The sequence below is a fragment of the Calderihabitans maritimus genome (genome assembly GCF_002207765.1).
In the GTDB taxonomy this organism is placed as follows: domain Bacteria; phylum Bacillota; class KKC1; order Calderihabitantales; family Calderihabitantaceae; genus Calderihabitans; species Calderihabitans maritimus.
In genome coordinates this window covers 1-46,293 of sequence record NZ_BDGJ01000001.1, presented here as the reverse complement: position 1 = coordinate 46,293, position 46,293 = coordinate 1, and the positions used below count along the sequence as shown (strand labels likewise).

Sequence of the window (46,293 nt, the reverse complement as noted above, 5' to 3'; positions counted from 1 at the left end):
GCTATTGAGGAAGGTTTACGTTTTGCTATCAGGGAAGGTGGCCGCACGGTAGGTGCGGGCGTGGTCACTTCTATCATTGAGTAGGAGAACTGGCTGAACACGGGAAGTGTGGCTGGCGGTTTCGTGGTTATAACCGCTAGCCCCATTATCTTAAATTAAATTTTTAAAATGTATCGAAGACAGTTTATGCCGCGATGAAGCGGAAGGTTGCTGATTACAAGAATAATCAGGGAATTTCCGCGGAGTAGGTCCGTTAATAATCGGGCGTAGAGGAGGAAGGAAAAATGGCTAAACAAAAAATAAGAATTCGCCTTAAAGCGTTTGACCATAGAGTACTGGACCAGTCAGCACAGAAAATTGTGGAGACCGCCAAGAGAACAGGGGCAAGGGTTTCAGGTCCTATTCCTTTACCTACGGAAAAAAGTATTTTTACTGTGCTTCGTTCGCCTCATGTGAACAAAGATTCTCGGGAGCAGTTCGAGATGAGAACTCATAAACGCCTCATTGACATCTTGGAGCCTACTCCCAAAACGGTAGATTCGCTAATGAGATTGGACTTACCTGCGGGTGTAGATATCGAAATCAAGCTGTAGGAGTTTAGCAGGAGGTGGCAGGAATGCCTAAAAAAGGAATACTGGGCAGAAAACTAGGTATGACTCAGATTTTTAATGAAGAAGGGCATGCCGTTCCGGTAACTGTTATTGAAGCTGGTCCGTGTGTGGTAATTCAAAAGAAGACTACCGCAGTAGATGGCTATGATGCGGTGCAACTGGGATTTATACCCAAGAAGGAAAAAGCAGTAAATAAGCCATTAAGAGGCCACTTTGCCAAAGCAGGGGTTAAGCCTTTTAAATATCTTAGGGAGTTCAGAGTGGACAATATAGATGAGTATGAAGTAGGACAAGAAATTAAAGTTGACATTTTTAATCCGGGCGAAAAAGTGGATGTTGTTGGAACTTCCAAGGGAAAAGGATTTGCCGGGGGTATTAAACGGCATGGCTTCCACCGGGGACCTATGAGCCATGGGTCCAAGTATCATCGTCGTCCAGGAGCTCTCGGGGCGAAAGGGCCCGCTCGAGTTTTTAAGGGGCGCAAGCTCCCGGGTAGGGCTGGCGGTGAGCGAGTAACAGTCCAAAATCTTGAAGTAGTGAAGACAGATCCGGAAAAAAACCTGTTGCTGGTTAAGGGTGCTGTACCGGGACCCAAAAAAGGGCTGGTTATGATTAAGAGCGCGGTTAAGGCAACGTAGATTTGGCTTGTTGTTATAGGGCTGGTGAAAGGAGGAGGCAAAAATGCCGAAAGTTGCACTATATAATATGGAAGGAACGCAGATTGGCGAAGTAGAACTCAGGGACGACATTTTCGGCGTAGAGGTAAATGAAGCGGTTTTATTTGATACTGTTCAAATGATTTTGGCTAATCGTAGGAGAGGAACCGCTTCCACCAAAACCCGAGCAGAAGTACGGGGTGGGGGAAGAAAGCCGTGGCGCCAAAAGGGAACAGGAAGGGCCAGAGCAGGATCAATTCGTTCGCCTCTGTGGAGAGGTGGAGGTATAGTATTTGGTCCTAAACCTCGGAATTACGGATATTCCCTTCCTAAGAAGGTTCGTCGTCTGGCTTTGAAATCGGCCTTGTCAGCTAAGGTTGAAGATGGAAATTTGATTGTCCTGGATGCCCTCCGTTTTGAACAACCTAAGACGAAAAAGATGGTTGAAGTTTTAGAAGCTCTTAAAATTGACCAAAAAGCTCTGGTAGTCACGGCAGATAATAATGATAACGTGGAAAAGTCCGCTCGAAATATTCCGGGAGTAACTCCCATTACTGTCGATAGGCTTAACGTTTATGATATTTTGGCACACGACAAAATGGTTATCACCCAAGAGGCTGTTGCTAAAGTGGAGGAGGTGCTGGGATAATGCGGAGCCCTCATGAAGTTCTGATTAAGCCGGTAATTACCGAAAAATCGATGGCTTTAAAAGAAGATAACAAATACACGTTTATAGTTGACAAGAATGCCAATAAGATAGAAATAAAAAAAGCGGTCGAAGAATTGTTCAACGTTAAGGTTCTTAAGGTTAATACTATGAATTTAAAAGGCAAGAAAAAACGGATGGGGCGTTTTGAGGGCAAAACTCCCGATCGGAAGAAAGCCATAGTTACTTTAAAACCGGGTGATAAAATCGATTTGTTTGAAGAGCTGTAAGCGGTAGTGCTGTGAGTGAGGAGGGAAATTATGGGTATTAAAAAATTCAAGCCTACTTCACCGGGTAGACGCCAGATGACAGTTTCTACCTTTGAGGAGATAACGGCCACAGAGCCGGAAAAATCCCTAGTAGCACCTCTAAAGAAGACTGGTGGAAGGAATGCTCAGGGTCGCATAACCGTGCGACATCGTGGCGGCGGTCATAAGAGATTATATCGTATAATCGATTTTAAACGCGATAAGGATGGGGTTCCAGGGAAAGTAGCAACCATCGAGTATGATCCCAACCGTTCCGCCCGCATAGCCCTGATTAATTATGTGGATGGGGAAAAAAGATATATTCTTGCACCTGATGGGCTCCAACCCGGCGATGTAATTGTTTCGGGACCAGAAGCAGATATTAAGACGGGAAATGCGTTGCCCTTGAGAAATATTCCTGTAGGAACTATCATTCATAATATTGAATTGAAGCCCGGCAAAGGCGCACAATTAGTTCGTTCTGCCGGTGCGGCTGCACAGTTAATAGCGAAAGAAGGTAATTATGGGCATGTGCGATTGCCTTCGGGAGAAGTGAGGTTAATTCACCTGGACTGTAAAGCTACTATCGGGCAAGTGGGTAATATAGATCATGAAAATATTACCATAGGGAAGGCCGGTAGGGCCCGGTGGTTAGGAATAAGGCCTTCAGTACGCGGTGTGGCTATGAACCCGGTGGACCATCCTCATGGTGGCGGTGAAGGTCGTTCGCCGGTAGGTCGTCATCCGGTAACGCCATGGGGTAAGCCGGCTCTAGGAGTTAAGACCCGTAAGAAAAACAAACCGTCGGATAAGCTAATTGTTAGACGTAGAAATCAATAGCAACCGGTAAATATCTTGGTACCAGGAAGGAGGCGGGGAAGGAAATGGGCAGATCTCTCAAGAAAGGACCTTACTGTGATCCCAAACTACTCAAGAAGATTCAAGAAATGAATGAAAAAGGTGAGAAGCGGGTCATAAAAACCTGGTCTCGCAGATCAACGATTCTGCCGGAAATGGTAGGCCATACTATCGCTATTCATGATGGACGTAAACATGTTCCGGTCTATATTACAGAAGATATGGTGGGGCACAAGTTGGGAGAATTTGCTCCTACTAGAGTTTTTAAAGGACATGGGGCTCATACCGAGCGCTCAACAGCTTTGAAATAGATGGACTGGTATAAAAGAAGGGGGTTAGGCGGCAATGGAAGCCAGAGCGGTAGCGAGATATATTCGTATTTCCCCGCGAAAGGTCCGGCAGGTTGTAGACTTAATTCGAGGAAAAGATGTGGGGGAAGCACTGGCTATTTTACGGTACACTCCTAAAAGGGCAGCAAAGCCGGTAGAAAAAGTTTTGCGTTCTGCTATTGCCAACGCTGAACACAATTATGATATGAATCCCGACAATCTGTATGTCTTCAGAATTTATGTAGACCAGGGTCCGACCCTCAAGAGATACAAGCCAAGGGCCTACGGAAGAGCGGATCTTATTCGGAAGCGGACTAGCCATATTACCGTAGTGGTAAAGGAAAGAGAGGAGGATTAATTAGTGGGGCAAAAGGTTCATCCCAAAGGCTTGCGGATCGGTATTATTAAGAGCTGGGATGCTAAATGGTATGCCGGTAAGAAGGACTATGAAAAGTTACTGCATGAAGATCTAAAAATTCGGCGTTATATTAAAGAAAAATTATACAATGCGGGAATTTCGACTGTGGAAATTGAGCGAGCAGCCAATCGGGTTAAGATTACCATTCATACGGCGAAACCAGGTATCGTTATCGGGCGGGGAGGGGCTGAAGTAGAAGCCCTGCGCCAGGAATTAGAAAAGATGACTGGCCGCCAAATTAACATCAATATCGTCGAGATTAAAAAGCCTGAATTGGATGCTCAGTTAGTAGCGGAAAATATTGCTGCTCAGCTCGAGAAGAGGATTTCGTTCCGGCGGGCCATGAAACAAGCAGTATCCAGAGCTATGCGAATGGGGGCGGAAGGTATTAAAGTTGCCTGTTCGGGACGGCTAGGTGGAGCTGAAATGGCCCGTACCGAATGGTATAGTGAAGGCAAGGTCCCGCTTCATACTTTGAGGGCGGATATTGATTACGGTTTTGCGGAAGCCAGCACTACCTACGGCAAAATCGGCGTTAAAGTGTGGATTTATAAGGGTGAAGTTTTACCTGAAGCGCCGGCTGACGTGGAGGAAGGGGGTAAATAAGTATGTTGATGCCGAAACGCGTTAAATGGCGCCGACAGCACCGTCCTAAGCTTACCGGAAGAAGTACTAAAGGCAACGAAGTTCAATTTGGAGAATTTGGATTACAAGCCTTGGAGCCGGCATGGATTTCCAGCCGTCAAATAGAGGCTGCCCGTATAGCCATGACACGTTTCATTAAAAGGGGAGGCAAAGTGTGGATTAAGATTTTCCCGGATAGACCTATTACTGCTAAACCGGCTGAAACCCGAATGGGAAGTGGAAAAGGTTCCCCGGAATATTGGGTGGCAGTAGTCAAGCCGGGTCGGGTACTGTTTGAACTGGCTGGAGTAAGTGAAGAAGTGGCCAGGGAAGCATTCCGATTGGCGTCTCACAAGTTGCCCATTAAAACTAAGTTTGTCAAGCGGCAGGATGTAGGTGGTGAAGCAGATGAAAGCTAAAGAATTGAGAGACTTAACAACGGATGAGCTTCTGCATAAAGTTAAGGATTTAAAAGATGAACTTTTTCGTCTTAGGTTCCAATTAGCTACCGGACAATTGGATAACCCCATGCGACTTCGTCAAGTGCGGCGGGATATTGCCCGGGTGAAAACTGTCTTGCGGGAAAGGGAGCTGCAACGAGAAAAGGCCCAGTAGGTTTTGGGAAAGGAGGCTAGTAGGGTGTCCGAGAGAAAGTTGCGTAAGACCAGAATAGGGAAAGTGGTCAGTGATAAGATGGACAAAACGGTTGTAGTTTTGGTGGAAAATTTAGTTTCTCATCCTCTTTATGGACGTCAGGTGAGGAAGAGCAAGCGCTTTAAAGCTCATAATGAAAAAAACCAGTGCCGTGTAGGCGATGTGGTTAAAATTATGGAAACGAGACCTTTGAGCAAAGAAAAAAGGTGGAGGGTTGTGGAGATTCTGGAAAGAGCAGAGTAGCAAGGGTAAAAAGGGGGTAGTGCAATGATCCAAGCTGAAAGTATTCTAAAAGTTGGCGATAATACTGGTGCCAAGAAACTTCTTTGTATTCGGGTACTAGGCGGGTCCAAGAGACGCTATGCCAGCGTAGGGGATGTAATAATAGCCTCAGTTAAAGAAGCTACACCAGGCGGCGTGGTAAAAAAAGGTGACGTGGTCAAGGCCGTTGTGGTTAGAACCAAAAAAGAAATAAGGCGGGCTGATGGTTCTTATATAAGATTTAATGAGAATGCCGCGGTGATTATAAATGATCAGGGCGATCCGCGCGGAACCAGGATTTTCGGCCCTGTAGCCCGAGAATTGCGCGAAAAGAATTTCATGAAAATAATTTCGCTAGCACCCGAAGTGTTGTAGGGTTAGCTCCAGTGTTTAAGGAAAGAGAATGGAGGTGACCATGGTTGGCCAATACTAAGGTACATGTTCGCAAAGGAGATACGGTTGTAGTAATTAGCGGAAATGATGCAGGGAAGAGAGGAAAAGTGTTGGAAGTAATCCCGAAAAAGAGTAGGGTTATCGTAGAAGGAGTTAATATTGTAAAGCGTCATACCAGGCCTACTCCGCAATTACCGCAAGGGGGAATCATTGAAAAAGAGGCACCCATTCACAGTTCTAACGTTATGATTTATTGCTCTAAATGCGGTAGACCTACACGTATAGGGAAGAAATTTTTAGAGGACGGGCGCAAGGTCAGAATTTGTAGGAAATGTGGAGAGGTTCTAGACAAGTAGTAGCTTTTGAGAAAAAGGGGGGCTAAATCGTGGCTAGGCTGAAAGAAAAATATTTGAAAGAAGTTCGGCCGGCGATGAAAGAGAAATTTGGCTATAAAAATATTATGGAAATCCCCCGGTTGGAAAAAATAGTTATCAATATGGGGGTTGGAGAAGCAGTCCAGAATCCTAAAGCTATTGATGCAGCAGTAGAGGATTTAGCTGCTATTTCTGGTCAAAAGCCAATAGTTACGCGAGCCAAAAAGTCTATTGCCGCCTTTAAGCTGCGGGCAGGCATGCCGATAGGATGTAAAGTTACCCTACGGGGCGATAAAATGTATGAGTTTATGGATCGCCTAGTAAATGTAGCCTTACCTCGGGTACGCGATTTCAGAGGCGTATCTCCGAAAGCATTTGACGGTCGTGGTAATTATACCTTGGGGTTGCGGGAACAACTTATCTTCCCCGAGATTGATTATGATAAAATTGATAAAGTTCGTGGTATGGATATTGTGTTTGTTACCACGGCTAAAACAGACGAGGAGGCCAGGGAATTACTACGCTTACTGGGAATGCCGTTCCGGGAAGCAAGTTAAATTGGCGTTCGTTTAAGAAGTTTACGTTAAGGAGGGATGTCAATGGCGAAAAAGTCCATGATTGCCAAACAGAAGCGCAAGCCCAAGTTTAGGGTTAGGGCTTATAATCGTTGTAAAATTTGCGGACGTCCGCGTGCCTATATGAGAAAGTTTGGCATGTGCCGGATTTGTTTCCGGACTTTGGCTCATCGAGGAGAAATTCCTGGGATTACCAAAGCGAGCTGGTAGTTAGGAAGGGGGGCAAAAACATGGTTATGACAGACCCGATTGCCGATTTTTTAACCCGTATTCGCAATGCCAATACGGTTTACCAGGAAACGGTAGAGATTCCGTCTTCCAAAATGAAAAAGGCCTTGGCTGAAATTCTGAAGAATGAAGGGTTTATTAAAGATTACGAATACATTGAGGACGGTAAGCAGGGCATCTTGCGCCTGTACTTAAAGTATGGTCCTAACAAGGAGAAGGTTATCACTGGCTTGAAGAGGATAAGCAAACCGGGTCTGCGGGTATACGTCAAAAAAGATGAAATTCCGCGCGTCCTGGGAGGACTGGGGATAGCAATTCTCTCTACTTCCAAAGGTATTATGACTGATAAACAGGCCCGAAAAGAAGGCGTAGGAGGAGAAGTGATCTGTTACGTCTGGTAAAGGAGCAACAAGTACGGCCAGGAAAGTGGGACGAGTAAGGAGGTGCACTCATGTCTCGAGTTGGTAGAATGCCTATCTCTATTCCGCAAGGGGTTGAAGTAAAAATTGAAGACGATAAAATATCGGTTAAAGGGCCTAAAGGAAATTTAACTAAGGAATTGCACAAGGATGTACAGGTGGAAATAGAGAATAACCAAATAATGGTTAAAAGGGCTTCTGACAAGAAAGAACACAGAGCTCTACATGGTCTAACGAGGGCACTTATTGCTAATATGATCGAAGGCGTGACTAAAGGATTTGAAAAGAAACTGGAATTGGTAGGAGTAGGTTTCAGGGCAAACAAGCAGGGTGACAAGCTGGTATTGAGCGTAGGATATTCTCACCCGGTTGAGATAGTGCCGGATGAGGGTATAGAGATTGAGGTGCCTGCTCCCAACAAAATTGTGGTTAGAGGGCTTGATAAGGAAAAGGTAGGAGTATTTGCTGCCAATATCCGAAAAATCAGAGAACCGGAACCTTACAAAGGCAAAGGTATTAAATATGAAGGGGAACAAATTAAACGCAAAGTAGGCAAGGCAGGAGCTAAAGCTTAATTCTTGATTGAAACGGGAAGAAGGGAGTGAGCTGTCTTGTTCAAGAAGCCGGATAGAAAAAAATTGAGAGCCAAAAGACGTTTGCGGGTAAGAAAAAAGATTTTTGGAACTCCGGAACGTCCTCGCTTAACTGTCTACCGAAGTTTAAATCATATTTATGCCCAAATTATTAATGATGTTGAAGGCAAAACTTTAGTGGCTTCATCCACGTTAGATCCTGTGGTTAGGAAACAAATTACTAACGGTGGCAATAAGGAAGCAGCGCGAATAGTTGGCAAAACGATAGCTGAAAAGGCTTTGGCCAAAGGGATTAAAAAGGTGGTTTTCGACCGAGGTGGTTACATTTATCACGGAAGAGTAGCTGCATTGGCTGAAGGAGCCCGGGAAGGCGGGTTGGAATTCTAAATCCATGGCAAAAGGAGGGGGAGAAATGCCTAAAATGCAGGAAAAAGATGTAGAATTCAGCGAAAAGGTAGTTAACATCAATCGGGTGGCCAAAGTAGTTAAAGGCGGTAGACGCTTCAGTTTCAGCGCCCTGGTTGTAGTAGGGGATGGTAACGGCCGAGTAGGGGCGGGTTTAGGCAAGGCCAGCGAAGTACCGGAAGCCATTCGTAAAGGAATCCAAGATGCCAAGAAAAACCTGATAGAAGTTCCTTTGGTAGGTACGACCATTCCCCACGAGATTATTGGTCGCTTTGGCGCTGGCAGGGTACTGTTAAAACCGGCGGCACCCGGTACAGGAGTTATTGCCGGCGGACCGGTACGGGCTGTACTGGAATTGGCAGGAGTAAAAGATATTCTGACTAAGTCTTTGGGATCGAACAATGCCAATAATATGGTTTATGCTACCCTGGAAGGACTAAAAAACCTGAAGCGGGCAGAAGAAGTAGCCAAGTTACGCGGCAAGTCGGTGAAAGAATTGTTAGGCTAGGGGTGATGATCTTGGCGCGAAAGTTAAAAGTCACACTGGTTAGAAGCCTTATAGGCAGGCCGGAAAAACAACGAAGAACGGCTCAGGCTTTAGGACTAAGAAAACTACACAGTCACGCTATTAAGGACGATACACCCAGTATCCGAGGAATGATTCGTAAGCTGGAGCATTTAGTTTCGGTAGAAGAGATTGATGTGCAGGAGGGGTAAGTGGTGAAATTACATGAACTGAAGCCTGTTCCGGGGTCTCGTAGAAAGCGTACCCGTAAAGGGAGAGGTATTGGTTCAGGTTTAGGGAAAACTGCCGGCAGAGGGCATAAAGGGCAGAAGGCCCGCTCCGGAGGAGGAATCCGTAGAGGTTTTGAAGGAGGGCAGATGCCTCTTTACCGTCGGATCCCTAAACGAGGGTTTACTAATATATTTAAGAAAGAAATTGTCGCTATCAACGTACAAGAATTGAACCGGTTTGAAGAAGGAACTGTTGTTACCCCGGAACTGTTGGTGGAGACAGGAGTTATCAAATCGATAAAAGATGGAGTTAAGATTTTAGGAAACGGAGAACTTCAGAAGGCATTAACCGTCAAAGCTCATGCTTTTAGTAAATCTGCTGCCGAGAAAATAGAGGCTGCCGGCGGTAAAGTAGAGGTGGTATGAGTGCTATCCAGTCTCCAAAGTGCCTTAAAGATTGGTGATTTGCGGCAGCGCATAGTTTTTACTCTGCTGATGTTTCTGGTCTTTCGTATTGGGGCTCATGTGCCTGTACCAGGAATTGATATACAGGCTCTTAAGGAGTTAATTGAAAGAGGCACTCTGTTAGGGTTCTTTGATGTGATTTCCGGGGGAGCTTTTAAGAATTTTACCGTTTTTGCCATGGGGATCATGCCCTATATTAACGCCTCGATTATTATGCAGCTTTTGACCGTAGTTATACCTGCCCTGGAAAGACTGGCTAAGGAGGGAGAAGAAGGACGTAAGCGAATAGTCCAATACACCCGTTACGGAACGGTAATTCTCGGCTTCATTCAAGCGGTAGGAATGTCTTTTTTCCTTGGGAATCAAGGCATTTTGGTGAACCCCTCTTTGGGTTCTTACCTGCTCATTGCCATTAGCCTGACAGCAGGTACAGCCTTTTTAATGTGGCTGGGAGAACTGATAACGGAAAAAGGTATTGGAAACGGGATTTCTCTTATTATTTTTGCCGGGATAGTATCCCGCTTGCCTGCCGGAATATACAATATTGTTAACAACCTGAGAACCGGCCAAGTCGGTATCTTAAGTGTTCTTTTTTTCCTGCTGATGGCTATTGTGGTTATTGCTGGCGTGGTGGCTATACAGGAGGGGCACCGGCGTATACCGGTTCAGTATGCTAAGAGAGTGGTAGGACGAAGAGTATACGGAGGACAGAGCACTCATATCCCCTTAAAAGTCAATCAAGCTGGGGTCATTCCAGTTATCTTTGCTATGTCAATACTACTGTTTCCCCAAACTGTTGCTTCGTGGTTCCCAAACAGTTCTTTCTGGCAGGGCGTTTCCCGGTTCCTGGATTTTAAATCCATACCTTATATGATTATTTACTCGTTGCTGATAATTTTCTTTACTTACTTCTACACCGCAGTAACCTTCAACCCACAGGATGTAGCGGATAACATGAAAAAGTATGGAGGTTTTATTCCTGGATTACGCCCGGGAAAACCTACTGCCGAGTATATAGATCGTATTCTCAATCGTATCACCATGGCAGGCGCGTTATTCTTAGCCTTTATTGCCATCTTACCCAATATAGTTAGTGCTACGACAGGTTTAAATATTTACTTTGGTGGAACGTCTCTCCTTATTGTGGTAGGGGTAGCCCTAGAAACTATGAAACAGATAGAGTCTCATTTGCTCGTCCGCCATTATCAGGGCTTCATACGGTAATCAAGTTGCTGCACGCTTTTTCTGTCCATACTTGAGCACTTGCGGGCTGGGTGATAAGGAGGGAAAAATCCTCGATGAGATTGTTGTTGATGGGGCCTCCAGGAGCTGGCAAGGGCACGCAGGCGGAAGGGTTGATTGAGAAACTGAAAGTGCCTCACATTTCTACCGGAGATATGTTTCGCAAAGCAATTAAGGAAGGAACTGAGCTAGGGAGAAAAGCGAAGGAATATATGGACGCAGGGCAATTAGTACCAGATGAGGTAACGGTAGGAATTGTTAAGGAAAGGCTGCAGGAGCCTGACTGCCAGCAAGGATTTTTACTGGATGGGTTTCCCCGGACAGTGGCTCAAGCGGAGGCACTGGATAAGATTTTGAGTGAGTTAGATATGAACTTGGATGCGGTAATTAATATAGAAGTGCCTCGGGAAAAACTGATCGAACGTTTAACTGGACGGCGAGTTTGTCGCAATTGTGGGGCCACCTACCATGTAATATTCAATCCACCTTCCGAACCGGGAAAATGTGACAACTGCGGAGGAGAATTATATCAGCGGAGTGACGATACGGAGGAGACGGTGGCTAACCGGCTGGATGTATATAAAAAGCAGACGGAGCCCTTAATAGCTTTCTATGAAGGCAAAGGCCTGCTTAAAAGAATAAACGGAGATCAGTCTATCGAAAAAGTTCTGGTGGATATCGGGGAAGCTTTAGGGAGAGACTGGGCATGATCATTCTTAAATCTGACCGTGAACTGGAATATATAAGAGATGCATGTAAAGTTGTAGCCAAAACCCTTCTCGAGTTGAAGCAAGCCGTTGAGCCAGGAGTAACTACTAAGGAACTAGATACCTTGGCGGAAAACTTTATTCTCAGTCAAGGTGCAAGGCCTGCTTTTAAAGGGTATCAGGGTTTTCCTGCCAGTATATGCACTTCTGTAAACGAAGAGGTGGTTCACGGTATTCCAGGTTTAAGAAGATTACAAGATGGGGATATTATTAGTATTGATGTTGGCGCGGTAATAAATGGGTATTATGGGGACGCTGCTGTAACTCTTCCGGTAGGGGAAATCGATGCGGAAATAGAAAGGCTATTGTCGGTTACAGAAGAGGCACTAATGGCCGGTATTAAGCGGGCGGTTAAGGATAATCGGTTGGGGGATGTTTCTCACGCTATTCAAAAGGTCGTAGAAAGCAACGGATTTTCGGTGGTGAGAGATTATGTTGGGCATGGTATCGGGAGGAACATGCATGAAGAACCCCAGGTACCAAACTTTGGACTGCCTGGAAGAGGCCCGCGTTTAAAGGCGGGAATGACTCTGGCCATTGAGCCAATGGTCAACATGGGAACTCACGAGGTTATGACCAAGGAAGATAACTGGACTGTGGTTACGAAAGATCTCCAACCTTCCGCCCATTTCGAGCATACCATAGCGGTGACTGAGGAAGGTCCAGAAATCTTAACTTCTCTGTAAAAAGACCTGGAGGTGTTTTATGGGTCTAGGGGAATTGAAGGTAGGACAACTGGTATATTCGAAAATGGGTCGGGATCGTAACCGCCTGTTTTTAATCTGGAAGATTGAACAAAACTCTTCATTTGTTTATTTAGTTGACGGGGATTTGCGAAAAATTGAACGACCCAAAAAAAAGAACATCAAACATATTCAACCAACCAATAAAATTGCTTCTGATATAGTAGATAAGCTAAACCAAAATCAGACTGTAAACAACGCTGAAATACGGCAGGCTATTAAGCGGCTGATACAAACGGATCAGGAAGATAGTGTCTCAGACCGGCAGGGAGGTAAAGATAGTTAATGGCTAAACAAGATGTCATTGAAGTTGAGGGTACCGTAATAGAGTCTCTTCCTAATGCAATGTTTCGGGTGGAGCTTGATAATGGGCACAAGGTTTTAGCCCATGTTTCAGGTAAAATACGCATGAATTTTATCAGGATTTTACCGGGTGATCGGGTGACGGTAGAACTGTCTCCTTATGATTTAAACAGGGGCAGAATTGTGTATAGGTATAAATAAGAACTACCAGCCCTAAAGTGTGAAGTATGACAGAAAAAGCGGAGCGCCTTTTTCTACGTTTTATTTTGGTGAAGGTATTGCTAAAAAGGAGGTTATGTCGTGAAAGTTAAACCATCAGTTAAACCAATATGTGAGAAATGCAAGGTTATCAAACGTAAAGGGAAAGTGAGAGTTATTTGTGATAACCCAAAGCATAAACAGAAGCAGGGATAGATACCAAAGGTAAGATTTGGAGGTGTAAGCATGGCCAGGATTGCTGGAGTTGATTTGCCGCGAGATAAACGGGTAGAGATTGCTTTGACTTATATTTACGGTATTGGACGTTCTACTTCTAAAGAAATCTTAAAGAAGACCGGTATTAATCCCGATACACGGGTAAGGGACCTTACCGAAGATGAAATAACGAAGTTACGGGAAGTAATTGATAACGAGTACACTGTAGAAGGAGATCTGCGCAGAGAAGTTGCTATGAATATTAAACGTTTGATCGATATTGGTTGTTATCGCGGGTTGCGACACCGTCGGGGGCTACCGGTAAGAGGGCAACGTACCAGAACTAATGCTCGCACCCGCAAGGGTCCCAGAAAAACTGTCGGCGTTCGTCGTTCAAAATAATTTAGGAAGGGAGGAACAAATGAGTGGCTAGGAGAAGTACCCGGAAGAAAGTCAAGAAGAATATTGAGAGCGGTATAGCCCATATTAAATCGACTTTTAACAATACTATTGTCACTATAACCGATAAGGCGGGTAACGCTATCGCTTGGGCCAGCGCAGGAACGGTAGGATTTAAAGGCACCAGAAAAGGGACCCCTTTTGCGGCTCAGATGGCAGCGGAATCCGCAGCTAAGCAAGCTATGGAACACGGAGTGAAGGAAGTTGAATGTTATGTAAAAGGACCGGGAGCCGGTCGTGAAGCGGCAATTCGTTCCTTGCAAGCAGCAGGACTGGAAGTAAGTGTAATTAAAGATGTCACACCTATTCCTCATAACGGATGTCGTCCGCCAAAAAGGAGAAGAGTGTAGGAGGTGCTGAAACTTGGCAAGATATAGAGGAGCTGTTTGCCGGCTATGTCGTCGTGAGGGAGAAAAACTATTTTTAAAAGGGGACAGATGCTATTCAGACAAATGTGCTATTGAGAGACGACCTTATCCACCTGGTCAGCACGGCCAAGGGAGAAAGAAACTGTCGGAATTTGGGTTGCAATTGAGAGAGAAACAGAAGGCCAAACGTATTTATGGAATAATGGAGAGACAATTTCGCAATTATTTCGAAAAAGCTGAGCGGCAGCCGGGGATAACGGGAGAAAACTTGCTCCGCCTATTGGAAAGAAGATTAGACAATGTAGTATACCGGCTTGGGCTGGCCAGTTCCCGGGCGGAAGCGAGGCAACTGGTTCGTCACGGCCATTTTACCGTTAATGATAAGAAGGTTAACATTCCTTCGTATTTAGTTAAGCCTGGGGACGAAATTGCGGTAAGGGAGAAGAGTAAGGAATCTCCCAAATTTAAAGAAATTGCCGAAGCAGCGGCGCACAAAACTCCTCCTGCCTGGTTGGAACTGAACGTAGAAACCTTAAAAGGTCGAGTACTGGCCCTTCCCTCCAGAGAAGAAATCGACGTACCTGTTCAGGAGCACCTAATTGTAGAGCTGTACTCCAAGTAGGGTATTCTTCGGCCGTTGAGTAGAAGCTGGTCTGGAAGGGCATCCAGGTTTTGAGAAGGAGGATTGTAATGTTAGAAATTGAAAAACCCAAAATTGAATGCGTGGAGAAAAAAGAAGATAACACTTACGGAAAATTTGTGGTAGAACCTCTCGAGCGGGGCTACGGAATAACCCTTGGCAATTCTTTAAGGAGGATCCTCTTGTCCTCTATACCAGGTGCAGCGGTTACCTCAGTTAACATACGGGGAGTACTTCATGAGTTTTCTAGCATTCCTGGAGTGGTAGAGGATACTACTGATATAATTCTTAACCTTAAGAACCTCTCGGTCAAATTACTAACTGATGAGCCTAAGGTAGTTCGCATTGAGGCCGAAGGACCGGGAGAAGTTAAAGCAGGCGATATAATTGCGGACAGTGAGGTTCAAATTCTAAATCCCGACCTGCATATCGCTACGCTGGAAGAAGGCGGCAGTCTTTACATGGAAATGACCCTTGAAAAAGGAAGAGGCTATGTTTCAGCGGAGAAAAATAAGAAAAATAATCATGTTATCGGGGTTATCCCCGTAGATTCTATTTTTTCACCTATTCTGAAGGTTAATTACACGGTAGAGAATACGCGGGTTGGGCAAGTGACTGACTACGACAAGCTGACTTTGGAAGTGTGGACAGACGGGAGCATTGCGCCTGATGAGGCAGTCAGCTCTGCGGCCAGGATCCTCAGTGAGCATTTGAAGCTCTTCACGGGTCTGACGGAACAGATCAGTGATGAGGTAACTATGGTGGAAAAAGAGGAAGAAAGCAAGGATAAGATTTTAGAAATGACCATAGAAGAGTTAGATTTATCGGTGCGATCTTACAATTGTCTAAAACGAGCGGGGATAAATACCGTGGAGGAATTGATCCAGCGCACGGAAGAAGATATGATGAAGGTACGCAATTTGGGGAAAAAATCGTTGGAAGAAGTCACCTCTAAGCTGGCGGAACTAGGGCTTTCTCTTAGGAAGGCAGACGAATGAAAAGGAGGTTGAGGTCATGGGCTATCGCAAGTTACGGCGGAACAGCAGTCACCGAAAGGCCATGCTCCGCAATATTGTTACTTCCCTGCTGAGAGAAGAACGGATTCGTACTACTGAGCCGAAAGCCAAAGAACTTCGTCGTATGGCGGAAAAAATGATCACTTTGGGCAAAAGAGGAGATTTACATGCCCGACGCCAGGCTTTAGCCTATCTACTGGATGAGGATGTGGTAAAAAAACTGTTTGATGAGATTGCTCCCCGTTACGCAGATCGTCAGGGTGGCTATACTCGTATGGTTAGGCTCGGTTACCGTCGTGGGGATGCGGCACCGTTGGTAATGGTAGAGTTGGTAGAATAACCTGGACGTCAAAATAAGGGGGGCGGGATCACCGCCCCTCCCCTGTTCTTTCCCGGCTCAAGGTGGTATAGCTTATGATTAGCATAGAAAATCTCAGTTACATGTACAAAAGGGGAACGCCGGAAGAAAATTTGGCCTTGAACAACATTAATCTGGAAATTAAACAGGGAGAATTTATTGTAATTATTGGACCTAACGGTTCCGGCAAATCCACCCTGGCCAAACAGTTGAATGCATTACTGCTACCTTCCAAAGGTCGAGTACTGGTGAACGGTATGGATACGGCTGATGCCAGCCACTTGTGGGAAATACGGCGCCAGGTTGGAATGGTCTTTCAAAATCCGGACAATCAACTGGTTGCTACCCTAGTGGAGGAGGATGTGGCCTTTGGTCCGGAAAACCTCGGGATTGATCCCGAAGAAATTAAGCTAAGGGTTGATGAAGCTCTAGCCGCCGTCGGTATGTTGGAATATAGAAAGCATCCACCTCATTTGCTTTCAGGAGGACAGAAACAACGGGTGGCCATTGCAGGAGTTTTGGCTATGAAACCTGCCTGCTTGGTTTTGGACGAACCAACGGCTATGCTCGATCCTGCAGGCCGAAAAGAAGTGATGGCTGCCATTAAGCGGCTAAATAAAGAGGAAGGTTTGACGGTGGTGCATATTACTCACTTCATGGATGAGGCGGCGGCCGCGGATCGGGTTGCCGTGATGGAACGGGGGAAAATAGTGATGGAAGGTCCACCCCGAGAAATATTTTCTCGAGTACGTCAATTGAAAGACCTGGGGTTAGATGTACCCCAAATGACGGAACTGGCGGCTCTTCTCCGAAACAGGGGGGTACCTGTATCGCCTGAGATTCTTACTGTAGACGAAATGGTGAAGGCAATATGTCAATTAACTTAAGAGATGTTACTTATATATACAAGGTGGGTACGCCATTTGCGCGAGTAGGTATAGAACAAATAAATTTAGAGATAAAAAAAGGAGAATTTATTGGCCTAATAGGACCTACTGGTTCTGGTAAATCTACGCTCATACAGCATTTAAACGGCCTGCTTAAACCTACTTCCGGCAGAATTTATATCGACGGCCAGGACATTACCGCTAACAGGGTAGATCTTAAAAAGATTCGGCAGAAAGTGGGAGTGGTCTTTCAGTATCCAGAGCACCAACTGTTTGAGGAGACTGTTTTCGCTGATGTAGCTTTTGGACCCCGTAATATGGGATTGGATGAAAGAGAAATAGAAAGACGGGTCCGAAAAGCGCTGAAAATGGTTGGTTTAGACGATGAAAAGCTTTATAACCGCTCCCCTTTTAACCTTAGCGGGGGGCAGAAACGCCGGGTGGCCATTGCCGGGGTCTTGGCCATGGAGCCCCAGTTTCTTATATTGGATGAACCTACTGCAGGCCTGGACCCCAGAGGAAGGGATGAAATTCTGGAACAAATACGAAAACTACATCAGGAGCTTGCCATAACAGTTGTCCTGGTTAGTCACAGTATGGAAGACATTGCGCGACTGACCCAGCGCATTATAGTCATGTACCGTGGAAGAATTGTGATGCAGGGAACGCCACGTCAGATTTTTAGGCAGAGCGAGCAGTTACGGGATTACGGACTGGACGTACCGTTGGTAACCGAACTGATGCTCAAGCTGAAAACGAAGGGGTACCAGGTAAAAGAAGACATATTTACGGTAGAAGAAGCTGAAAAGGAATTGGTCCGCCTTCTGAGGTGTAAGCACCATGCTTAAGGATATCACTATAGGTCAATATATCCCAGGTGATTCGGTCGTACATCGATTGGACCCCCGTACCAAAATTACGGCCGTTGTTATTTTTATGACAGGCCTTTTTCTGGTTAATACTGTGGTTGGATATGCATCTGTAGGTATTTTTTGTGCCTTTGTGGTTTTAGTTTCTAAATTGTCCCCTCGTTACGTTATGCGAGGCTTACGCCCATTATTATTGATTATTGTCATCACTCTAGGAATACACTTGTTTTTTACCCCTGGGCAGCCAATTTTTCACTGGGGTCCTTTAACCATTACTTTAGAGGGAGCCAAACGAGGAGTTTTTATGTCTCTGCGGTTGGTTTTCCTGGTGTTAATCGCTTCCCTGCTCACTCTTACTACCAGCCCCATGAGCCTGACCGATGGTTTGGAAAGAATGCTTCGCCCTGGGCAAAAAATAGGGATCCCCGCTCACGAAATTGCCATGATGATGACTATTGCCTTGCGTTTCATTCCTACTTTACTGGAGGAAACCGAAAAGATTATGAAGGCTCAAATGGCCCGGGGAGCGGACTTTGAAAGCGGGAACTTTTTGCAGCGGGCTAAAAGTTTGCTGCCCCTGTTGGTGCCTCTGTTTATCAGTGCTTTTCGCCGGGCAGACGAGCTGGCAGTGGCTATGGAGGCACGATGCTATCGCGGTGGTGAACATCGAACCCGGATGAAGGAGCTAAAGTTAGGTAGGCAGGACTATATCGCCTTGGCGGTAATGATAGGGTTTGCAATTTACGCCTGGGTTAGCCGGAGCTTAACCATTATGGGCTGGTGATGGTTAGATGAAGTGCCTCAAGATGATTCTTCAATACGATGGCACTAATTATAACGGATGGCAGATCCAAACCGGGCAGGCCAAAAGCAGGACGATTCAAGGGACTATACAAGAGGCTTTGTACAAGCTTACGGGAGAAAAGATTAAAGTAACAGCTGCCGGTCGCACTGATGCCGGAGTTCATGCTAGGGGGCAGGTAATCAATTTTAAAACTGAAAGTACCATACCGGTATCCAGGTTTCCCAAGGCACTAAACAGTTGTCTACCTCCTGATATAGTAGCGGTGGCTGCCGAACAGGTAGATGAACAGTTTCATGCCCGCTATTCGGCAAAAAGAAAGTTGTATCGTTATACTATAGATGTTTCTCCTTATCCAGATGTTTTTCGGCGGAGATATGCTTATCATGTGCCTTATTCCCTGAAGCTTTCTCGCATGGAAGAGGCAGCCAGTTATATCGAAGGAAACCATGATTTTCGTTCCTTTTGTGCCGCTGGAAGTTCGGCGAAAAATTTTGTCCGCACCGTAGAGATGTGTCGGGTTTCCAAAAGAGATAACATTATTGAGATTGACGTAATGGCTAACGGGTTTCTCTACCATATGGCCCGCATCATCGTTGGGACGTTATTAGAAGTGGGAAAAGGGAAAATTAAACCGGAAGATGTCAAGAGAATCATTGCGGCCAAAAACCGGGATGCAGCGGGGCCAACAGCCCCTTCCCACGGTTTATGTTTAGAAAAAGTTGAATATTAAGCCCTCTAAGCCTTGAATTACTTGACATTGGTGAGGGCTTAGTTTACAATTTATTGTGTGTTTTTATGCCCTTTGCAGTATCAATCTTTGAGCCCCGGGTTGATACGGCAAACGGAGACGGTTTATAGTAACAGGAGGTGGAACGGCGGTGTCTACTTATATGGCAAAACCTAATGAAGTAGAAAAAAAGTGGTATATAATAGACGCGGAAGGTAAAACTCTCGGACGGTTGGCCTCCGAAGTAGCTAAATTACTGCGAGGCAAGCATAAGCCAACCTTTACGCCTCATGTGGACGTAGGAGATCATGTGATAGTTATCAATGCCGAAAAGATTAAGTTGACCGGGAAGAAGTTGCAGCAGAAACTTTATATTCGGCATAGCCGTTATCCCGGTGGGTTAAAAGTAATGAACTACGAAACTCTACTCAAGAAAAAGCCAGAAAAGGCGATAGAAAAAGCGGTATGGGGGATGATACCCCATAACCGATTGGGTCGGAAGCTTATGAAAAAACTGCGGGTGTACCGCGGACCGGAACATCCGCATCAAGCGCAAAAGCCTCAGGTATGGGAATTTAAGGAATAATTGCCGAAAGGGGGAGAGTTGGTGGCACAGGTTTGTTATTACGGTACAGGTCGGCGGAAAGATGCAATAGCCCGGGTTTATCTGGTGCCCGGTGAAGGCAAGATAACGGTTAATGAACGTCCTGCCGAAGAATACTTTGCCAGAAAGACTCTAGAAATGATTGTACGAGAACCGCTTGAGGTTACGGATACTTTGGGAAGATTTAATGTGATCGCCAAAGTAAAAGGCGGCGGAGTTGCTGGGCAGGCAGGAGCAGTACGTCTGGGAATCGCCAGAGCATTGTTGCAGGCTGATGAGGGCTTGCGTCCGGTACTGAAACGGCATGGTCTCCTAACGCGAGATCCGCGGATGAAAGAAAGAAGAAAGTATGGCTTGAAGAAAGCTCGCAAAGCACCTCAATTTTCCAAGCGTTAATAGAGGAGAAGGGTTGTTTACAAAGAGAACCGACACAGGTTCTCTTTTTATTTGTTGAACTACAGTAGATGCTTATTTCCGCTTTCTCACCCTTGTAACAATCAGCCCCTTATTCCCTTCCACTTTCTTAAATTCAAGGTATAGTTTTTTGACCGTTGCATAACTTTTTATAGAAGAAAGATTGCAGGGGAGAGGGACTGGTGGCCATTTCCCGCATTTATGTGGTCAAGGTTCGTTGGAAGAATTTATTAGTCCTGGTGTTGTTAGCGGCCTTTATATTTATAGGCTATACATACCTGGCTGAAAAGATAGCCAATCAAGCAGTGGAAGCTGTTTCATGGGCGGTTGCCAACAAAGTGATAGTAGTAGACCCGGGACATGGCGGGGTAGACGGCGGAGCTGTAGGGCCGGGAGGCACTTTGGAGAAGGATATAAATCTGGCTATAGCTAAGAAACTCAGTTTGATTTTAAGTCAGGCCGGGGCGGCAGTGGTAATGACGCGGGAGACAGACACTGACCTGAGTACACCCGGTAAAAGCTTGAGGGAACGAAAAAGAGAGGACTTGAATAATAGAATCAATCTTGCCCAAAAGCGAAACGCCGACCTTTATATCTGCATTCAGGCGAACAGTTTTGGGCGTATTTGGACGGGAGCGCAAACTTTTTATTATTATAAATCGACAGAAGGGAAAAAACTGGCCAGAGCCATCCAAAGCGAACTGCGTAGAATTTTACGCAATACAAACCGGCGGGCTCAAGGATTGGATACCTACATCCTCCGCAATTTAGATATTCCTACTGTGGTAGTGGAAGTAGGTTTTATCTCCAACCCCCAAGAGGAAAAACTTCTTAACGATCCCACCTATCAATCTAAATTGTCTTGGGCTATATATGCGGGCATTGTCAAGTATTATGCTTCCAACGCAACGGAAAGATGATACCCGCCAAAACCACCGCCTGTACTGAAGGCGGTATTTTTTTTACTGAAAATATTCGGTTAGGGTTAGAGATTTTAATTTTTTGGCAGGAAAAAGAATAGCAAAAAAGTAAAAAATTAAGCAAATAATTATTAAAAACGGAGGGGTGTTTTGGTGCAGGCGGTTTTTGTTAATACCCGGTTAGGTTGGATAGGGGTTACTGCTTCTTCTCGGGGAATAGTTGCTTTGATGCTTCCCCAAAAGAAGCTGGAAACTGAATGTCCCTCCAAGAAGTCGGTTGAACGCGCTGCTCTTCGAGCTTTTCCGTTTATGGATCGTCTCCTTAATGACCTGATTGATTACAGTGATGGCAAAAAGGTGGATTTTTATTATCCTATTGATTGGTCCGGCTATACCCCTTTTCAAAGGGCCGTACTGGAAAAAGTGCGTCAGATTCCTTACGGGCAGGTTCGGTCCTATCGTTGGGTAGCCAGCCAGTTGGGTAAACCTGGAGCAGCACAAGCAGTAGGTCAGGTTCTAAAACGGAACCGAATACCTATCATTTTACCCTGCCATCGGGTAATACAGCGAGACGGCCATTTAGGAGGATTTTCGGCAGGTACTGCTCTAAAGCAAAAACTGTTGGAACTGGAGAGGGCGCGGGCTGACAGGTTTATGAAAAGAGATAACCGGGGAAAATAAGGTGAAGGAGGTATAGCATGGGCCGTTTGGTTTATTCATGTATTGCTCCACACCCCCCATTGATGGTACCTGAAGTGGGGGGCCGCAGTACGGAGAAGGTACAAAATACTATCAGGGCCATGAGAAAGGTTGCTCAACGTCTGGTAGATGCTGATCCTCAAGCGGTAGTATTTTTTACTCCTCACGGACCAATGTTTCAAGATGCCATCAGTATTCTTACCGCTGCGAAACTGGAGGGAGATTTGGGAGAATTCGGTGCACCTCAGGTTCGTTTTAATTGCACCAACGATTTAGAATTGGTAGACTGTATTATCCGGTTGTCCCGGCAGCGAGGTATTCCCATTGTTTCTCTGGATGACAGATCAGCCCGCCAATATCAGGCTGACGTTCGTCTCGATCACGGAATCTTAGTTCCCTTGTATTACCTAAAGGAAGCCGGATTAACGGTTCCCATCGTAGCTATAACCATGGGGCTTCTTCCCCGGGAAGATCTTTTTGCCTTTGGAGTTGCGCTTCAGGAAGGCATAAAGGAAGCAGGGAAGAGAGTAGCTCTAGTGGCAAGCGGAGATCTTTCCCACCGTCTGCTTCCCGGAGCTCCAGCCGGATATAACCCTAAGGGAACGGAATTTGATGAATATATAAAGGAAGCGTTAGAAAAGTTTGATGTTAAAGCCATCGTACAGGTTCCCGAGAATTTGGCGGAGAGTGCCGGGGAATGTGGTCTACGCACCATAATCATGCTCCTGGGAGCCCTCGATGGCTTTCAGGTATCCAGCCGGGTTTACTCTTATGAAGGCCCTTATGGAGTAGGCTATTTGGTAGCGGAACTAATTCCTGAACAACGGCAAGGCAGTAAAAAACTTGTAGAACGCCTGTATGAGGAAAGGAAAAACTACATAGCTGAAATTCGAAAAAAAGAGAGCCCTCTGGTTCGCCTGGCCCGGGAAAGTTTGGAGAATTACATAAGACACGGCCGGATAATCGAACCGCCGACAGATCTGTCAGAGGAAATGAGGGAAAGAGCGGGTGTCTTTGTTTCCATTAAAAAACATGGTATGCTGCGGGGATGTATTGGTACTATAGTACCTACGCGGGAGAATGTAGCTGAAGAAGTGATACACAATGCCATTAAGGCCGGAGTAGAGGATCCCCGTTTCAGTCCCGTAACGCTCGAAGAGTTGCCGGAACTGGTTTACTCCGTTGATGTGCTTAAACCACCTGAGCCGGTGTCAGGGATGGAAGAACTAGATCCTCAACGTTACGGAGTAATCGTGCGCAGCGGATCCAAATCGGGACTTCTGCTTCCTAATTTGGAAGGAATAGATACAGTAGAGGAACAGGTGGAGATCGCTAAACGCAAGGCGGGTATTTTTCCGGGAGAAAAATTTGAGATGGAACGTTTTGAAGTGATCCGCCATACTTAGGAGGCCTCCAGGATGAGGGAAGCTGAATATTACGAAACATTAGCTGAGGAAACGGTCCGGTGCCAACTATGTCCTCACCGGTGTACCATTCGGCCAGGCCAAACCGGAATTTGCCGGGTTAGAGAAAATAGAGAGGGGAGACTTTATTCGCTTAATTACGGTCGGTGTTCCTCTTATGCTCTGGATCCTATTGAGAAAAAACCGCTTTATCACTTTTATCCCGGAAGTTACATTTTCTCTATAGGTACGGTAGGGTGTAATTTTCATTGTGAGTTTTGCCAGAATTGGGGAATCGCTCACGGGAATCCGGAGACCTTATCTGTAACACCGGAACAACTGGTTAAGATTGCCCGGGAAAGACAGCGAGATGAGAACTGCGTAGGTATAGCCTATACTTACTCGGAACCTCTAGTGTGGTACGAGTTTGTCAGGGATACGGCCAAACTGGCCCGGCAGGCAGGACTGAAGAATGTTTTGGTTACCAACGGCTTTATAAACCGGGCACCGTTGCAGGAACTGTTGCCTTATATTGATGCTTTGAACATTGATGTTAAAGGTTTTAGCAACGAATTTTACCGAAAGGTGGTACATGGTGCCTACAAGCCAGTCCTAGAAACGGCGGAAGAGGCTAAAGCGAGGGGCTGCCATGTGGAAATTACCACCCTTTTGGTTCCAGGACTGAATGATGATGAGGAGGAAATCAAAGGACTGGTAGATTGGGTGGCAACTGCTTTGGGGGAAGAGGTTCCTCTTCACTTTTCCCGTTACTTTCCCAGCTATAAAATGAGTTTAGAACCAACTCCCTTGGAAACTCTCCGAGGGGCCCGCGATTTGGCGCGGGAGAAGTTGCTCTATGTCTATATTGGAAACGCTTGGGAGTTGGGAGAAAATGATACCTACTGTCCAAATTGCGGGTGGAAAGTAATTGAGCGTTCTTATTATGCGGTTAGAATAGTCGGATTGAACGGTAGGCAGTGTGCCCGGTGCGGAAAAGAAATAAATGTAATAATTTAGGAGGGATAACCTTGGATCAGTTGCGGAAAGCGGCAGAGATTACTTTACGCGATTGTATGGGAGTAAGGGAAGGAGAAAAGGTGCTCATAGTCATCGATGAAGTTACACGCTCCATAGGTTTGAAGCTGTTTGAAAGAGCAAAGGAATTACGGACGGAGGCAATGCTTGTAGAAATGGTATCCAGAAAGACTCACGGGGAGGAACCACCGGTCGCGGTGGCTGAGGCGATGAAAAGAGTTCAGGTAGTGGTTGCCGCTACTTCCAAGTCCCTTTCTCATACCCAAGCCCGGCAGGAAGCCAACCGGGCGGGGGCTAGAATTGCAAGTATGCCTGGAATTACCCCCGATATAATGGCCCGCACCTTGAATGCTGACTACCGGGAAATAGAAAGGGCCAGTCTCAAATTTGCTTCTTATCTAACCCAGGCCAGTACAGCTCGCATAACTACGGCTGCCGGAACAGATTTGGTTATCGGCTTGGAGGGGCGAGAAGGGAAACCGGATACGGGAATTTATCATGAGCCGGGTTCGTTTGGAAATCTTCCGGCAGGAGAAGCCTATATTGCTCCTGTGGAAGGAACTGCCCGGGGTAAATTGGTGGTGGATGGTTCTATGGCCGGTATAGGGAGATTGAGCCAGCCATTGGAAATGCGGGTAGAAGAAGGAAAAGTTGTGGAAGTAAAAGGAGGGCCAGAAGCTGAACTTTTGCGTCAAATGCTAGAGATGCACGGGGAGCCTGCTTACAACATTGCGGAACTTGGTTTGGGATTGAACGGACGGGCTATACTCAGCGGGGTAGTATTGGAAGATGAAAAAGTACTGGGTACCGTCCACGTTGCTTTGGGTGATAATAGTACTATCGGAGGACGAGTCCAAGTACCCAGCCATTTAGACGGTGTAATTTTGAAACCTACCGTGGAATTAGACGGGGAAATTATTCTCCGGGAAGGAAAATTTGTTTTGTAATCTCATGTAAAAGGGGATAGAATTTTTTGGACGCAAGCATAGGGGCTATCTTTTTTGGGGACTGATAGGAAGTATATGCAATGAACGAAAGGAGAATACTATTGGTAACGGAAAAGTTCAAGCCAAAGGTGAGAAGTAGTGAAGGAATCCGGATTAAAAACGAGCCCCAACCTGACCTTTGCGGATTTAGCAAGGCTATTGCCTGAACTGTACCAGGTAGAAGAAAATTTACATCAGGCGGTTGCATCGGCAGAGGGTCCTGTTGCGGAAATGTGTTCAAGAGTGCTTAGGTCGGGTGGGAAAAGACTGCGTCCAATGCTGGTACTGGCCGCCGGCAAATGTTTTGGCCCTGTCAGTCCTGGAATGATAAAAGTTGCGGTGGCTGTAGAGCTGATACATATGGCTTCTTTAATCCATGATGATGTAATAGACGTTTCTTCCACACGTCGGGGCAGGCCTACGTTAAACGCTTGTTGGGGAAACAGGGTGTCAATTTTAACGGGAGACTTCCTCTTCGCCAAAGCTTTTCGCCTTTTGGTAGAGAATCAACTTTTTGATGTTCTGCGGCTGGTGACACGAACGGTGGAGGATATGTGCGAAGGAGAGGTGGAGCAGGTAATCGGCGAATTTGATATAAATCAAACAGAGGAAAATTATTTTAGCCGTATTAGAAAAAAGACGGCAAATTTGATTGCTATGTGCTGCCAGGCAGGAGCCTTGATAGCTGAAAAAGATCAAGAAAAAGTTGAAGCCTTGTATGAGTATGGCCTGAATCTAGGTTGCGCTTTTCAAATTATTGATGATATTTTAGATTTTATCGGCAAACCGGAACAGCTCGGCAAACCTGCCGGTTTGGATTTGGCACAAGGCAACCTTACTTTACCCGTGCTGGCGTTGCTCAGGGATCCTTTTCACCGGTCGTGGTTGCAAAAGGAATTACTTCAGGACAAGATGGATGGAGAGTTGCGGCAGCGGATAGTGGAGGCGGTGATCAGTTCCGGAGCTCTTGCTTATGCTCGTGCGGTTGCTTCTTATTATCAAAAGAAGGCCAAGCAGGCACTGGCGGTACTGCCTGTTTCGCAGTACCGCAACCTTTTAATGAACCTGGCAGAATTGGTTTTGGTGCGAAGTAATTAATGGAGATGAGCTAAATTGTGCCATGCTGCCGCAGAAAACAGCATATTCTGTGAAAAAGGGCGGCTCTCTTCCCGCCCTTTTTTAATAGAAGTTCGGCTACGGGGCGAACTTCGGGATCGCTGGCTTTGGGATCGGAAAGATACATGGCAAGAAGACCTATAATAACTGTAGCGTGAAAGTTCTTATGGGGTAAATCTACGATGTGAGCAAAGCAGTTATTTAGAAATGTATTCAAGCGTTCCTTACACTGCTGGTTATCGCGGTAATAGGATACAAAATTCAAGTCTCCTTCTAAACGGTCTTCTTGGAGGTCAATCAAGTAATCTAATAAAATATGTAAACCGCAGATCCACGGGAAATAGGCTCTTTTGATTCGAGCTACTTGTTCTGAGGTTAAGTGCGGATTGGAAGCGGCCGCGCTAAGAACAAAAATGCCTAAGGTGGAACCCGTAGCTGCAGCAAACTCCCAGCGGCTAATCCCGGTATACTTTTTTAGATAAGGCGTGGTCCATTGGATCATCTTATCTTCACGGACATCCAATGGTAAATGTTTAAGGGTTTGTAAGTTAGAATAAAGTTCTGCCAAATCTAAAATATCCTCTTTAACTAACGCGTAGGAAGGGAAAGAGGCTATTTGCCGCCGACATTCCCTGACTAGCTCTTCCAGGTAGCCGCCATCCCTCCGGTGCGGAAAGTAGGCGTAGTAATCGGCCATCGGTACGGAAGGATTTAAAGCATCAGTCATGGCCCGGTGAAGTTGACTAAATGCTTTCTCGTTTTCATAACCTAGCCGGTCACACAAGTTATCTAAATAATCGCTGATAGTTTGAAGGGCTACCACAAACCGGGTAAAATTTACGTGATTTACGCCCGGATATAGGGCATAAATGCTTCCTCCTTGAGCATGAAACCTTTTAGATTTTATACTTGCGTGAGCCTGCTCCGCTAGAACCGGGTCAGGAGATAAAGAGGCTTTCTTGTACCATCGACTGAGTTCCGTTTCGACCAAGGGGAATATTTTCTTTACGAATCTGACAACAAGGGCTAACTGAGACGGAAAGTGCAGGTACTTTAACGATGCTGCCATAACCGGACCTCCATACAACTAAAGCTTATTAACAATTTAAGTATACCCGGTCGTCGAATAAAATACAATTTTCTCTCCATAAAACGTAAGCTCCCTGCACGGGAGCTTGTGCTTTTAGAATCGTTCAAAATTTTCTCCGGGAAAAACCTTTTATTTCCCTCCAATCAATACGTTCTGATTCCAGAGCATTTCGTTCGACCAGCGAGGTAGGCTCTTTCCTCGTTAGGGAGTTTTGAGACTCTGTTACATACCTGGAATGCTGGTCTGTTTGATTATTTTTCAGGTGAGTTTCAAATATAGTTAAAATGGACAACAGATTAAGCAGGCTCAGAGACAATAATAAGTGGCGGGGTGTTAATTCTGTTTCCCGCTGTAAAAGGTTCAGACAGAGAGAATAGATGTTTTGAAGGTTGGTAGCATAAGATTTGACTTCTTGGTTCAAAGACAAGTCCTCCTTTAGGAACTTCCGGGTAACTTTAACTCTTACTATAAAGAATTATGCACATGTTGCCTTAATAATTCTTAGTTTCTTAATATTTAATCTCTCATAAACTTTTGGTGCATGCTCTTCATCATTTCATACATTTCATATAAGGTGCGGCTCATGTCATGAAGCATGTTGTACATTTCGCGGTGCATGTGATACATTTCATAGTCATGACTCATGGGCATAGAACCGGGGTACATAAAACCTCCGTGCATGGAGCCCGGGTAACCGCTGCCGGGATATCCCATGTGCATCATTTGTCATTCCTCCTTTTAGAGTTTTGCGGTTATTCCGTTACATTCTATGTAATAAGGATGCTGGTGGTTCGTAGCTGGCATACTTTTTAGTTCTAGAACAGGCCGGGAACATTGGTTAAATCTATTCCCCCGGTAATTTTAGCCATTTCCCGCTTGGCCATTTCTCGGGATTTTTGCATGACCTGGTTGATGGCCGATAACATCTGTTCTTCCAGATCTGATAGTTTTATCTGACGCACGGAAGGGTCAAGTTTAACTTTTTGAACTTCCTGGTGGCCGTTGGCAACGATTGTTATTTTCCCGTTGGCAACACTGGCCTCTACTGTCTTCACCTTTAATTCCTCTCGTACTCTACTGATTTCGTTTTTGAGTTTTTGGGCCTGTTTAAAAAGTTCGTTAAGGTCGGGCATGGATGAACCTCCCTAAAAATTTTTTGTTTGCTTTACCTTACCATTATATTCGACTGCCGTTCATAGTTTCTCAAAACAGGAGAATTTTTTGACGGTGAAGCACACTTGATTTCAGTAACAAAACTTAAAAGCGGTTCGTAATATATCACAGAAGTAAATATGAAGGTCATTTTTTAATGGCTTTTATTTAGGGGCGGAAGGAGGTAAAAGATGCCTCAAGATGGCCCGCAGGGAGATAAGAAACCGAAAAAAGCAAATCCTTTTTCCTTATTTTTAATTTTTGTCTTGCTGGTTTTTTCCGGTGACAAGTCTATAAGCGAGAGCAACCCTTTTCAAATGTTCTTAATTCTAGTTCTCCTGGTACAATCTTACGAGATGCTTAAAATCAAATTTGGGAACATATAAGGATTGTTTTTGTTGCAGATAAACTTTGTCAAGAAAGGAGGTTGAATTTCCATGGCCGGTTCCGGTGGGGGTTTCAATTCCAGGGAAGCTTTTGCCGTCTTTTTGATTTTGGTCCTGTTGTTGTTTTCTGATGGGGGTGCTTTAAAAAAGACTTTACAGGCCTTCAGCCAGACCGTTAACACGTTGAAGAACACCATGGAAGCAGTAGGAGCCAGTGTGGAGGCGCTACAGGCTGCCGTCATTGTCCCTGATGATACCGGCAGTGATGAAGTAACGACTTTGGAAGCTTAATATCCTTAATCATCAGCGGGGGCTACCAAAGTGTAGCCCCTTTTAAATCAATGAATAAAGGCTGCCCTGCGAGCAGCCATCTTTTTGTGCGCTCGGCATGGGTATTGTTATTTCGGCCAACACCTCTCAGGTAAATAAAGCCCTTGGTTTCGCCAATAAGCGAAACCAAGGGCTAATCAGCTTGGTCGAAACATACCGCTATCTTCGTCAATCATCTTGAACCGCCGTATACCGAATCACTTTCTCCTACTCAATTATTCGTCTGCAAATATCAACAGAATCAAGATGAGAAACAGTGCAAAAGCAAACTGAGTACTAAAACCTATTCCGCCCATTAAGGTTGCCCCCCTTAAGTTGTAAGTTGTTAACTGTCAGAAAATAACAACAGGATCAAGATAAGAAACAAAGCAAAAGCTACTTGAGGCCCGAAGAAACCGAAACCTCCACCCATTTAATATCCCCCCTAAATATAGACTGGCAAGTTGTTACTTATCAGCAAATAACAACAGGATTAAGATAAGGAATAAAGCAAAAGCTAATTGAGGTCCGAAGAAGCCGAAGCCGTCAGGCATTGGTTTCCCCCCTTTTATATAAAATTTGACGTTTTTTACTGGTCCTAGAGCGGCAGTCGGGTTAAGAGCAGGAATACTGTGGCACATAAAAAAGCGCACTTTTTTGGTTAGATCACTCAATGGTATACCAAGCTCTTACTTTTCTGCGGACCAGAAGCCGCCGCCGAAACCATCAAAAAGCAGCAGGATCAGAATCAGAAATAACGCAAAGACTACTCTAGGGCCAAAGTAAAAGCCACCCACCTGGAAACCCTCCTTTCTATTGCAGCATATGTTGTGGCTTACTTATTTGTTACTGGCTGAAAAAGTTCCTTAAAAGTTGAGTAGGTTGCTCGAAAGTACCATCCACTATAACGTATGTTTAAAATAAGCCGGTGGTTACAAAAATGAAAAAATTAAAGGTTAACGGGGTATACTTTCCTTTTCTTGAATATATTTAATACGGGTCAGCTTGAAGGAAAGGAGGGAACAGATGCGAAATAAGGATAACCGGGAAGAGTTAGTTAATGAGGAAGGAAACTTGGTTAACAGCCTCCTTGGGTTAATATCCCAGTTGAACATTCAACAAACTGATCCGAGCCTTATAATAATTTATCTTAGTTTAATAAATCTTTTGACTATTGTAAGTCTTATAGGTAGTGAGACTATCCCGCCGGTATATTCCAAGGGGGTTAAGGGGAGCGCAGATGAGGGCGGAGACTTCAGTTCGGCTTTGTTAAGTTTGCTTCCTCTACTGACTGGAAAGACGGAAGGTATGCCCGATTTATCGCTGTTGTCAAACCTGCTGGGTAAAAAGAGCGGGCAGAAAATCAACCCAGCTCTTTTGGGATTGCTTATGAACTTATTGACAGGTGAGACATCTGAAGAGAACCAAGATGAGGGTAAAGAAAATGATAAGGAAGGAGACAAGGGAAAGTCATGATTCCTGGGGAGCCGGGAACTTTTTTTAGGCGATTATTGCATTTTTATACATCGGAGTGTATAATTATAAGCATTAAAAGTAAAATTTATTTGAAATTTTTTAGGAGGAACAACCCATGGTTAAGGCATTAGTGATAGGAGCCACAGGATATGCTGGAGTGGAATTGGTACGTCTCCTCAGCCGGCACCGGCGGGTGCAGTTGGTGGGGGTGACTTCTCAAAGCCATGTAGACAAACCGCTATCTTTCGTTTATCCTCACCTTTCAGGCCATGTTTCGCTTATTTGTAAGGAACAGGAAATGTTGGATAAAATCAGTGAGGCAGATGTAGTTTTTGTGGCTTTGCCTCACGGGTATTCTGCTCCCGTAGTAAGAAAGGCGCTTGATTCAGGAATCAAGGTGATAGATTTGGGGGCCGATTTTCGTTTTGATGAGGCCGATTCGTATGAGGAATGGTATGGTGAGCAGCATAAGGAACCGGAATTGCTGGCTATCTCCGTGTACGGTTTGCCTGAGGTGAATCGGTCGAAAATAAAAGAGGCCCAGTTAATAGCCAATCCCGGATGTTATCCTACCAGTACCCTGCTCGGGCTGGCTCCTCTGGTCAGAGAAAGAATGGTTGACTTGAACTCCATTGTTATTGATTCCAAGTCAGGAATTTCGGGGGCGGGAAGGAAATTAACTTTGGCTACCCATTTTGCTGAGAGTAACGAAAATGTAAGTGCTTATAACGTCGCCCGTCACCGTCATACTCCTGAGATAGAGCAGGAACTGGCCAAATTGGCCGGGGAGAAAGTAAAGGTTACTTTTACTCCTCACCTTATTCCAATGACGCGGGGGATTTTGAGTACCATTTACGCTTCCCTGACTGAAGCGACAAATAGCGATAAGTTACGAGAGATTTACCTTGATTATTACCGGCACGAGCCCTTTATACGCATTTTACCGGAAGAGCAGTGGCCTCATACCAAATGGGTTTACGGGTCAAATTACTGCGACTTGAACCTCCGGGTGGATCACCGGACCAATCGAGTGATAGTTGTATCGGCTATCGACAATCTGGTTAAAGGAGCGGCCGGCCAGGCAGTACAGAATATGAACCTGATGTTTGGATTTCCTGAAACTGAGGGTCTGGAAGTCGTACCGGTGTTTCCGTAAAGCTGCAAATTTTGTGGGAAGTGGAGGAATTATGATGAGACCAGCAGATTATGAAGTGATTTCCGGTGGCGTAACCGCGGTTCCCGGTACTTTGGCCAGCGGGGTATCTTGCGGCTTAAAAGAAAAAGGAAAGGATTTAGCACTAGTTTGCATGGATAAGATTGCCGCTGCGGCTGCTGTCTTTACTACCAACCGGGTGAAGGCGGCACCTGTAATGGTCAGCCAAGAGCATTTGAAGGGTGGAGTTGCTCAGGCTATAGTGGTTAACAGCGGTAATGCCAACGCCTGTACCGGCGTTGAGGGGCTTCAAGATGCGCGGCGTATGGCAGAAATAACGGCTCAAAAACTAAATATTCTCCCCCGTCATGTAGTGGTTGCCTCTACCGGGGTAATTGGGGTTCCCCTGCCTATGGATAAAATTGAAACAGGCATTGAGCGAGCTGTGGCAGAACTTTCCCCGCAGGGAGGAAGAGCGGCGGCAGAAGCTATCATGACTACCGACACGTGCGTCAAAGAATATGCCCTCCGGACGGAAATAGGAGGCCGGGAAGTAACGGTGGGAGGGATGGCCAAAGGAGCGGGAATGATCCATCCCAATATGGCCACCATGTTGGCCTTTATTACTACGGATTTGAATATATCTTCCAAAAGTTTACGAAAAGCTTTATCAACAACGGTTGATCGCTCCTTCAACATGATTACAGTAGATGGAGACACCAGTACCAACGATATGGTAGTACTTCTGGCGAACGGTTTGGCTGGAAATCCTGTTCTTCAAGAGTTTGGCAACGGATGGCAGGAATTTCTTGACGCATTGGAGCATGTATGCGTTGAGCTGGCCAAGATGATTGCCCGGGACGGCGAAGGTGCCACTAAGCTGGTGGAAGTCCGGGTACTAAATGCCCAGAGTGCTGAAGAAGCGAGGAAAGCTGCTAGAGCTATTGCTGCCTCCAATTTGGTCAAGACGGCCTTATTCGGAAACGATGCCAACTGGGGCAGAATTATGGCTGCTTTAGGTTATTCCGGGGCCCAATTTAATCCGGATTTGGTGGAGGTCAGTTTTGCCAGCAATGCCGGGCGGGAGGTGGTAGCGATGAACGGAAGGGGGATTAACTTTAGCGAAGAGCGGGTGGAGAATATTCTGAGAAATGATACGGTACAACTGATAGTTGATTTGAAAGAAGGGGAAGCGGAAGCTACTGCCTGGACCTGCGATTTATCCTATGATTACGTTCGCATCAATGCCGATTATAGAACGTAAGAAAACTGGGGGTAATCGACTTGAGTGCAGAAAAGGTAAATGTGCTGATTGAAGCGCTGCCTTACATAAAAGAGTTTTACGGGAAAACGGTAGTCATAAAATACGGTGGCAGTGCCATGGTGGACTGCCGCTTAAAAGAAGCAGTAATTCAGGATGTAATTTTAATGCGTTATGTGGGTATGAATCCGGTGATAGTGCACGGAGGCGGTCCCGCCATAACCGCCATGCTGGACAGAATGGGTAAAAAAACCGAATTTATAAACGGACTGCGCGTAACCGACAGCGAAACCATGGAAATTGTGGAAATGGTTTTGGTCGGTAAAATCAATCAGGAAATTGTCGCTCTGCTCAATCAACTGGGAGGAAAGGCGGTTGGCTTGAGTGGAAAGGATGGTCAGTTAATTCAAGCAGAGAAGAAATTGGCTAACTGGTATGATGAAAGCGGTCAGGAGGTAACGGCAGACATAGGTTACGTAGGAGAGGTGCGGAAGGTTAATCCGGCGGTGATTGAGACCCTGGTGACGGAAGGGTACATCCCGGTGATCGCTCCTATCGGCGTAGGCCGGCAGGGAGAAACTTACAACATCAATGCCGATTACGTAGCCGGAGCTGTGGCCGGGGCTTTAAAGGCCCATAAGTTAATACTGCTTACCGATGTAGAAGGAATATTTGCCGACTTGGAAGATAAAAAATCCTTGATTTCATGTATTAAAGTTGACGAAGTTCCGGGCTTAATTAACCGCGGAATTATTTCCGGCGGGATGATACCGAAAATCCAGTGCTGTGTAGAGGCTCTAGAAGAAGGAGTTTCCCGGGCACATATAATTAACGGACGCATACCCCATTCCCTTTTGTTGGAAATATTTACCCGAAAAGGGATCGGTACCATGGTGGTTAAGTAATAAAAGATGGATTTTTGATAAGGGAGAGGGTATAAATGAGCAACAAGGAAATTATAGACCAGGGTCGGGAATGTGTAATGAATACCTATAGTCGCTTTCCCGTAACCCTGGTCAGAGGGGAAGGCAGCCGGGTTTGGGACGCAGACGGGAAAGAGTATCTTGATTTTGTAAGCGGTTTGGCGGTCAACTCCCTGGGTCATTGCCACCCCCGGGTGGTAGAAGCGATACAGCGTCAAGCTGAAACTCTGTTGCACTGCTCCAATTTGTACTGGATAGAACCTCAGGTGAAGCTCGCCCGGATGTTAGTAGAGAACTCCGTCTTTGATAAAGTTTTTTTTGCCAACAGTGGGGCCGAAGCCAATGAGGGGGCAATAAAATTGGCCCGGAAATATGCCAAACTGAAATCGGGCCCGGAAAAGTTCGAGATTATCACCATGAAACAATCCTTCCATGGGCGAACGCTGGCTACCCTGACGGCGACAGGGCAGGAAAAATTTCATAAGGGCTTTGAACCTCTTCCGGCGGGTTTCAAATACGTACCTTTTAATGATTTAGATGCTTTGAAGAAGGCTATTTCCAGGCAGACCTGTGCGGTGATGTTGGAACCGATCCAGGGTGAAGGCGGGGTAAATGTGGCCGACCCTGTGTATCTCCGAGGGGTTAAGAATCTTTGTCAAGAACAGGGTCTTCTCTTGATCTTTGATGAAGTACAGTGTGGCATGGGTAGGACGGGGAAGCTTTTTGCCTACGAACATTACGGTGTGGAACCGGACATAATGACCCTGGCCAAAGCTCTGGGGGGCGGGGTTCCCATTGGGGCTTTGCTGGCTAAAGAAGAAGTAGCCCGTGCCTTCCAGCCCGGGGATCATGCCTCAACTTTCGGAGGTAATCCTTTGGCCTGTGCTGCTGGAGTGGCGGCTTTTTCCGCCCTCCTGGAAGAGGACCTGGTTTCTAACGCCGAGAAAGTCGGAGACTACTTTCTCGGTAAACTAGAGGCTTTAAAGGAACGCTTTCCTTTTGTCAAAGAGGTGCGGGGAAAAGGATTGCTGTTGGGAATGGAATTAACGGTCCCCGGCGGCCCGGTGGTTTCATATTGTCTGGAGAAAGGACTGCTGATAAATTGTGCCAATAACTATGTACTGCGCTTCTTACCTCCTCTTAACATTTCCCGGCAAGAGGTGGACCAGGTAACAAGCATACTGGAAGAAGCTTTGATGCATTTGGAAGAGAAAAATGGCATGTAGGGGTTGGGTGAGTTTAGCGAATTTTTGAATAAATGTGCTATAAGGAGGTGTATGCTGGTGACCTACAGCTTGGACGGCAAATTCAAAGGAAGAGATTTTCTAACTCTTTACCATTTCACTCCCGAAGAAATAACTTACTTTTTAGAGGTGGCATTTCAGTTTAAAGAGAAACAAAAAAAGGGAGAGCCTCATCGCGTTCTAGAAGGTAAAACTTTGGGGATGATTTTTCAGAAGCCTTCTACGCGGACACGGGTATCCTTTGAAGTCGGTATGTACCAACTGGGAGGGTTTCCATTATTTCTGAGCAGCCAGGACCTTCAAATTAAAAGAGGTGAGCCAATACAGGACACCGCCCGGGTTCTCAGTCGCTATGTCGACGGCATTATGATAAGGACTTATTCCCAACAGGAAGTGGAAGACCTGGCCCGTTATGCCGATATACCGGTGATTAACGGTCTCACCGATATGTTCCATCCTTGCCAGGTATTGGCCGACCTAATGACTATTCGGGAGAAGAAAGGCGCTTTAGCCGGTTTGAAGCTGGGATATATCGGGGACGGAAACAACGTGGCCAATTCTCTCCTCATCGGAGGAGCGAAGACGGGAATGAAAGTAATTGTCGCATCACCTCCAGGGTACCAGCCTCCTAAACAGGTTGTAGATTGGGCCCGGGAGGACGCCCGGAAGACGGGTGGCGAAATTACGATTACCGAGGATCCTTTGGAGGCGGCGCGGGAGGCGGATGTGTTATACACCGATGTATGGGCCAGTATGGGACAAGAGAAGGAAGCGGTAGAACGCAAAAAAGTGTTTAGCCGCTACCAGATCAACGAGGATTTGCTACACTACGCCCGCCCGGATGCGATTGTTCTCCATTGCCTGCCAGCCCACCGGGGGGAAGAGATTACCGAGGAGGTAATGGAAGGACCTCAATCAGCAATTTTTGATCAGGCGGAGAACAGGCTTCATGCTCAGAAGGCTATTTTGGCTTTGCTTCTTTAAGGTTAGTGCTCAAGTTAAAGTTTTTAAGAAAGGAGAATGGTTGTGGCTAAAAAAGTTGTCTTGGCATATTCGGGTGGACTGGACACTTCTATTATTATCCCCTGGTTAAAAGAAAATTACGGGTACGAGGTAATTGCTATGGTAGCCGATGTGGGGCAGGGGGAAGAGTTGGCTCCTTTACGGGAGAAGGCCACTAAGAGCGGAGCCAGTAAAATCTATATTGAAGATGTGAAGAGGGAATTTGTGGAAGACTTTATTTTTCCGACTTTAAAGGCAGGAGCTATTTATGAAGGAAAGTATCTTCTGGGTACTTCTTTTGCCCGGCCTTTAATTGCTAAAAAATTGGTAGAAATTGCGGAAAAAGAAGGGGCCGAAGCGGTAGCTCACGGAGCCACGGGTAAAGGGAACGACCAGGTGCGTTTTGAGCTTACTGTTAAAGCGCTTAACCCTGATCTCAAAATCATAGCGCCGTGGAGAGAATGGAACATTCGTTCTCGGGAGCAAGCCATTGATTATGCACGGGAAAGGGGCATACCGGTACCGGTTACTAAAGAACATCCCTATAGCATGGACCGCAACCTGTGGCACTTGAGTCATGAAGGAGGAGACCTGGAAGATCCCTGGAACGAGCCTAAGCGACATGTTTACTTAATTATAACTCCTCCGGAGGAAGCTCCCGACCGACCGGAATATGTAGAGATTGAATTTGAAAAAGGAGTGCCTGTAAAGGTTAACGGGAAGGAATATGACCCGGTTGCTCTGGTAGAGTACCTTAACGAAGTTGCCGCCGCTAATGGAGTGGGCATTATCGATATGGTCGAAAACCGGTTGGTGGGTATGAAGTCTCGCGGTGTATACGAGTGCCCTGGAGGTACGGTACTATTCTTGGCTCACCGGGAACTGGAATCCATTACTTTGGACCGGGAGACAATGCACTTTAAGCAAAAGGTAGCGGTTAAATATGCCCAGCTGGTCTATGACGGAATGTGGTATACCCCTTTGAAAGAGGCGTTGGATGCGTTTGTAGACAGTACTCAGCAAACGGTTACCGGGACGGTGCGCATGAAGTTATACAAAGGTAACTGTACTCCTGCCGGTGTCAAATCGCCTTATTCTTTATACCGGGAAGATTTTGCCACCTTTGGGGCGGATGAGGTTTACAACCAGAAGGACGCGGAAGGGTTTATCAATTTGCTGGGTCTTCCTTTAAAAGTACGGGCCATGATGCGGAAAGAAAATCAGGAAGCGTAGGTGGTATAGTTATGAAACTATGGGGAGGGCGGTTTACCAAAGAAACAGACAAAAAGGTGGACGAATTTCATTCGTCCATTTCCTTTGATCAACGATTGTATCGCCAGGATATTTTAGGCAGTATGGCCCATGCTCGTATGCTGGGAACATGCGGCATAATCAGCCAAGAGGAAGCGGATAAGATTATCAAAGGCCTGGAAGAAGTTCTGCAGGATATAGAGGAAGGAAAAGTGGAATTCGATATAACTGCTGAAGATATTCATATGAATATAGAAAGACTTTTAATCGCAAAAATTGGTGATACCGGGAAAAAGCTGCATACCGCCAGAAGCCGCAACGACCAGGTAGCTCTGGATACCCGCATGTATTTAAAAGAAGAGATCAACAACACCGTAAAACTTCTGAAAGAATTACAAAAAGTGTTGGTAGAACTGGCTAAGGAACACCTGGATACCGTTATGCCCGGTTATACTCATTTGCAGAAAGCCCAACCCGTTACCTTGGCTCACCACTTGATGGCTTATTTTGAGATGTTTCAACGGGATGTAGAACGCCTGCTTGACTGCTACCGGCGGACCGATGTTATGCCGTTAGGCTCAGGGGCTCTGGCCGGAACTACTTTTCCCATTGACCGGCAGCAGGTAGCGCGGGAATTGGGTTTTGCAAAGATTTCCGCCAACAGTTTAGACGCCGTAAGTGACCGGGATTTTGTAATTGAGTTTACGGCCGCAGCTTCCCTGATTATGATGCATCTAAGCCGGTTTGCCGAAGAGTTGGTGTTGTGGTCTAGCGATGAGTTTTCTTTTGTGGAGATGGATGATGCTTACAGCACCGGAAGCAGTATTATGCCGCAGAAGAAAAATCCTGATGTAGCGGAACTGGTTAGGGGTAAGACCGGTCGGGTCTACGGCAACCTGGTGGCGATGCTCACCATGATGAAATCTCTTCCTCTGGCCTACAACAAGGATATGCAAGAGGATAAAGAGGCTCTTTTTGATACAATTGATACAGTGCAAGGTTGCCTTAGCGTTTTTATTCCGATGCTCAAAAGCATGCGGGTTAATCGGGAACGCATGCTGGAAAGCACGCGCCGAGGATTCACCAACGCTACGGATGTCGCTGATTATTTGGTGCGCAAAGGACTACCTTTTCGGGATGCCCACCGGGTTGTAGGTCAAATGGTCCTTTTCTGTCTAAGCCGGGGGATTTATCTGGAAGACCTCACATTAGAAGAGTTCCGTCAGTTTTCGGCAGTTATTGATCAGGATATTTTTGAGATGTTGAGCGTAAAGTCCTGTGTCGAACGGAGGAACGTACCGGGAGGACCGGCGCGGGAGCAGGTATTGGAAACTATCAAACGGGCGGAAAAATTAATTGAGAGCGATTATGGACAATAGGAAAAATACTTTACCGGAAAAAAAGGGAATTTTGGTTAGTTTATTGAATAAAGATAGGTCGAGATTTAGGACGGGAGGATGGAAGGAAGATGAAATGGTTAGTTATTCTAATGTACGTCGGTATGCTGCTGGTTGTTGGTTATTTAGGAATGAAGAAAACTCGCACCGTCGATGATTTTTTCTTGGGAAATCGAAGTATCGGTCCTTGGGTTTCGGCCTTTGCCTACGGCACGACCTATTTTTCAGCCGTCTTATTTATCGGGTATGCAGGTAAAGTAGGATGGGGATTTGGCCTTTCTTCCCTGTGGATCGTTTTGGGCAATGCATTAATAGGCAGTTACCTGGCGTGGAAGGTTTTGGCAGGACGTACGAGAGCTATGACTTCCCGGTTAGGAACGCTTACCCTGCCGGAATTTTTGGCGGCACGCTATGACAGCAAAGCTCTGAAAATAGTGGCGGCGCTGATTATTTTTATCTTTTTAGTACCTTATTCTGCTTCGGTCTATATGGGGCTAAGCTATCTTTTTGAAGAGATCTTCGGCATTCCTTTTATTCAAGCTTTACTTTTCATGGCTTTACTTACAGCTTTATACCTGGTGATGGGAGGTTATTTTGCCCTCACGTTAACCGATTTTATTCAAGGTTTAGTTATGATTGGGGGAGTAATCCTGCTGCTGGTTTATGTAGTTGGCAGTCCGCAGGTAGGGGGGATAGGAGCCGCTATCGAAAAGCTGGCCCGGGTTAATCCCCAGTTGGTTAAACCTGTAGGACCGCCAGGAGTGATACCCCTGGTATCACTGGTCATTTTAACCAGTCTGGGTACCTGGGGCCTGCCACAAATGGTACAGAAGTTTTATTCCATCAAAGATGAAAAGTCTATCCCTCAGGCTATTTTTGTTTCCACCGGTTTTGCCTTTTTGATGACTTTTGGCGCCTATTTTACCGGTGCGCTAAGCCGCTTGTTTTTTGAACAGGTACCGCAAGGAAATCCGGATGTAATAATGCCCCAAATAATCAGTCAGGCTTTGCCAGAAGCGGTAGCGGTAGTTATCCTGCTTTTAGTTTTGGCGGCATCTATGTCTACGCTGGCTTCTCTGGTACTAGTTTCAAGTTCTGCAATTGCCATAGATTTGGTGCAGGAAATTATCCCCAATCTGAAAAAAGACAGGGTAGTTTTATTGATGCGGGTACTCTGCGTAGTATTTATAGGGTTGTCCCTGTATATTGCCCTAAAACCCACTATTATTCTGAACCTAATGTCTATATCCTGGGGGACGGTAGCCGGTGCATTTCTGGCTCCTTACCTGTACGGACTGTACTGGAAGGGTGTTACCAGAGCCGGTGCCTGGTCGGGAGTTATCTCCGGCCTGGGCATTTCCTTGGGTCTTTCTCTGCTTAATTGGTTGCAGGTTAAACTTCCTTTTACCGGCGGTCTGAGCATACCGGTTATTGGTTCCTTGGCTATCGTGATACCTCTATTGGTAGTTCCGGCAGTCAGTTGGATTACCGAGGGATATCCGGAAGAACATTTAAAAAGGGTTTTTGGTTACGAAAAATCACAACTTGAATGTGGTAAAGAAGGATTGGTGACGCATGATTTGGGATGAGAAATACGAATGTATACCCCGCGAGGAACTGAGAAAGTTACAGTTGGAAAGGCTGCAGGCTACAGTCAAGCGAGTGTACGAACAAGTTCCTTTCTACAGGAAGGCCTTTGAAGAACGGGGAATCTTGCCCGAGGACATTAAAAGTTTGGAAGACGTGCGGAAATTACCTTTTACTACCAAGGATGACCTCCGTCAAAATTATCCCTATGGTCTTTTTGCAGTTCCTTTGCGGGAGGTGGTTCGTCTACATGCTTCCTCCGGCACTACGGGCAAACCGGTCGTGGTAGGTTATACCCGGCGTGATTTGGAGATATGGACGGAGCTGGTGGCGCGGATGGTTACCCTGGCGGGTGTTACCCAGCAGGATGTAGCCCAGATAGCCTTTAGCTACGGATTGTTTACGGGTGGTTTTGGCCTTCACTACGGGTTGGAGAGAGTGGGGGCTACTGTGGTACCGGCTTCGGGAGGTAATTCGGAAAAACAGATTATGTTAATGCAGGACTTCGGTACTACCGTTTTAGTAAGCACTCCCACATATGCTTTATATCTGGCAGAAGTAGCTGAAAAAATGGGAGTATCTCCTTCCTCTCTCGGAATTCGTCTGGGACTGTTCGGTGGAGAGCCGTGGACGGAGGAAATGCGTCGAGAAATTGAACGGCGCTGGGGTATGAAGGCAACAGATAATTACGGTTTAAGTGAAGTACTGGGTCCGGGTGTGGCCGGTGAATGTCAATATACCCAGGGACAGCACATTGCCGAGGACCATTTTCTGGTGGAAGTAATTGATCCGGAAACCGGGGAGCCTCTGCCCTGGGGTGAGGAAGGTGAACTGGTTTTCACCAGCCTTACCAAAGAAGCGTTTCCGGTTATTCGTTTTCGCACCAAGGATATATCAGTGGTAACGGACGAGCCCTGTTCCTGTGGACGCACCACAGCCCGGATGCGTAAAGTAACCGGGCGTACGGACGATATGCTCATCGTGCGGGGAGTTAATGTCTTCCCCTCCCAGATAGAGAGCGTTTTGATGGAGATAGATGGGTTGGCTCCTCATTATGAAATTCACGTTCATAAGAAAGGTTATTTAGATGAGTTGGAAGTACTGGTAGAAGTTTCCGAAGAAAAATTCAGCGACCGATTCCGAGAGTTGGAAGAACTGGAAAGAACTATAAAACAGAAACTTCATGCGGTACTTTCCATCAATGCCCAGGTGCGGTTGGTTGAACCGCAAACTCTGGCCCGTACGACAGGTAAGGCTAGAAGAGTTTTTGATCATCGTAAAAAGGAGGCGCAGGGACAAGCAGGATGAAGAAGGAATTGTTGACGGGCAACGAAGCTATAGCCAGAGGTGCTTATGAAGCGGGGGTTACGGTGGCAACAGCCTACCCTGGAACTCCCAGTACGGAGATAATTGAGACCATCAGCCAGTATCGGGATATTTATGCGGAGTGGTCTCCCAATGAAAAAGTTGCTCTGGAAGTAGGCATAGGGGCTTCCATAGCGGGGGCTCGCGTACTCGTGGCCATGAAACACGTAGGGGTCAACGTGGCTGCCGATCCGCTGCTCACTTTTTCTTATACCGGAGTGAACGGGGGCCTGGTCTTAGTATCTGCCGACGACCCCGGAATGCACAGTTCACAAAATGAACAGGATAATCGATTTTACGGGCGTTTTGCCAAGATTCCTGTTTTGGAACCCAGTGATAGTCAGGAAGCTAAAGATTTTGTCCGCATAGCTCTGGAAATCAGTGAGCAGTTTGATACTCCGGTTATGTTGCGTATAACCACCCGGATTGCTCACTCCCGGTCGCCGGTGGAACTGGGAGAAAGAATGGTATTTTCCCTAAAGGATTACGAGAAGAACCCACGCAAATACGTCATGATACCCGCTTATGCCCGGCAGCGACATCTGCTGGTCGAGCAACGGCGAAAAGCTTTGGAGGATTATAGTGAGAAAACTCCGCTGAATTTTGTGGAGTGGGGCGATCATAAACTAGGAGTTATTACCAGTGGTGTTTCCTATCAGTATGCAAGGGAAGTAATGGGCAACGTGTCCTATCTGAAGTTAGGAATGACTAATCCTTTACCGCGGAAGCTCATTGAAGACTTTGTCAAACAGGTGGATGAAGTATATGTAGTGGAAGAACTGGAGCCGTTTATGGAGGAACAGATACGTTCTTGGGGGCTGAAGGTTATAGGAAAAGACCTGCTTCCCAGGACGGGGGAATTAAGTCCCGAACTGGTAGCGGAAAAAATCCTGGGAGAAAACATAAAGACAGAGGTAGCTGCTACAGTTGAAGAAGAACTTCCGATGAGACCTCCGACTCTATGTCCCGGCTGTCCTCACCGGGGAGTTTTCTATGTCTTGCGCAAGCTCAAACTTGTGGTTACCGGCGATATAGGTTGCTACACGCTGGGGACACTGCCTCCGTTGGAGAGTTTGGATACGTGCATCTGCATGGGGGCCAGCATCGGTACAGCTTTGGGAATGGAAAAGGCTCGTGGCCGGGAGTTCGCCCGCAAGGTGGTGGCGGTTATAGGAGATTCAACTTTTATGCACTCCGGAATTACAGGATTGTTAGATGTAGTCTATAATCTAGGAACAGTTACTACCATAATTCTTGACAACAGCACTACCGCCATGACCGGTCATCAAGATCATCCCGGCACCGGAATAACGGTTAAGAAGCAATCGAGCAAACCGGTAGACCTGCCGGCTTTGATCAAGGCCTTGGGAATAGAGCGAGTACAGGTAGTCGATCCTTATGACCTGAAACAATTAGAAGATATAGTCCGCCAAGAAGTATCGGCTGATGAACCTTCTGTTGTTATTACCCGCCGTGCCTGCATTTTACTGGATAAAAAGAAGGAAGGTCAGGCCTATGAGGTCGAACTTGATAAATGTACCGGCTGTAAATCCTGTATGAAGTTGGGATGTCCCAGTATAGCCTTCAGGGAGAACACTGCCCAGATAGATGATACCTTGTGTAATGGTTGCGGTTTATGCAGTCAGGTATGCAAATTCGGAGCTATCAGGAAGGCGGGTGAAGCAGGTGAGTAAACCGGTGACTAATGTTTTGTTGGTGGGAGTAGGTGGCCAGGGAACGGTGCTGGCCGGCAAAGTTTTGAGTGAGGCGGCCCTGCATCAAGGAGGCGAGGTTAAGCTTTCGGAGATTCACGGAATGTCCCAGCGGGGAGGCAGTGTAGTCACCCAGGTGCGTTTTGGGCCAAAAGTCTATTCTCCTATCATTAAAAAAGGTGAAGCCGATTTAATTGTGGCTTTTGAAAAAATGGAAGGGCTGAGGTGGATTCCTTTCCTGAGCCCCTCAGGAAGAATTATTGTTAATGACAGGGCTATAGAGCCGATGCCGGTTATTATCGGAGCGGCCCGTTATTTTCCCGATGTTATAGACCGTATTAAGCGAAGGGCAAAGGAAACTATAGTGGTTAATGCTTCCGACATGGCCATGGAGTGCGGCAATATCAAAGCCGCCAATATGGTAATGATGGGCGTGGCGGCCAAATTTCTGAAAATACGGAAAGAAATCTGGCTGGAAGTCTTGGCGAAAACGGTACCCCAGAGAACCTTGGAAGTTAACCAGAAAGCTTTTCTGGCTGGATTTGCCTATGAGGGTTTCTAAGCGGAAAAGTGCAGGCTGGGAGGGAACTAATTTTGTATATTGTTGCCGTGAAAGATACTACTTTTTGGCAGCGTTGTGAAAACGAACTGGAAGTTGCTGAATTAGTTAAAAAACTAATGTCTGAGTATCCTCAAGAGCGGATAATTGTAGCAGAGGAACTGGATCTGGTTGTTCTGGAAGGAGAGATACAGTTGCTGGAAGAAGAGCCGGCAACGTAGATGTTTGCCGAAAATTGTGATATAATAGGATAAGAAGCAGTACTAATACGCCCCTTCGGGGTAGAGCCCTAGAGGCCAGTATTAGTAGCTGCTTTTTTTATAAAGAATCGTAAAGTGAGGTTTAAAAACGTGCCGGAGAACATTAAGTTGCTTCTGATTTTTTTAGTAGCCGTTGTGCTTCCCCTTAACTTTTTCTTGAAACTATTGACTTACTGGAGAGTTCCGCGGTTAATTCGGTATATTTTAGGAATAATTTTTATTTTCCTGTTAAGTGAATTGGTAGCTAGGTGGCTGTACGGCTAGGATTATTTTTCGCGCGGCATACAGATTATCTCTTTTATTCGGGTATCAAAAAAACTATGAGAATGTGCCGGTAATATTACCGCGGCCGCATCGGCACCTCTCCCGGTCCCCCCTACGGCCACTACTTCTTGTCCATAGGGAATAAGGCCGGCATCCAGAGCCATTATGGCAACTTCAACGCAAACCTTTACTCCCTGGCCAAAAATTCGGAGCGTATTGGCTATTATCTCTGCCGGATACACACCTCCAAACTTAAATCGCAGGGCTCTATCCAATCCTGCCATGAGGTGGGTAGTGGTAAGCACTTTAACCCCTTTTTCCTGCAATTCTTGCCTAGTCTCTGCCGGCATTTCATCTATTCCCGGTTCACTAAAGCCTACATGGTGGGTGACACAAACTATCTCTAAACCGTGACCCAGGAATTTCTTTGCAGTTTCTCCCGTATTGGAGGCTACCACCACATGTTTAATTCCCAGCTCCTTGGCCCTTTTGACGGCCAGCTCTACGGTCGCGTCAGTGTTTTGTATACCTTTTTTATCCCAGTACAACTTTATTACCCCCTCTCATTGCTATATTTTACCGGAGGAATGGATTGTTTACAACAGCGAACTTTTCCTTTGCCAGTATACTAGGAAAGGGTAAGGGTTAATCCACCGCTTTAGCGGTGTTTCCATGCCGAAGTGAAGATGGTCCGGTGTGCCTTCCGCATTTCCCGTGTGGCCTACATATCCCAGAACAGTACCTTTTTCTATTTTGTCGCCTTGTTGGATACCGGGAGCGTAGGATTGGAGGTGGGCGTAATAATAGTAGATTCCGTCCTCCCCTCTAAGTCCTATCCGCCAGCCTCCCAGGCGATTCCAACCTTTGCGTTCAATGATTCCGTCGGTTACTGCATAAAGGGGGGTTCCAGGCGGAGCAAAAATGTCAGTTCCCTGGTGTCTGCGTTTTCCTCCGTCCCGTTCGGCACCCCAGGTATCCATAAAATAAACTTTATGTTTGCCTACCGGAAAATAATATCTTTTTGAAAACAGATAAGAAACTTTTTTTAACGAATGATAACGCTGCCAAATTTGAAAAGCTCGAACGGGGTGAGGAATGACCGTCAGCAGGTTCAGGAAAGAATTGGTCGGATGCTTGGTCAGCTTCAAAGCTAAGGCGGTAATTTGGGTGTCCTCTGAGGAACCGGAAATAACACCTTTTTCCTTTTGGACCTGGTAGAAGGCCGCCAGAAGCTCCCATGGGATTCCATTGTCGGCCTCCAGTTCTTGACAAGTTTCTACCAACGGAATTGGTAATTGGGAAAGTTTTTCATACTGGAGATCTCGGTTTTGGTACAGATAGCCGATTGCTATTCCTAGAGCGATTATTATGGTTATTTTCAGGAAAGCAGTCTTAGCCTTTCGAGATGACAACCATATAATTGGCCTCATGTGATCTCCCCCCATGGATAAAGGTTTTTCCATATAAAACAACTATTCTCCCGAACAGGTCTTTATGAATAGGAGCCAATTGCGCTGTGCGGAAGCAAGCACAAATAGGTCGTTTTAGGGTATCAAACAAAACATCTTACCCCAA

Annotated in this window: 65 protein-coding genes; 60 read left to right on the top strand and 5 right to left on the bottom strand. The window is 46.0% G+C overall.

What is annotated here, in order from left to right:
• The 45 genes from KKC1_RS17155 to KKC1_RS00110 all read left to right on the top strand — a co-directional run.
• Window positions 1–84 (top strand): EF-Tu C-terminal domain-related protein (locus tag KKC1_RS17155; RefSeq protein WP_202819886.1); only part of this gene is annotated, 84 nt, incomplete at its 5' end.
• 200 nt (window positions 85–284) lie between these two features.
• Window positions 285–593 (top strand): 30S ribosomal protein S10, encoded by a 309-nt coding sequence (rpsJ, locus tag KKC1_RS00325; RefSeq protein ID WP_088552524.1) that lies wholly within the window; start codon window positions 285–287, stop codon window positions 591–593.
• A gap of 23 nt (window positions 594–616) precedes the next feature.
• The gene (gene rplC, locus KKC1_RS00320; RefSeq protein ID WP_088552523.1) at window positions 617–1,249 is read left to right on the top strand and encodes a 50S ribosomal protein L3; all 633 of its coding nucleotides are present in this window, start codon (window positions 617–619) and stop codon (window positions 1,247–1,249) included.
• Between the two features lie 43 nt (window positions 1,250–1,292).
• On the top strand, window positions 1,293–1,916 hold the full coding sequence (rplD, locus tag KKC1_RS00315) for a 50S ribosomal protein L4 (protein WP_088552522.1): 624 nt from the start codon (window positions 1,293–1,295) through the stop codon (window positions 1,914–1,916).
• On the top strand, window positions 1,916–2,203 hold the full coding sequence (rplW, locus tag KKC1_RS00310) for a 50S ribosomal protein L23 (protein WP_088552521.1): 288 nt from the start codon (window positions 1,916–1,918) through the stop codon (window positions 2,201–2,203). Before rplD ends, rplW begins: the two co-directional genes overlap by 1 nt.
• Before the next feature lie 30 nt (window positions 2,204–2,233).
• Window positions 2,234–3,061 (top strand): 50S ribosomal protein L2, encoded by an 828-nt coding sequence (gene rplB, locus KKC1_RS00305; RefSeq protein WP_088552520.1) that lies wholly within the window; start codon window positions 2,234–2,236, stop codon window positions 3,059–3,061.
• Between the two features lie 44 nt (window positions 3,062–3,105).
• Complete coding sequence (gene rpsS, locus KKC1_RS00300) at window positions 3,106–3,390, top strand: 30S ribosomal protein S19 (RefSeq protein WP_088552519.1); 285 nt, start codon at window positions 3,106–3,108, stop codon at window positions 3,388–3,390.
• Window positions 3,391–3,424: 34 nt separating this feature from the next.
• Complete coding sequence (rplV, locus tag KKC1_RS00295) at window positions 3,425–3,766, top strand: 50S ribosomal protein L22 (RefSeq protein WP_088552518.1); 342 nt, start codon at window positions 3,425–3,427, stop codon at window positions 3,764–3,766.
• 3 nt (window positions 3,767–3,769) lie between these two features.
• Entirely contained in the window at window positions 3,770–4,432 is a 663-nt protein-coding gene (gene rpsC, locus KKC1_RS00290; protein WP_088552517.1) for a 30S ribosomal protein S3, read from the top strand.
• A gap of 2 nt (window positions 4,433–4,434) precedes the next feature.
• Window positions 4,435–4,869 carry a 50S ribosomal protein L16 gene (rplP, locus tag KKC1_RS00285; protein WP_088552516.1) on the top strand — a complete coding sequence of 145 codons (435 nt, stop codon included), beginning with the start codon at window positions 4,435–4,437 and terminating at the stop codon, window positions 4,867–4,869.
• Window positions 4,859–5,065: a 50S ribosomal protein L29 gene (gene rpmC / locus KKC1_RS00280; protein WP_088552515.1), complete on the top strand. Its 207-nt coding sequence runs from the start codon at window positions 4,859–4,861 to the stop codon at window positions 5,063–5,065. Before rplP ends, rpmC begins: the two co-directional genes overlap by 11 nt.
• A gap of 24 nt (window positions 5,066–5,089) precedes the next feature.
• Window positions 5,090–5,347, top strand: coding sequence for a 30S ribosomal protein S17 (gene rpsQ, locus KKC1_RS00275; RefSeq protein WP_088552514.1), 258 nt, complete (start codon window positions 5,090–5,092; stop codon window positions 5,345–5,347).
• 24 nt (window positions 5,348–5,371) lie between these two features.
• Window positions 5,372–5,740, top strand: a complete 369-nt coding sequence (gene rplN, locus KKC1_RS00270; RefSeq protein WP_088552513.1) for a 50S ribosomal protein L14 — start codon at window positions 5,372–5,374, stop codon at window positions 5,738–5,740.
• Between the two features lie 44 nt (window positions 5,741–5,784).
• Window positions 5,785–6,114, top strand: a complete 330-nt coding sequence (gene rplX / locus KKC1_RS00265; protein ID WP_088552512.1) for a 50S ribosomal protein L24 — start codon at window positions 5,785–5,787, stop codon at window positions 6,112–6,114.
• Between the two features lie 29 nt (window positions 6,115–6,143).
• Window positions 6,144–6,689, top strand: a complete 546-nt coding sequence (rplE, locus tag KKC1_RS00260) for a 50S ribosomal protein L5 (protein ID WP_088552511.1) — start codon at window positions 6,144–6,146, stop codon at window positions 6,687–6,689.
• Between the two features lie 42 nt (window positions 6,690–6,731).
• Window positions 6,732–6,917 (top strand): type Z 30S ribosomal protein S14, encoded by a 186-nt coding sequence (locus tag KKC1_RS00255; RefSeq protein ID WP_088552510.1) that lies wholly within the window; start codon window positions 6,732–6,734, stop codon window positions 6,915–6,917.
• 20 nt (window positions 6,918–6,937) lie between these two features.
• Window positions 6,938–7,336: a 30S ribosomal protein S8 gene (rpsH, locus tag KKC1_RS00250; RefSeq protein ID WP_143288644.1), complete on the top strand. Its 399-nt coding sequence runs from the start codon at window positions 6,938–6,940 to the stop codon at window positions 7,334–7,336.
• A 50-nt stretch (window positions 7,337–7,386) separates the two neighbouring features.
• Entirely contained in the window at window positions 7,387–7,929 is a 543-nt protein-coding gene (gene rplF, locus KKC1_RS00245) for a 50S ribosomal protein L6 (RefSeq protein WP_088552509.1), read from the top strand.
• Window positions 7,930–7,965: 36 nt separating this feature from the next.
• On the top strand, window positions 7,966–8,334 hold the full coding sequence (gene rplR, locus KKC1_RS00240; protein ID WP_088552508.1) for a 50S ribosomal protein L18: 369 nt from the start codon (window positions 7,966–7,968) through the stop codon (window positions 8,332–8,334).
• 25 nt (window positions 8,335–8,359) lie between these two features.
• Complete coding sequence (rpsE, locus tag KKC1_RS00235; RefSeq protein WP_088552507.1) at window positions 8,360–8,860, top strand: 30S ribosomal protein S5; 501 nt, start codon at window positions 8,360–8,362, stop codon at window positions 8,858–8,860.
• A gap of 11 nt (window positions 8,861–8,871) precedes the next feature.
• On the top strand, window positions 8,872–9,069 hold the full coding sequence (gene rpmD, locus KKC1_RS00230) for a 50S ribosomal protein L30 (RefSeq protein WP_192867998.1): 198 nt from the start codon (window positions 8,872–8,874) through the stop codon (window positions 9,067–9,069).
• Between the two features lie 3 nt (window positions 9,070–9,072).
• Window positions 9,073–9,513, top strand: a complete 441-nt coding sequence (gene rplO / locus KKC1_RS00225) for a 50S ribosomal protein L15 (protein ID WP_088552526.1) — start codon at window positions 9,073–9,075, stop codon at window positions 9,511–9,513.
• Complete coding sequence (secY, locus tag KKC1_RS00220; protein ID WP_088552505.1) at window positions 9,514–10,776, top strand: preprotein translocase subunit SecY; 1,263 nt, start codon at window positions 9,514–9,516, stop codon at window positions 10,774–10,776.
• Window positions 10,777–10,850: 74 nt separating this feature from the next.
• A complete protein-coding gene (locus KKC1_RS00215) occupies window positions 10,851–11,504 on the top strand; it encodes an adenylate kinase (protein ID WP_088552504.1) in 654 nt (217 codons plus the stop codon).
• Window positions 11,501–12,247, top strand: a complete 747-nt coding sequence (gene map / locus KKC1_RS00210; protein WP_088552503.1) for a type I methionyl aminopeptidase — start codon at window positions 11,501–11,503, stop codon at window positions 12,245–12,247. Before KKC1_RS00215 ends, map begins: the two co-directional genes overlap by 4 nt.
• 19 nt (window positions 12,248–12,266) lie before the next feature.
• Complete coding sequence (locus KKC1_RS00205; protein ID WP_088552502.1) at window positions 12,267–12,590, top strand: KOW domain-containing RNA-binding protein; 324 nt, start codon at window positions 12,267–12,269, stop codon at window positions 12,588–12,590.
• The gene (gene infA / locus KKC1_RS00200; RefSeq protein ID WP_088552501.1) at window positions 12,590–12,808 is read left to right on the top strand and encodes a translation initiation factor IF-1; all 219 of its coding nucleotides are present in this window, start codon (window positions 12,590–12,592) and stop codon (window positions 12,806–12,808) included. Before KKC1_RS00205 ends, infA begins: the two co-directional genes overlap by 1 nt.
• Window positions 12,809–12,907: 99 nt before the next feature.
• On the top strand, window positions 12,908–13,021 hold the full coding sequence (rpmJ, locus tag KKC1_RS00195; protein WP_088552500.1) for a 50S ribosomal protein L36: 114 nt from the start codon (window positions 12,908–12,910) through the stop codon (window positions 13,019–13,021).
• Window positions 13,022–13,051: 30 nt separating this feature from the next.
• Complete coding sequence (rpsM, locus tag KKC1_RS00190) at window positions 13,052–13,423, top strand: 30S ribosomal protein S13 (protein WP_088552499.1); 372 nt, start codon at window positions 13,052–13,054, stop codon at window positions 13,421–13,423.
• A gap of 23 nt (window positions 13,424–13,446) precedes the next feature.
• Window positions 13,447–13,830 (top strand): 30S ribosomal protein S11, encoded by a 384-nt coding sequence (gene rpsK / locus KKC1_RS00185; protein WP_088552498.1) that lies wholly within the window; start codon window positions 13,447–13,449, stop codon window positions 13,828–13,830.
• Between the two features lie 13 nt (window positions 13,831–13,843).
• A complete protein-coding gene (gene rpsD / locus KKC1_RS00180; RefSeq protein ID WP_088552497.1) occupies window positions 13,844–14,470 on the top strand; it encodes a 30S ribosomal protein S4 in 627 nt (208 codons plus the stop codon).
• Between the two features lie 68 nt (window positions 14,471–14,538).
• A complete protein-coding gene (locus KKC1_RS00175) occupies window positions 14,539–15,486 on the top strand; it encodes a DNA-directed RNA polymerase subunit alpha (RefSeq protein ID WP_088552496.1) in 948 nt (315 codons plus the stop codon).
• 16 nt (window positions 15,487–15,502) lie between these two features.
• The gene (rplQ, locus tag KKC1_RS00170; RefSeq protein ID WP_088552495.1) at window positions 15,503–15,844 is read left to right on the top strand and encodes a 50S ribosomal protein L17; all 342 of its coding nucleotides are present in this window, start codon (window positions 15,503–15,505) and stop codon (window positions 15,842–15,844) included.
• A 74-nt stretch (window positions 15,845–15,918) separates the two neighbouring features.
• The gene (locus tag KKC1_RS00165; RefSeq protein WP_088552494.1) at window positions 15,919–16,749 is read left to right on the top strand and encodes an energy-coupling factor transporter ATPase; all 831 of its coding nucleotides are present in this window, start codon (window positions 15,919–15,921) and stop codon (window positions 16,747–16,749) included.
• On the top strand, window positions 16,734–17,597 hold the full coding sequence (locus tag KKC1_RS00160) for an energy-coupling factor transporter ATPase (RefSeq protein WP_088552493.1): 864 nt from the start codon (window positions 16,734–16,736) through the stop codon (window positions 17,595–17,597). The genes KKC1_RS00165 and KKC1_RS00160 overlap by 16 nt, the downstream gene beginning before the upstream one ends.
• Window positions 17,590–18,402, top strand: coding sequence for an energy-coupling factor transporter transmembrane component T family protein (locus KKC1_RS00155; RefSeq protein WP_088552492.1), 813 nt, complete (start codon window positions 17,590–17,592; stop codon window positions 18,400–18,402). Before KKC1_RS00160 ends, KKC1_RS00155 begins: the two co-directional genes overlap by 8 nt.
• Window positions 18,403–18,409: 7 nt before the next feature.
• A complete protein-coding gene (gene truA / locus KKC1_RS00150; RefSeq protein WP_088552491.1) occupies window positions 18,410–19,153 on the top strand; it encodes a tRNA pseudouridine(38-40) synthase TruA in 744 nt (247 codons plus the stop codon).
• A gap of 148 nt (window positions 19,154–19,301) precedes the next feature.
• Entirely contained in the window at window positions 19,302–19,736 is a 435-nt protein-coding gene (gene rplM, locus KKC1_RS00145) for a 50S ribosomal protein L13 (RefSeq protein ID WP_088552490.1), read from the top strand.
• Window positions 19,737–19,757: 21 nt separating this feature from the next.
• Window positions 19,758–20,150: a 30S ribosomal protein S9 gene (rpsI, locus tag KKC1_RS00140; protein WP_088552489.1), complete on the top strand. Its 393-nt coding sequence runs from the start codon at window positions 19,758–19,760 to the stop codon at window positions 20,148–20,150.
• Window positions 20,151–20,350: 200 nt separating this feature from the next.
• Window positions 20,351–21,088: an N-acetylmuramoyl-L-alanine amidase CwlD gene (gene cwlD / locus KKC1_RS00135; RefSeq protein WP_088552488.1), complete on the top strand. Its 738-nt coding sequence runs from the start codon at window positions 20,351–20,353 to the stop codon at window positions 21,086–21,088.
• 153 nt (window positions 21,089–21,241) lie between these two features.
• On the top strand, window positions 21,242–21,769 hold the full coding sequence (locus tag KKC1_RS00130; RefSeq protein WP_143288643.1) for a methylated-DNA--[protein]-cysteine S-methyltransferase: 528 nt from the start codon (window positions 21,242–21,244) through the stop codon (window positions 21,767–21,769).
• A 17-nt stretch (window positions 21,770–21,786) separates the two neighbouring features.
• Window positions 21,787–23,193, top strand: coding sequence for an AmmeMemoRadiSam system protein A (amrA, locus tag KKC1_RS00125; RefSeq protein WP_088552486.1), 1,407 nt, complete (start codon window positions 21,787–21,789; stop codon window positions 23,191–23,193).
• Between the two features lie 12 nt (window positions 23,194–23,205).
• Entirely contained in the window at window positions 23,206–24,207 is a 1,002-nt protein-coding gene (amrS, locus tag KKC1_RS00120; RefSeq protein WP_088552485.1) for an AmmeMemoRadiSam system radical SAM enzyme, read from the top strand.
• Between the two features lie 11 nt (window positions 24,208–24,218).
• The gene (locus KKC1_RS00115; protein WP_238134143.1) at window positions 24,219–25,172 is read left to right on the top strand and encodes an aminopeptidase; all 954 of its coding nucleotides are present in this window, start codon (window positions 24,219–24,221) and stop codon (window positions 25,170–25,172) included.
• Window positions 25,173–25,310: 138 nt separating this feature from the next.
• Complete coding sequence (locus tag KKC1_RS00110) at window positions 25,311–26,309, top strand: polyprenyl synthetase family protein (RefSeq protein ID WP_088552484.1); 999 nt, start codon at window positions 25,311–25,313, stop codon at window positions 26,307–26,309.
• 10 nt (window positions 26,310–26,319) lie between these two features.
• Here the strand turns inward: KKC1_RS00110 and KKC1_RS00105 are convergent, their stop codons facing one another.
• The 3 genes from KKC1_RS00105 to KKC1_RS00090 form a co-directional block, all read right to left on the bottom strand.
• The gene (locus KKC1_RS00105) at window positions 26,320–27,396 is read right to left on the bottom strand and encodes a tetraprenyl-beta-curcumene synthase family protein (RefSeq protein ID WP_088552483.1); all 1,077 of its coding nucleotides are present in this window, start codon (window positions 27,394–27,396) and stop codon (window positions 26,320–26,322) included.
• 537 nt (window positions 27,397–27,933) lie between these two features.
• A complete protein-coding gene (locus KKC1_RS00095) occupies window positions 27,934–28,140 on the bottom strand; it encodes a hypothetical protein (RefSeq protein ID WP_088552481.1) in 207 nt (68 codons plus the stop codon).
• A 92-nt stretch (window positions 28,141–28,232) separates the two neighbouring features.
• Window positions 28,233–28,550, bottom strand: a complete 318-nt coding sequence (locus KKC1_RS00090; RefSeq protein ID WP_088552480.1) for a YbaB/EbfC family nucleoid-associated protein — start codon at window positions 28,548–28,550, stop codon at window positions 28,233–28,235.
• A 210-nt stretch (window positions 28,551–28,760) separates the two neighbouring features.
• On the opposite strand from KKC1_RS00090, the gene KKC1_RS00085 reads away from it, so the two are divergent.
• From KKC1_RS00085 to KKC1_RS00015, 15 genes are all read left to right on the top strand, one after another.
• A complete protein-coding gene (locus KKC1_RS00085) occupies window positions 28,761–28,955 on the top strand; it encodes a hypothetical protein (RefSeq protein ID WP_088552479.1) in 195 nt (64 codons plus the stop codon).
• A gap of 51 nt (window positions 28,956–29,006) precedes the next feature.
• Window positions 29,007–29,246 carry a hypothetical protein gene (locus tag KKC1_RS00080; RefSeq protein ID WP_088552478.1) on the top strand — a complete coding sequence of 80 codons (240 nt, stop codon included), beginning with the start codon at window positions 29,007–29,009 and terminating at the stop codon, window positions 29,244–29,246.
• A 1,044-nt stretch (window positions 29,247–30,290) separates the two neighbouring features.
• Window positions 30,291–30,740 (top strand): hypothetical protein, encoded by a 450-nt coding sequence (locus tag KKC1_RS00075; RefSeq protein WP_088552477.1) that lies wholly within the window; start codon window positions 30,291–30,293, stop codon window positions 30,738–30,740.
• Between the two features lie 115 nt (window positions 30,741–30,855).
• Window positions 30,856–31,896, top strand: coding sequence for an N-acetyl-gamma-glutamyl-phosphate reductase (gene argC / locus KKC1_RS00070; RefSeq protein WP_088552476.1), 1,041 nt, complete (start codon window positions 30,856–30,858; stop codon window positions 31,894–31,896).
• Window positions 31,897–31,930: 34 nt separating this feature from the next.
• Window positions 31,931–33,157: a bifunctional ornithine acetyltransferase/N-acetylglutamate synthase gene (gene argJ / locus KKC1_RS00065; RefSeq protein WP_088552475.1), complete on the top strand. Its 1,227-nt coding sequence runs from the start codon at window positions 31,931–31,933 to the stop codon at window positions 33,155–33,157.
• A 14-nt stretch (window positions 33,158–33,171) separates the two neighbouring features.
• Window positions 33,172–34,059, top strand: a complete 888-nt coding sequence (argB, locus tag KKC1_RS00060; protein WP_088552474.1) for an acetylglutamate kinase — start codon at window positions 33,172–33,174, stop codon at window positions 34,057–34,059.
• A 35-nt stretch (window positions 34,060–34,094) separates the two neighbouring features.
• A complete protein-coding gene (locus tag KKC1_RS00055; RefSeq protein ID WP_088552473.1) occupies window positions 34,095–35,303 on the top strand; it encodes an acetylornithine transaminase in 1,209 nt (402 codons plus the stop codon).
• A gap of 51 nt (window positions 35,304–35,354) precedes the next feature.
• Window positions 35,355–36,305 (top strand): ornithine carbamoyltransferase, encoded by a 951-nt coding sequence (gene argF / locus KKC1_RS00050; protein WP_088552472.1) that lies wholly within the window; start codon window positions 35,355–35,357, stop codon window positions 36,303–36,305.
• A gap of 42 nt (window positions 36,306–36,347) precedes the next feature.
• A complete protein-coding gene (locus KKC1_RS00045) occupies window positions 36,348–37,556 on the top strand; it encodes an argininosuccinate synthase (protein WP_428844921.1) in 1,209 nt (402 codons plus the stop codon).
• 11 nt (window positions 37,557–37,567) lie between these two features.
• A complete protein-coding gene (gene argH, locus KKC1_RS00040; RefSeq protein ID WP_088552470.1) occupies window positions 37,568–38,953 on the top strand; it encodes an argininosuccinate lyase in 1,386 nt (461 codons plus the stop codon).
• A gap of 89 nt (window positions 38,954–39,042) precedes the next feature.
• Window positions 39,043–40,560 carry a sodium:solute symporter family transporter gene (locus KKC1_RS00035; protein WP_088552469.1) on the top strand — a complete coding sequence of 506 codons (1,518 nt, stop codon included), beginning with the start codon at window positions 39,043–39,045 and terminating at the stop codon, window positions 40,558–40,560.
• Window positions 40,547–41,866, top strand: a complete 1,320-nt coding sequence (locus tag KKC1_RS00030; RefSeq protein ID WP_088552468.1) for a phenylacetate--CoA ligase family protein — start codon at window positions 40,547–40,549, stop codon at window positions 41,864–41,866. The genes KKC1_RS00035 and KKC1_RS00030 overlap by 14 nt, the downstream gene beginning before the upstream one ends.
• Window positions 41,863–43,617, top strand: a complete 1,755-nt coding sequence (gene iorA, locus KKC1_RS00025) for an indolepyruvate ferredoxin oxidoreductase subunit alpha (RefSeq protein WP_088552467.1) — start codon at window positions 41,863–41,865, stop codon at window positions 43,615–43,617. The genes KKC1_RS00030 and iorA overlap by 4 nt, the downstream gene beginning before the upstream one ends.
• Window positions 43,610–44,197 (top strand): indolepyruvate oxidoreductase subunit beta, encoded by a 588-nt coding sequence (locus tag KKC1_RS00020; RefSeq protein WP_088552466.1) that lies wholly within the window; start codon window positions 43,610–43,612, stop codon window positions 44,195–44,197. Before iorA ends, KKC1_RS00020 begins: the two co-directional genes overlap by 8 nt.
• A gap of 32 nt (window positions 44,198–44,229) precedes the next feature.
• The gene (locus KKC1_RS00015; protein WP_088552465.1) at window positions 44,230–44,415 is read left to right on the top strand and encodes a hypothetical protein; all 186 of its coding nucleotides are present in this window, start codon (window positions 44,230–44,232) and stop codon (window positions 44,413–44,415) included.
• A gap of 305 nt (window positions 44,416–44,720) precedes the next feature.
• Here KKC1_RS00015 and KKC1_RS00010 read toward each other — a convergent pair whose 3' ends face one another.
• Both KKC1_RS00010 and KKC1_RS00005 read right to left on the bottom strand, forming a co-directional pair.
• Entirely contained in the window at window positions 44,721–45,266 is a 546-nt protein-coding gene (locus KKC1_RS00010; protein WP_088552464.1) for a pyruvate kinase alpha/beta domain-containing protein, read from the bottom strand.
• A gap of 48 nt (window positions 45,267–45,314) precedes the next feature.
• Window positions 45,315–46,148: a M23 family metallopeptidase gene (locus tag KKC1_RS00005; RefSeq protein WP_192867996.1), complete on the bottom strand. Its 834-nt coding sequence runs from the start codon at window positions 46,146–46,148 to the stop codon at window positions 45,315–45,317.
• Window positions 46,149–46,293 lie beyond the last annotated feature (145 nt).

Excerpts from the sequence above, each read along its gene's own strand:
- KKC1_RS00075 (WP_088552477.1), top strand. The coding sequence starts at position 30,291 with ATGCGAAATAAGGATAACCGGGAAGAGTTAGTTAATGAGGAAGGAAAC.
- argJ (WP_088552475.1), top strand. The coding sequence starts at position 31,931 with ATGAGACCAGCAGATTATGAAGTGATTTCCGGTGGCGTAACCGCGGTT.
- rplW (WP_088552521.1), top strand. The coding sequence starts at position 1,916 with ATGCGGAGCCCTCATGAAGTTCTGATTAAGCCGGTAATTACCGAAAAA.
- rpmC (WP_088552515.1), top strand. The coding sequence starts at position 4,859 with ATGAAAGCTAAAGAATTGAGAGACTTAACAACGGATGAGCTTCTGCAT.
- rpsH (WP_143288644.1), top strand. The coding sequence starts at position 6,938 with ATGGTTATGACAGACCCGATTGCCGATTTTTTAACCCGTATTCGCAAT.
- argH (WP_088552470.1), top strand. The coding sequence starts at position 37,568 with ATGAAACTATGGGGAGGGCGGTTTACCAAAGAAACAGACAAAAAGGTG.
- KKC1_RS00080 (WP_088552478.1), top strand. The coding sequence starts at position 29,007 with ATGGCCGGTTCCGGTGGGGGTTTCAATTCCAGGGAAGCTTTTGCCGTC.
- amrA (WP_088552486.1), top strand. The coding sequence starts at position 21,787 with ATGGGCCGTTTGGTTTATTCATGTATTGCTCCACACCCCCCATTGATG.
- iorA (WP_088552467.1), top strand. The coding sequence starts at position 41,863 with ATGAAGAAGGAATTGTTGACGGGCAACGAAGCTATAGCCAGAGGTGCT.
- KKC1_RS00095 (WP_088552481.1), bottom strand. The coding sequence starts at position 28,140 with ATGATGCACATGGGATATCCCGGCAGCGGTTACCCGGGCTCCATGCAC.
- amrS (WP_088552485.1), top strand. The coding sequence starts at position 23,206 with ATGAGGGAAGCTGAATATTACGAAACATTAGCTGAGGAAACGGTCCGG.
- rpsM (WP_088552499.1), top strand. The coding sequence starts at position 13,052 with ATGGCCAGGATTGCTGGAGTTGATTTGCCGCGAGATAAACGGGTAGAG.
- rplD (WP_088552522.1), top strand. The coding sequence starts at position 1,293 with ATGCCGAAAGTTGCACTATATAATATGGAAGGAACGCAGATTGGCGAA.
- rpsS (WP_088552519.1), top strand. The coding sequence starts at position 3,106 with ATGGGCAGATCTCTCAAGAAAGGACCTTACTGTGATCCCAAACTACTC.
- rplV (WP_088552518.1), top strand. The coding sequence starts at position 3,425 with ATGGAAGCCAGAGCGGTAGCGAGATATATTCGTATTTCCCCGCGAAAG.
- rplP (WP_088552516.1), top strand. The coding sequence starts at position 4,435 with ATGTTGATGCCGAAACGCGTTAAATGGCGCCGACAGCACCGTCCTAAG.
- map (WP_088552503.1), top strand. The coding sequence starts at position 11,501 with ATGATCATTCTTAAATCTGACCGTGAACTGGAATATATAAGAGATGCA.
- KKC1_RS00005 (WP_192867996.1), bottom strand. The coding sequence starts at position 46,148 with ATGAGGCCAATTATATGGTTGTCATCTCGAAAGGCTAAGACTGCTTTC.
- infA (WP_088552501.1), top strand. The coding sequence starts at position 12,590 with ATGGCTAAACAAGATGTCATTGAAGTTGAGGGTACCGTAATAGAGTCT.
- KKC1_RS00205 (WP_088552502.1), top strand. The coding sequence starts at position 12,267 with ATGGGTCTAGGGGAATTGAAGGTAGGACAACTGGTATATTCGAAAATG.
- KKC1_RS00055 (WP_088552473.1), top strand. The coding sequence starts at position 34,095 with ATGAGCAACAAGGAAATTATAGACCAGGGTCGGGAATGTGTAATGAAT.
- KKC1_RS00155 (WP_088552492.1), top strand. The coding sequence starts at position 17,590 with ATGCTTAAGGATATCACTATAGGTCAATATATCCCAGGTGATTCGGTC.
- rplQ (WP_088552495.1), top strand. The coding sequence starts at position 15,503 with ATGGGCTATCGCAAGTTACGGCGGAACAGCAGTCACCGAAAGGCCATG.
- KKC1_RS00175 (WP_088552496.1), top strand. The coding sequence starts at position 14,539 with ATGTTAGAAATTGAAAAACCCAAAATTGAATGCGTGGAGAAAAAAGAA.
- KKC1_RS00085 (WP_088552479.1), top strand. The coding sequence starts at position 28,761 with ATGCCTCAAGATGGCCCGCAGGGAGATAAGAAACCGAAAAAAGCAAAT.
- truA (WP_088552491.1), top strand. The coding sequence starts at position 18,410 with ATGAAGTGCCTCAAGATGATTCTTCAATACGATGGCACTAATTATAAC.
- argF (WP_088552472.1), top strand. The coding sequence starts at position 35,355 with ATGCTGGTGACCTACAGCTTGGACGGCAAATTCAAAGGAAGAGATTTT.
- KKC1_RS00165 (WP_088552494.1), top strand. The coding sequence starts at position 15,919 with ATGATTAGCATAGAAAATCTCAGTTACATGTACAAAAGGGGAACGCCG.
- rplC (WP_088552523.1), top strand. The coding sequence starts at position 617 with ATGCCTAAAAAAGGAATACTGGGCAGAAAACTAGGTATGACTCAGATT.
- KKC1_RS00255 (WP_088552510.1), top strand. The coding sequence starts at position 6,732 with ATGGCGAAAAAGTCCATGATTGCCAAACAGAAGCGCAAGCCCAAGTTT.
- rplB (WP_088552520.1), top strand. The coding sequence starts at position 2,234 with ATGGGTATTAAAAAATTCAAGCCTACTTCACCGGGTAGACGCCAGATG.
- rplF (WP_088552509.1), top strand. The coding sequence starts at position 7,387 with ATGTCTCGAGTTGGTAGAATGCCTATCTCTATTCCGCAAGGGGTTGAA.
- KKC1_RS00160 (WP_088552493.1), top strand. The coding sequence starts at position 16,734 with ATGTCAATTAACTTAAGAGATGTTACTTATATATACAAGGTGGGTACG.
- KKC1_RS00035 (WP_088552469.1), top strand. The coding sequence starts at position 39,043 with ATGAAATGGTTAGTTATTCTAATGTACGTCGGTATGCTGCTGGTTGTT.
- rpsJ (WP_088552524.1), top strand. The coding sequence starts at position 285 with ATGGCTAAACAAAAAATAAGAATTCGCCTTAAAGCGTTTGACCATAGA.
- argC (WP_088552476.1), top strand. The coding sequence starts at position 30,856 with ATGGTTAAGGCATTAGTGATAGGAGCCACAGGATATGCTGGAGTGGAA.
- KKC1_RS00215 (WP_088552504.1), top strand. The coding sequence starts at position 10,851 with ATGAGATTGTTGTTGATGGGGCCTCCAGGAGCTGGCAAGGGCACGCAG.
- rplN (WP_088552513.1), top strand. The coding sequence starts at position 5,372 with ATGATCCAAGCTGAAAGTATTCTAAAAGTTGGCGATAATACTGGTGCC.
- KKC1_RS00030 (WP_088552468.1), top strand. The coding sequence starts at position 40,547 with ATGATTTGGGATGAGAAATACGAATGTATACCCCGCGAGGAACTGAGA.
- KKC1_RS00090 (WP_088552480.1), bottom strand. The coding sequence starts at position 28,550 with ATGCCCGACCTTAACGAACTTTTTAAACAGGCCCAAAAACTCAAAAAC.
- KKC1_RS00105 (WP_088552483.1), bottom strand. The coding sequence starts at position 27,396 with ATGGCAGCATCGTTAAAGTACCTGCACTTTCCGTCTCAGTTAGCCCTT.
- rpsE (WP_088552507.1), top strand. The coding sequence starts at position 8,360 with ATGCCTAAAATGCAGGAAAAAGATGTAGAATTCAGCGAAAAGGTAGTT.